The following is a 54,523-nucleotide window of genomic DNA, read 5'->3' as shown; positions in this document are numbered from 1 at the left end:
CCCGCGTACGCCGCCGTGCGGGCAGCCGCGAGGTCGGCGCCGACGCCCACGACGGTGAGCACGCGGCCACCGGCCGAGACCAGCACCCCCGCGTCCAGCGCGGCGTCGTCGTCGCCAGCGGCCGCCTGCCGCAGGGCGGTGCCCGCGTGCAGCACGTGGACGCCCTCGACCTGCTCGGCCTCGTCGATGCCCGTGATCGGGTCGCCCGAGCGCACCTCGCTGGGGTAGCCGTGCGACGCCACGACCACAGTGACGGCGGCGTCGTCGCGCCACTCGAGCGGCGGCAGCGTGTCGAGCCGGCCCGTCGCGGCCGCCATCAGCACGCCGGCCAGCGGCGTCGCGAGCCGCGCGAGCACGACCTGCGTCTCGGGATCGCCGAAGCGCGCGTTGAACTCGACCACGCGGGTGCCGCGCGACGTGAGCGCGAGTCCCACGTACAGCACGCCCACGAACGGGGTGCCACGGCGGCGCATCTCGTCGACGGTCGGCTGCGCGACCTGCGTCACGACCTCGTCGACCAGCCCGGCGGGCGCCCACGGCAGCGGCGAGTACGCGCCCATGCCGCCCGTGTTGGGTCCGGCGTCGGCGTCGAGCGCGCGCTTGAAGTCCTGCGCGGGGACGAGCGGGACCACCGTCGACCCGTCCGAGAGGACGAACAGCGAGACCTCGGGGCCGTCCAGGTAGTCCTCGACGACGAGCCGACCGTCGGGCTTGGCCAGGCACGTGAGGGCGTGGTTCCGCGCCTCGTCCCGGTCGGACGTCACCACGACACCCTTGCCCGCCGCGAGCCCGTCGTCCTTGACCACGTACGGCGCGCCGAACGCGTCGAGCGCCGCGTCGACCTGCGCGCGGTCGGTGACCACCCGCGGTTCGGCGGTCGGCACGCCCGCGGCGGCCATGACCTCCTTCGCGAAGGCCTTCGAGCCCTCGAGCCGCGCACCGGCGGCGCTCGGCCCGAAGACCGGGATGCCGACGTCGCGCACGGAGTCCGCGACGCCCGCCACGAGCGGCGCCTCGGGGCCCACCACGACGAGGTCGACGCCGAGCTCCACGGCCAGGTCCGCGACCGCCGGGCCGTCGAGCGGGTCCACGGCGTGGAGCTCCGCGAGCGCGGCGATGCCGGGGTTCCCAGGGGCTGCGTGCAAAGCGGTGACCTGCGGGTCCTGGGCCAGGGAACGCACGAGGGCGTGCTCACGAGCGCCGGTGCCGATGACGAGGATCTTCACGGTTCGCGAGCCTAGCCGGACCGCGCGCAGAGGTCCGCAGACGTCCGCGCCCGCGACCTCATGCCTCGATGCGGGCCTCGAGACGTGCCCGCACGCGCGGCCACTCGTCGGCGAGGATCGAGTACACGACGGTGTCGCGCCACGTGCCGTCGGCCCGGCGCACGTGCTGGCGCAGCACGCCCTCGCGCACAGCCCCGAGCCGCGCGATCGCGGCCTGCGAGCGCAGGTTGATCGCGTCGGTCTGGATCTTCACGCGGTGGAACCGGCAGTCCTCGAACGCGTGGGTCAGCAGCAGGAGCTTGGTCGCGGGGTTGACCAGACCCGCCCAGGCAGCCGGGGTGTACGCGGTCCAGCCGAGGTGCAGGCGGCGGTTGACGAGGTCGACGTCACCCAGGCTGCTCGTGCCCACCAGGGTGCCCGCGGGTCCGATCTCGGAGTCGGTCGCGGTCCGCACGGCGTACGGCACGAGCCCCGGCACGGCGAGCAGCCGCTCGATCCAGCGCTGCGCCCCGCCGACGTTCGGCGGCCGTCCGGCGGGGCCGCCGCCGTACCCGCCGGCCCACACGCGTGCGTCGTCGAGCGCACGGAACAGCGCGGGGGCGTCCTCGGCCGTGAGCGTCCGCAGCTCGACGACCGGCCCCACGAGGTCACGGCCGTCCGGCGCCACGGCAGGCACGTCGGGCACGTCGGGCACGGCGGCTGCGGTCGCGTCGGGGGTGCGCATGGGCCCGACGCTAGCGGGCCGGGCAAGCTGCGGCAGCCCGTCGCCCGGCCGCGGCACTCACTGTGCGGCGGGGGCGACCGGCGTCGCGTCGTGCAGCCGCCGGCGCAGCGCGTCGAGCTCGGTGGTCAGCGCGTCGGGCAGCCGTGCACCGAACCGGCCGAAGAACTCCTCGGTCAGGTCGCACTCCTCGAGCCACGACCCGGGGTCGACGTCGAACAGCGCGGCCAGGTCGGCGGCCGGCACGTCGAGCCCGTCGAGGTCGAGCGCACCGGGGGCGGGCAGCAGGCCGACGGGTGACTCGACGGCCTCGGCATCCCCCGCGACGCGGCCCAGCGCCCAGGCGAGCACCCGGGAGTTCTCCCCGAAGCCGGGCCACAGCCAGCGCCCGTCCTCGCCCTTGCGGAACCAGTTGACCTGGAAGATCGCGGGCAGCGCGACGCCCTGCGCGGCGAGCCGGTCACCCAGGGCGAGCCAGTGCCCCCAGTGGTCGGACATGGTGTATCCGCAGAACGGCAGCATCGCGAACGGGTCGCGGCGCAGCTCCCCCACGGTGCCCTCGGCCGCGGCGGTCTGCTCGGACGAGATGGTCGCGCCGACGAAGACCCCGTGGGCCCAGTCGCGGGCCTGGACCACGAGCGGCACGTTCGTCGCGCGGCGCCCCCCGAACAGGATCGCGTCGACCGCGACGCCCGCGGGAGAGTCCCAGTCGTCCGCGATCGACGGGCAGCGGTCGGCAGCGACGGTGAACCGCGCGTTGGGGTGCGCGGCGGGCGTGCCCGCATCGGGCGTCCAGTCCTGGCCGCGCCAGTCCACCAGGTGCGCAGGGGGCTCGGGCGTCAGGCCCTCCCACCAGACGTCGCCGTCGTCGGTCAGCGCGACGTTCGTGAAGATGACGTCCGAGCGCAGCATCTCGATCGCGGTCGGGTTGGTCGTGGGCCCGGTGCCGGGGGCGACGCCGAAGAAGCCCGCCTCGGGGTTGATGGCCCGCAACCGGCCGTCGGTGCCGGGGCCGCCGGGACGCATCCAGGCGATGTCGTCGCCGATGGTCTCGACCGTCCAGCCGGGGATCGTCGGGCGCAGCATCGCGAGGTTCGTCTTGCCGCACGCCGAGGGGAACGCGGCGGCGACGTGGAAGACGCGCTCGGCGGGGTCGGTGACCCGCAGGATCAGCATGTGCTCGGCGAGCCAGCCCTCGTCGCGGGCCATGACCGAGGCGATGCGCAGCGCGAAGCACTTCTTGCCGAGCAGCGCGTTGCCGCCGTAGCCCGAGCCGAACGACCAGATCTCGCGGGTCTCGGGGAAGTGGGCGATGTACTTGGTGGCGTTGCACGGCCACGGCACGTCCGTGCGCGGGCTCCCGTCACGGTCCACGAGCGGGGCGCCGACCGAGTGCACCGCGGGCACGAACGCACCGGCGTCGCCCAGCTCGTCGAGCACCCCGGTGCCGACGCGCGTCATCACGGCCATGCTCACCACCACGTACGGCGAGTCGGTGAGCTGCACGCCGAGCTGCGAGATCGGGCCGCCGATGGGCCCCATCGAGAACGGCACCACGTACAGGGTGCGCCCGCGCATCGACCCGGCGAACGCACCCGACAGCTCGGCGCGCATCGCGGCGGGCTCACGCCAGTTGTTCGTCGGGCCCGCGTCGTCGCGGTCGCGCGAGCAGATGAACGTGCGGTCCTCGACGCGGGCGACGTCGCTCGGGTCGGAGCGGGCGAGGAAGCTGCGCGGACGCAGCTCGGGGTCGAGCGGCACGAGCGTGCCGGACTCGACCATGAGCGCCTTGAGCTCGTCCTGCTGCCCGGCCGACCCGTCGATCCAGACCACGGCGTCGGGCTCGGTCAGGGTGGCGATGCGCGCGATCCAGGACAGCAGCGCGCCGTGCCGGGTCGGGATGCCGGGGGCGGGCTCGACCCGTGCCTTCGCCGCGGCGGTGCCCGGCGACCCTGCCGACGACGGTGCTGCGTCGAGGCGGGTGCGGGTCGCACTGGCAAGAACGGGTTCGACGATGGTCATGGAGATCGGCCTCCTGGCGGTCGTGGCTGCTTCCTTCCCACACTTCGCCAGGTCGGACCCATCTTCAATCGGGTCAGACCGTCAAGAAACGCCGATCTTTCGCTAGTGTCAACAGATGGCCCGTGAGAAGCCCGAGACGTCGTCGCAGGCGTCCGCCGGCGCGTCGACGCGCCCTGGCGACCTGCTCACCCTCGGACGCCGCATCCGCCACTTCCGCACCCAGCGATCGCTCACGCTCGACCAGCTCGCGCAGGCCACCGGATCGGCCCCCAGCCACCTCTCGCTCGTCGAGAACGGCCACCGCGAGCCCCGGCTGTCGCTGCTCCACCAGATCGCCGCCGCGCTCGACGTCGACCTGACCGACCTGCTCGCCGCCGAGCCGCCCAACCGCCGCGCAGCCCTCGAGATCGCCCTCGACCGCGCGCAGCGCACCTCGCTGTACACCGGCCTCGGGCTGCCCGCCGTGCGGCCCGGGCGCGCCGTGCCCACCGAGGCCCTCGAGGCGCTCGTCGGCCTGCACGACGAGCTCGCCCGCCGCGCCAACGAGTCGATCGCGACCCCCGAGGAGGCCCGCCGCGCCAACACCGAGCTACGGCTGTGGATGCGCGAGCGCGACAACTGCCTGCCCGAGATCGACACGGTCGGCGAGGAGATGGCCCGTGCCGCCGGGTACACCGTGGGCGCGCTGACCCACCGCGCGGTCGCGCGCATGGCCGAGCAGCTCGGCTTCGAGATCCTGCACGTGGCCGACCTTCCGCACTCGACCCGCACCGTGACGGACCTGGCGAGCGGCCGCATATACCTGCCGCCCGCCTCGATCCCCGGCGGTCACGGCCTGCGCTCGCTCGCGCTGCAGGCCATCGCGCACCGCGTGCTGGGCCACTCCTGGCCCGCGTCGTACGCCGACTTCCTGCGCCAGCGCCTCGAGATCACCTACTTCGCGGCCGCGTGTCTCATGCCGCGCAGCGCCGCGCTCGAGCACCTCGGCGCCGCCAAGCGGGCCAAGGACCTCGCGATCGAGGACTTCCGCGACGCGTTCGGCGTGACACACGAGGCCGCCGCGCAGCGCTTCACCAACCTCGCCACCAGTGGGCTCGGGCTGCCCGTGCACTTCCTGCGGGTGGGTGACGAGGGCGCGCTGACCCGCGGCTACGAGAACGACGGCGTGGGCTTCGCGACCGACCCCACCGGGGCCATCGAAGGGCAGCCCGTGTGCCGGCACTGGGCTGCGCGCGCCGCCCTGACCAGCCGCGACCGGACCACCGAGTACCACCAGTACACCGACACCCCCGCGGGCACGTTCTGGTGCACGGCCCAGACGGGCACCGCCGAGCAGGGCGAGTTCTCGATCACCGTGGGCGTGCCGTTCGCGCACGCCAAGTGGTTCCGCGGCCGCGACACCACGCTGCGCACCACGTCCCGCTGCCCGGACGCCTCGTGCTGCCGGCGCCCCGACCCCGACCTCGCCGGGCGCTGGGCCGAGCAGTCCTGGCCGAGCGCGAAGATGCACGCGCAGATCCTCAGCCCGCTGCCGCAGGGCACCTTTCCCGGGGTGGACGACGCCGAGGTGTACACGTTCCTCGAACGGCACGCGGGCCGCGGGCGGTAGCCGGCCCGGCCGCCCGCACGGCGCAAAACGGTAGCGTTTGAGTCGACGAAACGGTAGCGTATGGCTCCGCGGAACGGTAGCGTCTGACCCATGACCTACGTCCGCCGCGTCGTCGACACCCAGCTCGACCGCCTGCTCGAGGACCTGCCCGCCGTGGTCATCGACGGCCCCAAAGCCGTCGGCAAGACCGCCACGGCCACCCGCCGCGCCGCCACTGTCATTGCCCTCGACGACCCCGAGGAGATCGCGCTCGTCCGAGCCGACCGCGACCGGCTCGGGCGCCTGCCCGCACCGGTGCTCGTGGACGAGTGGCAGCTCCACCCACCCGTCTGGGACCAGGTGCGCCGCGCGGTCGACGCCGACGCCAGGCCCGGTAAGTTCCTGCTCACTGGCTCAGCGACCCCCACCGACGCACCGACGCACACGGGCGCTGGCCGGCTGGTGCGCGTCCGGATGCGACCGATGTCGCTCTCCGAACGCGAGCTCGTCGCACCCACCGTCTCACTCACCGACCTGCTGACCGGCGCGCGCACCGATGTCGGCGGCGACAGCCCGGTCACTCTGGCCGACTACGCCGACGAGATCGTGGCCTCGGGCCTCCCCGGCCTGCGGTCACTGCCCGCGCGATCGCGGCCCGACGCTCTCGACGGCTACCTCGACGCCGTGGTGCAGCGCGACTTCGCCGACGCGGGCCACGTCGTCCGTCGCCCCGGGGTGCTGCGCGCCTGGCTGGCAGCGTTCGCCGCCGCGACCTCGACCACCGCGTCCTACAACCAGATCCTCGACGCGGCGACCGCAGGGCACCCGGAGAAGCCCGCGAAGACCACGACCATCGCGTACCGCGAGACCCTCGAGCGGCTGTGGCTGCTTGACGAGCTGCCCGCCTGGGTCGGCACCCGCAACCATCTCGCGTCGCTCGGCCAGACCCCGAAGCACCACCTGGCCGATCCCGCGCTCGCGGCCCGGCTGCTCGGCGTCGGCGCGGGCGCCCTCCTCGACCGACCACACCCGGGCGCGGGCGCCGTCCCCCGGGACGGAAACCTGCTCGGTGCGCTCTTCGAGGGGCTCGTCACGCTTTCGGTCCGCGTGTACGCCGAGGCTGCCGGCGCGCGCGTGAGCCACCTGCGCACGCACCGCGGCGACCACGAGGTCGACCTCGTCGTCACCCGACCCGACGGACGGATGCTCGCGGTCGAGGTCAAGCTGGCGCCCGTCGCCGAAGACCACGACACCAGGCACCTGCACTGGCTCCGCGATCAGGTGGGCGACGACCTGCTCGACGCGGTCGTCATCACCACCGGGTCCGCCGCCTACCGTCGCGACGACGGGATCGCCGTCGTGCCCGCCGCACTTCTAGGGCCGTAGGTCCCGTCGGCGAAGGTCACGACCACGGGACCGTCGTAGCACTCGGTCACGTCGAGGAGCACGATCCCTCCGTCCGAGGAGACGTCCCCCAGGTCCTCGTCACCGAACCTGACGCTCACTCCGTGGGCGACTCGTTCATCACCTCGATGTTCCGGTCCGCCGCGCAGCCGGTCACGCATTTGTGTGATGGTTCTGCGAGGAGATGCGGCACGACACCCGCGTCTCGGACGTGTCGATACGCTCCCCCCGTGAGCACCGACGGCGTGGTCGTGCGGCCGACCACCGAGGACGACTGGCAGCAGGTCCGTGCGCTGCGCCTGGAGATGCTCGCGGACACCCCGATGGCCTACGGCGAGACGCTCGCGTCCGCCCTCGCGCATGACGAGACCGTGTGGCGCACGCGGGCCCGACGCGGCACCGACTCGGCCCAGCTGGCCGTGGTCGCCGTCGCCCCCGACGGTCGCTGGGTCGGGGCAGTCGGGTGCGTCGTGCTCGACGGCGGCCCGATGCTGGTCAGCGTCTACGTCGCGCCGTCCCACCGTGGCCGCGCAGCCGGAGTGACCGATGCACTGCTCACCTGCGCCGAGGACTGGGCGCGGCCGCGGGGTTCCATCCGGCTGTTCGTCCACGAGGACAACTCCCGTGCGCAGGCCGCCTACCGCCGTCGCGGTTACGTCGCGACCGGCGCGAACGTGCCCTACGACCTCGACCCGACCCGACGCGAGATCGAGATGGCCAAGGAGCTGTAAGCGGCGATCGGCGGCAACGCCGGTCATCTGGCGAGCACGACGACGTGCTTACCGGGTCGGTGGCCCGACTCGAGATCGCGCTGCGCCTGCGCCACCTCGTCGAGCCCTGAGTAGACGCCGGCAACGACGATCTTGAGGGATCCGGCTTCGATGGCACGGAGGTACCGGCTGAGCGCCTGGGCCGGGAGGTCTGTGGCTTCGCCCGCGTAGCTGGTCAATCTGACCCCGGTGGGGATGGCGAACGGGGAGAACTCCGGGATGGTCCACTCGCCGGCGAGCGCACCGACGAAACAGACGGTGCCGCCGCGGCGGACGAGGGAGAGGGCGGCCGGGAGGTCTGTCGCGCTGACCAGCTCGAGCGCTCCGTCGAGCCCGTCCGGCGCGAGCTCCCGCACAGCGTCGACGCGCGTGTCGTCGTCCAGCACCGCGTGGTCTGCGCCCACCTGCCTCAGCTGGTCGAACTTGGCTGGGTTGCGTGTCGTGGCGATGACGGTCGCGCCGATCTGGTGGGCGAGCGCGATCGCGGTCAGACCGACGGTGGAGGTGCCGCCGCGGATGAGGACGGTCTGTCCGGGCTGCAGCTGCAGCCCGACGGTGAGGGAGCCGTGCGCGGTCTGCAGCATCTCCGGCAGCGCGCCGACGACGTCCCACGGCAGGTCGGTGTCGAAGGGGATGACGTTGGCCGCGTCAACTACGGTGTACTCGGCGTAGCTGCCGTCGATCGTGCGTCCGAGGCCGCCCATCATCGTCGCGACCTTCTGCCCGGGGGTGAGGTCGATGCCGTCGCCGGCGGAGTCGACGACACCGACGGCTTCGATGCCGAGGATGCGGGGGAAGGTGAAGTCCGGGTCGGACTCACCCTTGCGGCTGGTGACCTCAGACTCGTTCACCCCGAACGCCATCACCCGGATACGCACCCACCCCGGGCGGACCTCGGGGAGAGGGACCTCGCTGACAGTGAGGCCGTCCGGATCGACAGGGGCAGTGAGTCGGATCGCGCGCATGGTGTCAGACATGCTTGACCTCCCTGTGAAGTGCTGCGGGTTCGGCGGCAGCGACCTCGATGGGGGCTCGGTAGGCACCGGACCACGGCTTCCATCAGACTAGGTGCAGACCACGGCATGCACCTCAGGACGGCCTCGTCCCGGCCGCCGTCCGAGGAGGACAGATGCAGGGCAGCCGGCTGCAGCAGTGCGCCAGGGACCGCGTCGAGGAGCTGCCGGGCGCCGGGGTGCAGCACCCGTTCGGCCCCGACTGGGACGTGTTCAAGGTGCGGGACAAGGTCTTCATGCTGATGACCGAGGTCACCGGGGAGCCCATCGTGATCGTCAAGGCCGATCCGGAGGACGGCAGAGCGCTCCGGGACCAGCACGAAGACATCACGCCCGGGTACCACATGAACAAGCAGCACTGGATCACGCTCCATCCCGGTGGTGACCTGAGAAGGAGCCTCGTCGAGGACCTGGTCACCGAGTCGTACCTGCTCGTCGTCGAGAACCTGCCGCGCGCGAAGCGTCCCGTCGACCCCGACACCTTCGGCAGGAGAGACCGGTGACCCTGTCCGGGGAGCAGCTGCAGCAGACCGCACGAGACGCTGCGGCTTCGCTCGCGGACGTCAGCAACGGTCGACCCTCACCACGGGGACGCACTCCGCCGCGACCACGACTCGATCACGCCCGGCCGCTACCTCGACAAGAACCACTGGATCTCTGTCGGCGCGGGCCGCGGCGTCACCAAGCGGCTCATCGACGACCTGGTGCACAGCTCATACGAGCTCGCCGCCGGGCGGAGCGCGCCGGACTACCGGAGCTCCTGACGCAGGACTGATTCCTCGGAGGTGTGGGTGACGGTCGCGAGGGCGCCGTTCACCAGGGACAGGTGCGGCGGCACGTGGCCGCAGTCCACGTCGACCAGCACCGGGATGCCGAGGTCGCCGAGCGCGTGACGTGCCGCGTCGTGCTGACTCCACCCCGGGAGGTCACGCCCAGGCGTCCGCCCGATCAGCACCGCGTGGGCGTGCGTGAACCAGCCGGCGTACCGCAGCCCGAACAGCCGTCGGGTGACGTCGGCCGCGTCCGATCCTGCCGACTCCAGGTAGACGATCAGCCCCTCGGGCGCGTGCTCACGGACGAAGCAATCAATGTCCCCGAACGGCGTCCCGACCAGGTGCGAGACCGTCTCGAGGCAGCCGCCGACGAGCCGCCCGGTCGCCTCCACATCGCCGTCGGCGTCGACCCGGGTCCAGCCGCCCTGCGCGTCCACGGTGTACTCGTCGACGTCGGGCTGGGCGGCGAAGTCGTCGAACCCCTCGGCCCGATACCGTTCCGCAGCACCCTGCGTGATCGTGCTCCCGGCCGCCGCACGCACCACCTCGTGCCAGGCGACCATCGGCGCCGGAACCCTGTACGGCGTGTCCATCAGGTTCTGCCCGTGCAGCGTCGCCACGCCGGTCCGCAAGGTCAGCGGCAGCAGCAGCGTCGAGATGTCGGAGTACCCCACGAGCCACGTCGGATCGGCGGCCAGCGCGTCCCAGTCCAGCCGATGCAGCAGGTCGATCGCGATCTCGCCGCCCCACGGCGGGACGACGGCCCGCACTCGCGGATCGGTCATCATCACCGTCAGCTCGTCCGCCCGGGCCTTGGCCGAACCGCTCGCCACACCCGATCCACTCAGCAGCGGGCCCGCCTGCACCCCGAACCCCAGGTCGCGCACCCGGTCGAGCGCCACCGACAGGCGCGCCCGGTGCCGGGCCTCGACCCCTGCCGACGGGCTCGCGACGCCGACGACGTCACCGTCGACCAACGGGCGCGGGTACGTGATCACGCCGCGAGTGTGCCAGGCACACCGGCGGCGCGAACGACGAACGCAACTGCCGATCTCAAGAGCGACACACCCCGCCAACCCGACAACTTGCCAATACACCCAGTGCGTTGACCCCGCTCCGCGTGCCGATCGAGTAGCCTGCGACGATGCCCAATGATGTTTCCCCGCTCGTATTGACGGTGGTGGGCGGCGTATTCACGATCGTCGGCATCCTGCTCAAGATCGTTTACGACGGGCTGGCCGCCCGTCGGCAGGACAGGCGCGAAGCTCTCGACCGATTCGCGCCTGAGCGCAAGGAGGCCTACGAGGAATTCTTGACATGCCTGAAACGTGAGCGTGAGTACTGGCACAACCTGCACGAGTTGGCAGAGTGCCATCGGCGCGGTGAGGATGTACCACAGGAGCGGATGGACAACTTCCCCGCATCGCCGATGTCGGACCTGGTTAGCGCGCTTGAGCGGGTGCGCCGAGTGGCTCCCACATACCAGACGATAACGGCAGCGGAGAGCGTCCTACGGCTATTTGTCGACATGGCCGAATCGACTCGTGCAGCCATAAACTCACCGGGACCGAACGACGAGATCACCTGGTTTCTTCTTCAGCGGTACCTTGAGGACCGCGAGAGAGAATTTGTCTACGCATACCGTCTCGACCTGGGTATTGGGCCACCGATAGGCGGCCCAAAGAATTTCCCGATGCCAGAGCGCCCATGGCCCGCAGATGTTGCGGAAGGTATCCTTCGGGCACACATGCCGCGCGAACGGAAGACGAGGGGTGCGCCGTAGGCGCGCTCGAAGGCAGACCAACAGACGAGGCCCTCCGGAGCGAGACGGGATGCTGTGACCCGTCTTTTGAGTGCATCCCCATCGCATGACGGTTCGCAGCGGTCCCTGTTGGCGCCGTTGGTGGAGTGTCCATGTCCGATCTCGCAGCATCCCGCGTTGCCCGTGCCCCCCGCAGTGCGGGCTGGGTGCTCGCGCTGTACCCGCAGCTGGTGGGGGTGGGGGGTTGCTTTGTCGCTTCCCTCGCCCGGTGCGTGAGTACGTCGCCGCAGTCAAGGCGAAAGACCCGGACCGAGCCGCGGCGGAGGCCGGGCGTCGTGCGCGTACTGCCTTGCGCCGCTACTGCTCGACCAACCGTCTCAACCGTCTGGGCATGCTGACCTACGCGGGCTACGGGTGCCACGACCAGGTCCAGGTCCGCGCTGACGTCGGCGAGTTCTTCCGAGCTCTGCGAGTGCGGAACGGCGGACGGCCATTCCCCTACGTGTGGGTGCCCGAGTGGCACACGACCGGCCACGGCCCGCATGTGCACTTTGCGGTCGGCCAGTTCGTCCCCCAGCGAGTCATCCGAGAGACCTGGGGGCACGGGTTCGTGTCGATAGAACTGATCGGTGACCTACCGGTCGGTTCCGGTGCCCTCGCCGAGTCGCGCAAGGCTGCCGCCTGCCTGTCGAAGTACGTGACCAAGGCCTTCACCGAGACGACCGACCGCCTGCCGGGTAGGCGCCTCTACGACCTGGCGCAGGAGTTCAAGCCCACCAAGATCTCGCTGCACGAGCGCTCGTCCACCCTCTCCGCGACGAAGAGCGCGTCACGCTGCATAGAGCACGCGGGCTTCCGCCTCGACGTTCGCCCGGATGCGTGGGTGGAGTGACCGACGGGCCACCAGGTCGACCGGTCGCCCGAAGACTCCGCTGAGCTCGTCAACTAGCAGTTCGATGTTCCAGGTCAGCCGGCAGCCCGGCGCCATCTCGTACAGCACGTCGAGGTCGCTCTCAGGCCGCGCCTCACCCCGGGCGACGGAGCCGACGACCTCGAGCCGGGCGATGCCGTAGCGCTGGCAGATCTCCGCAAGGACCGGCGTCTCGACCACGGGCTCGGACATGGTGCCAGCGTAGCGAGCCATCCCCTGGAGGCTGCCCGACAGAGACGACCCGGGCCTCGCCGTCACAGGGCCATCGCGTCTCGGCGGACGCGCTCCATAACGGGCCCGGCGGCGCGCCCCGAGATGACGTCGACCGGCACCCCGGTGATCTGCTCGAGCTCGTCGGTCAAGTCGAGGACATCGAACAGGTCGGTGCCCGGCGGCAACGTGATCATGAGGTCCAGGTCGGAACCGACGGTGTCACCGCCGCGCGCGACCGACCCGAACACCTTCGCGTCGGCCCCACGGTGACGGGCGATCGCCGCCCTCACCTCGTCGCGATGGGCTGCCAGAGCGTCCGACGGACGCATGCGGGCCACCGCCACCAGCGCGTCGCGCGCGGGCGGTAGGGATTGCCGTCGCCCGGTGTCGGTCCTCGCCACGTCGACCACGCTAGGTCGTACGCTCTGGTCAGGCGCCGCCATTGATACGGACGTGGTTGCCCGCCGGGTCGCGGAACGCGCAGTCGCGGATCCCGTACGGCTGGTCGGTGGGCTCCTGGACGACCTCGGCGCCGGTGGCCTGGATGCGGTCGAACGTGGCGTCGACGTCGGGGGTGGCCAGGACGATGGTGGCGAAGGTGCCCTTGGCCATCATCTCGGCGATCATCCGCTGCTCGTCGGGGGTGATCCCGGGGTCGGCTGTGGGCGGGTGCAGCACCACGGAGGTGTCCGGCTGGTCGGGCGGTCCGACGGTGATCCACCGCAGGCCGCCGTAGCCGACGTCGTTGCGCACCTCGAAGCCGAGGGCGTCGCGGTAGAAGGCCAGCGAGGCCTCGGGGTCGGTGTGGGGCAGGAAGCTGTGCTGAATCGAGATGTCCATACCGGCGACGCTAGGTCGCGGCCGCCGCCTACGCTTCTCGATTCCTGACGGGTCTGGTGACCCTCTTGGCCACGCACGCGGGGATCCCCGCCGTCGCGGCCGCGTGCTCGCGCCGGTAGACGCTCGGGGACACGCCCACCAGCTCGGTGAACCGGGTGCTGAACGTGCCGAGGGACGAGCAGCCGACCGCGAAGCACACGTCGGTGACGCTCAGGTCGCCCACGCGGAGCAGGGTCATCGCCCGCTCGATCCGCCGGGTCATCAGGTAGGAGTACGGCGCCTCGCCGTACGCGCGCCTGAACTCGCGGCTCAGGTGCCCCGACGACATGTGCGCGTCCCGCGCGAGCGCGTCGACGTCGAGCGGCTGGGCGTACTCCCGGTCGATCCGGTCCCGCACGCCGCGCAGCACTGCGAGGTCACGCAGGTGCTGCTCCTCGGCGTCACGGCTGGCCACCCCACCACCGTAGGTGCGCCTGGCGCCGACAGCAGGAGACGGCCGTGTCAGACCGTGCCCCGACAATGGACCGTGCCCCTGATCGTCGTGCTCGACCACCCGGTGCGGCCGGGCGTGGTCGTGCTGCAGGACGCCACCGATGACGGCGTCCCTCTGGCCCGTCGCGACGTGCCGGTCGACGAGCTGCCCGCGACCGTGGCCGTCCGCGAGGCCGAGCACCCCCGCTGGGTGTGGGACGACACCGCCCGCTGGTACCCGGTGCTGCTGGCGGCCGGGGTGCGCGTCGAGCGGTGCCACGACCTGCGGCTGTGCCACACGATCCTGCGGCGCAGCGTGCTGACGCAGGGGTCGGAGCTCGCGCAGGCCGCGCCCGGCCGATGGGACGAACCCGCGCCCGGCGAGCCGCAGGCGGTCGAGGTGAGCCTGTTCGACGACCCACGGCTCGCGGCCGAGCCGATCGCCGCAGACCCCGACGTCGACGCCGACGCCGACGCCCCCGACGACGCCGACCCGCTGACCGAGCTGCAGCGCCAGCTCGCCGCGGTCGCAGGCTCGGCGGATCCGGGCCGCCTCCGCCTGCTCCTGGCGGCCGAGTCGACTGGTGCGCTGATCGCCGCCGAGATGCACCACGACGGCATGCCGTGGGTCGCCGAGGTGCACCACGAGCTGCTGACCCGCGAGCTCGGCACGCGGCCCGCCGGTGGTGGCCGTCCGAGCCGGCTCGAGGTGCTGGCCGCCGAGGTCCGCGCGGCGCTGAGCCAGCCCGCGCTGAACATCGACTCGCAGCAGGACCTGCTGCGCGGGATGCGGGCCGCGGGGCTCGACGTCACCTCGACCCGCAAGTGGGACATCCGCGGGATCGACCACCCGGTGGTCGAGCCGCTGCTCGCGTACAAGAAGCTCGCGCGGCTGCTCAGCGCGAACGGCTGGGCGTGGATGGAGCAGTGGGTGCACGACGGCCGGTTCCGGCCCGACTACGTGCCCGGCGGCGTGGTGACGGGCAGGTGGGCGTCGAGCGGCGGCGGTGCGTTGCAGCTGCCGGCGAGCATCCGCGGGGCGGTGCGGGCCGATCCGGGGTGGCGGCTGGTCGTGGCCGACGCCGCGCAGCTCGAGCCGCGGGTGCTCGCGGCGATGTCGGGCGACGACGCGATGGCCGCGGCCGGTCGCCAGGCGGACCTGTACCAGGGCGTGGTCGACGCGGGCATCGTCGAGACGCGCCAGGAGGCCAAGTACGCGATGCTCGGCGCGATCTACGGTGCGACCACGGGCGCGAGCGCGATGCTCATGCCGCGCCTGACCCGCGCGTACCCCCGTGCGGTGGGTCTGGTGGAGGCCGCGGCCCGCGCGGGCGAGCGGGGCGACCCGGTCTCGACCTGGCTGGGTCGCACGTCCCCCGTGCCCGATGCGACCCGCATGGCTGAGCTGCACGCCGCGTCGTCCGAGGGCGCCGAGCCCGACGACGTCCGCGCTGCCCGGCAGCGTGCCCGGAACTGGGGGCGGTTCACCCGCAACTTCGTCGTCCAGGGCACGGCCGCCGAGTGGGCGCTGTGCTGGATGGCCGCCCTGCGCCGCAGGCTCCGCGCGATCGAGGGCCGCCCGCACCTGGTGTTCTTCCTGCACGACGAGGTGATGGTCCACTCCCCCGAGGCGGTGGCGGACGAGGTGGCCGCCGCGGTCCGCGACGCTGCCGTCGAGGCGGGCCGTCTGCTGTTCGGCGACTCCCCGGTCGACTTCGCCCTGCAGGTCGCCGTGGTGGACAGCTACGACCAGGCGAAGTGACCAGGCCAGCCCCCCGCCCGCCGCAGGTCGCCGAGACGTACCACGCCGCGACATCGAGTGGTACGTTCGAAGCATGAGTGGGACATACGCCATCACGATGGGTGACCGAGGACGGCTCGTCGTCCCCGCCGCGGTGCGCGCCCACGCCGGCCTCGACGCGGGGGTCCCCCTGATCCTCCTCGAGACGCCTGGCGGACTGGTCGTCATGACCCGCGACCAGGCGCGCGACCACCTGCGCAGCCAGCTCGCCGGAGCAGACCTGGTGTCTGCGCTCCTCGCGGACCGCCGCGCGGCCGCCGAGCGCGAGGACGCTGCGTGACGACCGTCCTCGACGCATCCGCGATCCTCGCGTACCTCGGCGGTGAGCCTGGAGCCGACATCACCGAGCAAGCACTCACCAGCGGGTCGGTCTGCTCGGCGGTGAACTGGTCGGAGGTCGCCCAGAAGATCCGCGCGGCCGGTGGCGACTGGTCGGTCGCCACAGCACTCCTCGCCAGCTACGGGCTGACGGTCCACGAGGCGACAACTGCTGACGCCGAACGCGCCGCCAGCCGGTGGGTGCGGGGGTCAGGGCTGTCGCTGGGTGACAGGTTCTGCCTCGCGCTCGGCGACCGGCTCGCGGCGACGGTCCTCACCGCCGACACCGCCTGGGGAGCCGAGCAGCACGTCCGCCTGATCCGCTGACCAGCGTGGTCGTCGGCAACTGCTCGCGGACCACCTGTTCCAACACATGAGAAGTCGTCGATAACGATGTCGAGAACGTTCAACAGTCTCTAGGGTGTCAGTCAGCAGATGTCGCACTCGCACAGGGGCGAAGAGCGCACAGACGCAGGAGGCGCAGTGAATCCCACAACGACGCAGGTCACCACGGCCCGAGGCACCGGCACCGTCGCGGCACTCACGTTCGACGACGGTCCCAACCCGGGCGAGACCGACGCTGTGCTCGACCTTCTCGCCGAGCACAGCATCCCCGCGGTGTTCTGCGTGATCGGCCAGAACATCCAGGGCCCGCGCGGCGCCGAGCTGCTCCGCCGGATCGTCGCCGAGGGCCACACCCTGTGCAACCACACGACGAGCTTCGCCGACATGGGCGACTGGACGCCCGAGCAGGTCGAGGCCGACCTCACCGAGAACCTCGCGATCATCCGCGAAGCGCTCGGCGACCCCGAGGCGCCCGTGCCGTACTTCCGGGCACCCAACGGCAGCTGGGGACAGACGGCCGAGGTCGCCGCACGGCTCGGCATGCAGCCCCTGGGGCTCGGCAACACGATCGCGGACTGGGAGACCCAGGACGTCGCGACGCTCACCGCCAACCTGCGTGCCGCGATGCAGCCGGGCGCCGTCGTGCTCACCCACGACGGCGGCGGTGACCGCACCGGCACCGTCGAGGCGCTGCGCACGGTCGTCGCCGAGCAGGTCGCGGCCGGTTGGACGTTCACGCTCCCCGAGGAGCCGGTCACGGCGGCATCGCCGGCCCGGCACCACTGAGTCGACTGGATCCCTGCCCGACCACACCCCCCGGCACCGGGCGGGGGTCCAGTCTCCCCCCCCACACCCACGCGTCGTCTCTGTCCGTGGGGCATCGAGCAGTCACGGGTCGAGCGGCGTCACCGCACTGACCGTCAGGCACGTCTCGTCGTCAACCGAGTCGGGCATCGGGTCGAGGACGAGCGCCATCGGGTAGCCCACGTGCGGGCTGAACGTCGCCTGCACGATCCCGTCGCCCGCGACGGCCGCGTCGAGCCGGTCGAAGAGCGCGGGGACGGTGGGGATGTCGCCGTACCGGTCGGAGGTAGGCGTCCAGCCGCCGGGAGTCGTCGCCGCCACCTCGGCGACCGCCCCGTCCACCACGCGGGCGGCCCAGCGGCCCACGAGCTGCTGCTCGCCGCACGTGCCCTCGAGCACGTACGAGTAGTCCTGCCAGCCGCCCTGCTCCCACCGTTCGCGCGCCTGGGCGACGTCGGCGGCGGTGAGATCACCGGGATCGGCACCCGTCTCGCCCGAGGCGGTGCACCCTGCAAGCGCCAGCACCCCGACGAGCAGCGCACCGGGGAGCGCGACGGCGGTCGGCCGTCCGGGCGCTCCCCGGTGCGTCATGTCAGCCCAGCAGGTCGTGCCGCAGGATGGTGGCCTCGCGGCCCGGTCCCACGCCGATCGCGGAGATGCGCGTGCCGGAGATCTCCTCGAGCGCGAGCACGTAGCGCTGCGCGTTGACGGGCAGCTCGTCGAACGTGCGGCAGCCCGAGATGTCCTCGGTCCAACCGGCGAAGTCCTCGTAGATCGGCTTCGCGTGGTGGAAGTCGCTCTGGTCGAGGGGCATCTCGTCGTGGCGCACGCCGTCCACGTCGTAGGCCACCGCGACGGGGATCCGCTCGAGACCGGTCAGGGTGTCGAGCTTGGTGAGCACCAGGTCGGTGAGGCCGTTGACGCGGGCCGCGTAGCGCGCGACGACCGCGTCGTACCAGCCGGTGCGGCGCGGGCGGCCCGTGGTGGTGCCGAACTCGCCGCCCTTCTGCCGCAGGTGCTCGCCCATGTCGTCGAGCAGCTCGGTGGGGAACGGACCCTCGCCCACGCGCGTCGTGTACGCCTTGATGACGCCGACCACGCGGTCGATGCGGGTGGGGCCGACGCCCGAGCCGGTGCACGCGCCGCCCGCGGTCGCCGACGAGGACGTGACGAACGGGTAGGTGCCGTGGTCGATGTCGAGCATCGTGGCCTGGCCGGCCTCGAACACGACCGTCTTGCCCTCGTCGAGGCCCTTGTTGAGCACCAGCGGGGTGTCGGCCACGTACGGGCGCACGCGGTCGGCGTAGGCCAGCAGCTCCTCGACGGTCTCGTCGACCGTGATCGCGCGGCGGTTGTAGACCTTGACCAGCAGGTGGTTCTTCTGGTCGAGGGCGCCCTCGACCTTCTGCCGCAGGATCTTCTCGTCGAAGAGGTCCTGGATGCGGATGCCCACGCGGTTGATCTTGTCGGCGTAGGTGGGGCCGATGCCGCGGCCCGTGGTGCCGATCTTGCGGCTGCCGAGGAACCGCTCGCTGACCTTGTCGAGCGTGCGGTTGTACGGCGCGATGACGTGCGCGGCGGAGCTCACCAGCAGGCGGCTCGTGTCGACGCCGCGCGCCTCGAGGGCGTCGATCTCCTGGAACAGCACCTCGAGGTCGATGACCACGCCGTTGCCGATCACGGGCACGACGCCCGGGGAGAGGATGCCCGAGGGCAGCAGGTGCAGCGCGTACTTCTCGCCGTCGATGACGACGGTGTGGCCTGCGTTGTTGCCGCCGTTGAACTTGACGACGAAGTCGATGCGCGAGCCGAGCTGGTCGGTCGCCTTCCCCTTGCCCTCGTCACCCCACTGGGCACCCAGAACTACGACGGCGGGCATGGCATCACCTTTTTCCACCTGCCTGGCGGTCCGGTCGACGGCACGTCCGGTGCGAGCGAGGCTCGCGGCCGAGGGACCAGGGCACGGGCGGCAGCGACCCCGTACCTCCGAGAGGATACCGGAATGGTAAAAGGCCGGTCATCGACGACCAGGTCAGCGGATGGCGCCGCCGCCCAGGAGGGCTCAGCGCAGCGCGGAGACCTCGACCACCGACGTGCCCGAGTCGGTGAGGAACGTGGTGCAGCGCGCAGCCTCGTCCTCCTCGCCGATCGCGTCGGCCGCGTCGGCGAGCGCGAGCAGCGCCCGCAGGAAGCCCTGGTTCGGCTCGTGGTCGGCCGGGATCGGGCCGGCCCCGCGCCAACCGGCACGGCGCAGCGCGTCGAGCCCACGGTGGTACCCCGTGCGGGCGTAGGCGTAGGCCGCGACCGGGTCGCCGGCGTCCGACAGCGCCTGCTCGGCGAGCAGCGCCCACGCGAGCGACGACGCCGGGAACGCCCGGGCCGCGTCGCGCGCGTCCTGGCCCGCCGAGAGCAGCATGCGGGCGTCGGCGTCGGCGCCCTCGGCCGGCAGGAGGGTCGGCTCGGGACCCAGCAGGTTGTGGCTCATGGGCCTAGTGTCGCAGCGAACACCCAGGTGCGCGTGCGCCACGTCCGCAGGTGTGGGAGCGTGGCTACAGTCGAACAGGCTCACCCCCCAGCTGCCTCTCCCCCGAGGACGAACATGATCGAGATCTCGACCTCGCCGACGACGACGACCCTCGTCATCGAAGGCGACCTCGACCTCGCGGAGCGTGACCAGTTCCCCGAGATCGCCGCCCGCATCGTCGGCCTGCGCCGACAGCTCCTGGTCATCGACATGTGCGGCGTGACCTTCATGGACTCGACGGGCGCGGCGTTCCTCATCTCCCTGGCCGACTCGGGCCGCAAGCGCGGCGGAGCGACGGTGCTGCGCGGGGCCGATGCGCGCGACCTGTTCGTGATCGAGGTCTGCGGCGCGCTCGACCTGTTCCGCGTCGACGACGAGTGCGACCACGACAAGCACGTCTCGGGCTTCCGCCGCCCCACGAGCACGGGCCACGCGTCGCACTGACCGCGTCGCGTCAGCCGCGCACCCGGTCGGTGCCGTCGGCCCGCAGCTTGGCCCACACGAGCTTGCCGCCGCGCGCCGGACGCCAGCCCCAGTCGGCCAGCCGGTCCACGATCTGCATGCCGTAGCCGCCGATGCGCCCCGGGTGCCCGTCGGTCGCCACGGGCGGCGTCGGGTTGGAGTCCTCGACCTCGATCCGCAGGCCCTCACCCGTGTCGTACAGCCGCAGCGCGATGTGCCCCCAGCCGTGCAGCACGGCGTTCGCGACGAGCTCCGAGACGACGAGCTCGGCGCTCGGCCCGTCGGGCAGGCCCCACGTCTGGCAGGTGCGCAGCACCGCGTGCCGCGCGCGCCCGATCGACGCGGGCTCGCTCGGCAGCAGCCAGCGGCGGCTGCGCGGGCTGCCCGCCAGCGCCGTCGCGTCGCTCGGGTCGGGGACCCGCACGACCACGACCGCCACGTCGTCCTCAGGGCTGTCCGCGAGCCGCGAGAGCAGCTCCTCGCCGATGCCCGCCGAGTCGGTCGCTGTGATGCCCGCGACGACGTCGACGAGCGTCTCGACACCCTCGCGCAGCGCGCGGTCCCGACGCTCGATCAGACCGTCGGTGTAGAACACCAGCACGTCACCCGGCACGATCTCCGCCCGGCCCGTGGTCCGCTCGCGCCCACCGAAGCCGATGAGCGGCCCGGCGCCGTCCGCGAGCCGGGTCACCCGACCCTGCCGGGCGAGCAGCGCGGGCAGGTGACCGGCGCGTGAGTACTCGACGTCCCAGCCGTCGCCGTTGCGGGTCAGCGTGGTCAGCACGAGCGCGGCGGACCGCGGGATCCGCATGCCCGCCACGAGCTGGTCGACGCGCTCGAGCACGGGCCCGGGCGTGACGACCTCGTAGGCGTACGAGCGCACGACCGACCGGAGCTGACCCATCGCGGCGGCCGCCTCGACGTCGTGGCCCACCACGTCGCCGATCACCACGCCGACCACGTCCGTCGAGACCTGCAGCACGTCGTACCAGTCGCCGCCCACCTGGGCGTGCTCGGCGTTCGGCGCGTAGTAGGTCCACACGTCGAGGCCCTCGACCTCGGCCTGCTCGGGCAGCATCGAGCGCTGCAGCGTCTCGGCGAGCCGGTGCTCGCGCTCGTACAGCCGCACGTTGTCGACCGCGAGGCCGACGCGCCGCACCGTGAGCTGCAGCACGGTGCGCGACGACTCGTCGAGCTGGTCGCACCCCCGGCCGGACCCCGCGCGCGGGACCACCACGAGCACGCCCATGACGCGCCGCCGACCGGGCACGGGCAGCACCACCACCCGGGTCAGGCCTGGGGCGACCTCGGCGATCCGGGGCCGCACGTGGTCCGCGAGCCAGCCCGACGCGCTCGTCGTGGCGTGCCAGCCCGTGAGGTCGAGCTCGACCGGGTTGTCGGTCACGCCGTCGAGCAGCTGCTGCACCTCGTCGACGAGGTCGCGGCGGCGGGCGGTCGGCACGTCGTCGGGCGGCACGTTGCCGTGGCGGCGACCCCGGCCCGACGGCGGCGCCGTCACGTCGATGCCGTCGGCCGCGCTCAGGCCACCGTCGTTGAGGTAGAAGCCGGCCCATGCGACGACACCGCCGGCCTCGAGCAGCCGGGCTATCTCGCGCAGCGTCGTCGGGTCGTCGAGGTCCATCAGCAGGTCGGAGATCTGCAGCACCAGCCGCAGGCTCGTGCGCTCGATCCGCTCGCTCTCCACCAGCGCGGTCTGCGCCGCGTCGCGCTCGATCAGCTCGGTCACGTCGACGAGCACTGCCACCCAGTGCGTGGTCGCGCCGTCGTCGTCGCGCACCGGGGACAGCGACACCCGGGTCCAGAACGCCGAGCCGTCCGCCCTGCGGGCCTGGACGGTGCCCGTGGCCACCACGCCCGCGTCCACCGCGTCCCTCAGCAGCGAGGTCTGGGCGCGGTCGGTCCACGGGCCGTAGAGCACGTCGGGCCCTTGCCCCTGCACGTCCTCGAGCGAGAAGCCGGTGACGCGTGTGAACGCGTCGTTGACCCACACGATCCGCCGCTCGCCGTCCTCGTCGGAGGCCACGAAACACGGGACGTCCGCGGCACGCAACGCTCTGTCGCGCAGCCCGGCGAGAGATTCGTCATGATGATCGGAGCGCGCAGGGTTGACCACGACCACCTCCGATCGTCTAGCGTTCCGAACTAGGGGGGGCTGCGAACGGTCGCAGGCCTGAGCAGCAGACCGGACACGGGGAACGACCCCGCCCGGGAAGGAGCATCGTGCGCGACGGTAACAGCCCGACGACGGACGGGCCCGCTCAGACCGCGGGCCCGGGGATCACGTCCGGCGGTCTCGCGGGTGAACCCGGGGCCGTCCACGTGATCCTCGGATCGGACAGGACCCGCATCGTCCTGTCGGGCGAGATCGACGCCGACCTCGGGCCTGACCTGCAGGAGGCGACGACCGACGCCGAGCAGGCGGGCCTGCCGATCGAGGTCGACGCCCACCACGTGACGTTCATGGACTCGTCGGGTGTGGCGTTCCTCGCCCGCCTGTCGATCCGCTCGCAGCACCGGGTGCGGCTGCTCCGGGTCCCTCCGACGGTGCGGTTCCTGCTCGAGGTGACCCGCATCGGCGAGCTGCTCGACGTGGTCGACACCGACGAGCCGACCGGTTTCGCTGCGACGCCCGACCCTGCCGACGAAGGCCCCGCGACCACCTGACCGCGCCGCGGCGGCCTCGCGCCCCGCGACCACCCACGACGACCGAGGGCCCGGTCCCGACGCACGCAGCGTCGGGACCGGGCCCTCGTCGGTCAGTGGTGCGTCAGATCTTGTGACCGGCCGAGCGCAGCTGCTGGGCCGCCTCGACGAGACGCTGGGCCATGCCGGCCTCGGCCAGCTTGCCCCAGGCGCGCGGGTCGTACGCCTTCTTGTTCCCGACCTCGCCGTCGACCTTCAGGACGCCGTCGTAGTTCGCGAACATGTGACCGGCGACGGGACGCGTGAACGCGTACTGCGTGTCGGTGTCGATGTTCATCTTGATGACGCCGTTGTCCACGGCCTCACCGATCTCGGCCTCGGTCGAGCCCGAGCCGCCGTGGAAGACCAGGTCGAACGGGCTGTCCTTGCCGAGGGTCGCGCCCACGGCGTCCTGGATCTCCTTGAGGATCGAGGGACGCAGCTTGACGGCACCGGGCTTGTAGACGCCGTGCACGTTGCCGAACGTCAGGGCCGTCAGGTAGCGGCCCTTCTCGCCCGAACCAAGCGCACGGACCGTCGCCAGGCCGTCCTCGACCGTCGTGTACAGCTTGTCGTTGATCTCGGCCGTGTGGCCGTCCTCCTCACCACCGACGACGCCCACCTCGATCTCGAGGATCGTGCGAGCCTGCTGCGAGAGGGCCAGGAGCTCCTCCGCGATGACGAGGTTCTCGTCGAGCGGGATGTTCGAGCCGTCGAACATGTGCGACTGGAACGTCGGGTTCTTGCCGGCCTTGACCTGCTCGATCTCGAGCGCGAGCAGCGGGCGGACCCAGCTGTCCAGGTTTTGCTTGGTGCAGTGGTCCGTGTGCAGCGCGACGGTGATCGGGTAGCCCTTGGCGACCTCGGCCGCGTAGGCGGCGAGGGCGAGCGAACCGGCGACGCGGTCCTTGACCGTCGAGCCGGACGCGTACTCGGCGCCACCGACGGAGACCTGGATGATGCCGTCGCTCTCGGCCTCGGCGAAGCCCTGCAGTGCGGCGGTGACGCCCTGCGAGGAGGTGACGTTGACCGCGGGGTAGGCAAACTTGCCCGCCTTCGCGCGGTCGATCATCTCGTTGTACACCTCAGGTGTTGCGATCGGCATCGCGGGTTCTCCTGCTGCTAGTGGGAGTGGTTTCCACCTGAGTCTTCCACGTCCTGACCCGTGTGCGATCAGGACGTCCTACCCATCGGACGCACGGGCCGCATGCTGCGACACCCAGGCGTGCATCGCGATGGCGGCCGCGGCGCCCGCGTTGATCGACCGGGTGGAGCCGAACTGCGCGATGTGCAGCACGTCCACCGCGGCACCCTGAGCCTCGGTCGACAGGCCCACGCTCTCCTGGCCGAACAGCAGCACGCACGCACGCGGCAGCCGGTAGCCCTCGAGCGGCACCGAGCCGGGCACGTTGTCGATGCCGATCACCGGCATCGGCGAGCCGTCGGATCCCGCGGTCTGCGCCCAGGCGACGAGGTCGGCGACGTCCGGGTGGTGGCGCACGTGCTGGTAGCGGTCGGTGACCATCGCGCCCCGGCGGTTCCAGCGGCGGCGCCCCACGATGTGCACCTCCGCCGCGGCGAACGCGTTCGCTGTGCGCACCACCGAGCCGATGTTCATGTCGTGCGACCAGTTCTCGATAGCGACGTGGAACGGGTGCCGCCGGGTGTCGAGGTCGGCGACGACCGCCTCGACCGTCCAGTACCGGTAGCGGTCGACCACGTTGCGGCGGTCGCCGTGCTCGAGCAGGTCGGGGTCGTAGCGTCGGCTCCCGTCGGGCCCGTCGAGGGGCGGCCAGGCGGCGCGTCCGCCCGGCCACGGGCCCACCCCGACACCCGTGTCCGCCTCGTCCGGGCGATCGGGACCGTCTGGTCCGACGGCGGGCCGGGCTGCGGGGTCGCTCGCGTCGTTCACGCCCCCATCCTGCCGCCCGGCCGCACCCGCACCTGCGCCGGGAACCGCGATGCACGATGTGTGCGAGGTCTTCACCAGGACGGTCACCTGCCGTCACCACCGCCCACGTAGGCTGATGGCGTGCTCATGACGACCGCCCTCGCGGCCACCCTGCCTGCCCTCGGCACCGTGCCCGCGCTCGGGCCAGACTTCCTGAACGCCGACCACCTGATCGAGTCGTTCGGCGCGTACGCGCTGATCGGTGTCGCGATCGTGGTGTTCATCGAGTCCGGGCTCCTGTTCCCGCTGCTGCCCGGCGACTCGCTGCTCTTCACCGCGGGCATGCTCGTGGCCCAGGAGCAGATGGACGTGCCGCTGTGGGCCCTGTGCCTGCTGCTGTTCCTCGCGGCGTTCGCGGGCGACCAGGTCGGCTTCCTCATCGGGCGCAAGGCCGGGCCCAAGATCTTCAACAAGCCCGACTCACGGTTCTTCAAGCAGCAGTACATCGACCAGACGTACGCGTACTTCGACAAGTACGGCGGCCGGACGATCATCGTGGCCCGCTTCGTGCCGTTCGTGCGCACCTACGCCCCCGTCGCCGCGGGCGTCGGCAACATGACCTACCGGCACTTCGTCTCGTTCAACGTGATCGGCGCGTTCATCTGGGGCGTCGGCGTGACAGTGCTCGGCTACCTGCTCGGCAACGTCGCGTTCATCAAGGACAACATCGAGCTCATCCTCATCGCCGTCGTCGCGGTGTCGGTGGTCCCCATCGCCATCGAGCTCCTCCGGGCGCGCAGCAGCCGCCGCGACGCGCGCTACGACGAGCCCGACGAGCGCGACCGCGCGGCCCGTGACGCCATGGGCCCCACCGAGTGACAGCTCGCCCAGCGACGTCAGAGACGAGGACGGCATGACGCGGCAGATCCACAGCTGGCTCACCGACATGGACGGCGTGCTGGTGCACGAGGGCAACGCTCTGCCCGGGGCGCCCGAGTTCGTGCGGGCGCTGCGCGACGCCGGTCGCCCGTTCCTCATCCTGACGAACAACTCGATCTACACCGCGCGTGACCTGCGCGCCCGGCTCGCCGCGACCGGCATCGACGTGCCCGAGACCGCGATCTGGACGTCGGCGCTCGCGACCGCGCAGTTCCTCGACGACCAGTCGCCCGGCGGCAGCGCCTACACGATCGGCGAGGCCGGGCTCACGACAGCGCTCTACGAGATCGGCTACACGCTGACCGAGGCCGACCCGGACTACGTGGTGCTCGGCGAGACCCGCACGTATTCGTTCGAGGCCATCACCCGGGCCATCCGGCTCATCAAGGGCGGCGCCCGGTTCCTCGCGACGAACCCCGACGTCACCGGCCCCAGCCCCGAGGGCGACCTGCCCGCGACGGGCGCCGTGGCCGCGATGATCACGGCTGCGACCGGCCGCACGCCCTACTTCGTGGGCAAGCCCAACCCGATGATGTTCCGCTCGGCGCTCAACCGCATCGACGCGCACTCGGAGTCGACAGCCATGATCGGCGACCGCATGGACACCGACGTCATCGCGGGCATCGAGGCCGGCCTGCAGACGTTCCTCGTGCTCACGGGATCGACCGCGGCCGCCGACCTGCCCGGGTTCCCGTTCCGCCCGAGCCACGTGGTCGACTCGATCGCGGACCTCATCGACCTCGTCTGACGCCCCCGCTCAGGCCTGCGTGTCGCCGAACCCGACCTGCGGGACGGCGCGCACCGCCGGGTCGCCGGCCTCGAAGTACTCGGCCTGACGGAAGCCGAACACCTTGGCGATCAGGTTCGAGGGGAACGACTCGACCTTGGTGTTGAGCGTCCGCACGTTCGCGTTGTAGAACCGTCGGCCCGCGGCGATGCGGTCCTCGGTGGTCGTCAGCTCGGTCTGCAGCTGCTGGAAGTTCTCGCTGGCCCGCAGCACCGGGTAGGCCTCGGCGACCGCGAACAGCCGCCCGATGGCCTGCGTGAGCATGTTCTCCTGCGCGGCCTGCTCGGCCGGCGGGGTGCCCGGGGTCGACGCCGCGGCGCGTGCCCGCGTGACCTCGTCGAACACGCCGCGCTCGTGGGCGGCGTAGCCCTTGACCGTCTCGACCAGGTTGGGGATCAGGTCGTGCCGACGGTGCAGCTCGACGTCGATCTGGCGCCACGCCTCCTGCACGAGGTTCCGCAGCCGGACGAACCCGTTGTACTGCGCGACCGCCCAGATCAGCACGATCACGACCAGGACGACGATGACGATGATGCTCACGGCGGTGGCGGTCACGGCGGGTCTCCTGTGGATCGGCGGGTCGCAGGATCGTAACCGTCACCGTACCGACGACGCGCCGGGTTCCCGCACTCAGACCGGGTCGAGGTGACCCCGGTCCTGCCACACGTGCCGCGGGATCGCACGCACCAGGCCCACGAGCAGCGCCAGCCGCCGCTCGAGCCGCACCAGGTCGCTGGTCCCCTCGTCCCAGCAGAGCAGCGACGCGCCCTCGATCCGCAGGCTCGTGCAGCTCACGTCGGGGAGCAGCAGCCGTTCCATGACGCGCGGGTGCACCACGTCGTGGGCGAACCGCAGGTCGGTGGCCTGCACGCGCCACGCCCGGTTGAACGCCTCGGACTCGAAGGTGAGGTCCTGCCCGCCGAACGCCCTCGCGATCCGGGCCGAGACACCCTCGGGGGTCAGCTCGAGCACCGGCAGCGCAGCCGGCAGGTCGATCGCCACGACGTGCCGCCGGTGCACCTGGGCCGACTCGCCGGTGCCCGTGGTCCAGCAGTAGGTGAACGACGTGGCCCCGAACCCGTCGAGGGTCCCGCGCAGCACCTCGGTCGCGCGGCGTGCGCTGCCCTCCCCGAACGGCCGCCCGCGCCACCGGTCCACCAGCCCGGAATCCTCGCGCGTGCAGACCCAGCTGCGGGGCTCGGCCCAGGCGGCGTGCTCCCGGTGCCGTCGCTCGGCCGCCCGACGCCCCCTAACCAGCAGCGCACCGGCCGCCGCGCAGACCAGCGCGACGGGAACCGCCCCGGCCGAGGTGACGACGGGCAGCACGAGGCTGAGCGCGCCCGCGAGCACGCCGCCCATCGGGTCAGACCAGGCCGAGGTCGGCCAGGTCGAAGAGGTGGTGGTACGGCACGCCGAGCGCCTCGATCTTCTCGGCCGCGCCCGTCGCGCGGTCCACGATCACGGCCACGCCCATGACCTCCGCGCCGGCCTCGCGCGCGGCCCCGACCGCCGCGATGGGCGAGGCGCCCGTGGTGGACGTGTCCTCGAGGACCACGACGCGACGTCCCGCGATGTCGGGTCCCTCGATGCGGCGCTGCATGCCGTGCGCCTTGGCCTCCTTGCGGACCACGAACGCGTCGAGATCCTGGCCCCGCGACGCCGCGGCGTGCAGCAGCGCCGTCGCGACCGGGTCGGCGCCCAGCGTCAGGCCGCCCACCGCGTCGATCTCGGCGGTGCCCAGACCGACCTCCTCGAGCCGGTCGAGCAGCACGTGCCCGATGAGCGGGGCCGCGCGGTGGTGCAGCGTCACGCGCCGCAGGTCCACGTAGTAGTCGGCCTCGCGCCCGGAGGACAGCGTGACCTTTCCGCGCACGACAGCCAGCTCGGCGATGAGGTCGCGGAGCTGCTCGCGGGGCGTCGGGGACATCGGGGACGGGGGCTGCACGTGGGTCACGCCCGCCAGGCTACCGACCGTCGTGCGGGGCGTGCGGCGTGTGCGCGTGCGCGGGGTCGTCCAGGCTCCTGCGGTACGAGCCGAACGCCCGGATCACGGAGCGCGGCAGCAGCCGGGCGACGCCCGACGCGAGCCGGTAGCGCAGGCTCGGCGTGGAGATCACCGCACCCCGGCGCACGTCCGCGAGCGCCGTGGCGACCACGTCGTCGGCGTTGAGCCACGCGACCTCGGGCAGCACGCTCGAGTCGATGGCCGCCCGGGCGTGGAACTCGGTGTGCACGAAGCCCGGGCACAGCACGGTGGCGGTGACGCCGGTGCCGCGCAGCTCGACCGCGAGGCCCTCGGTGAACGTGCGCACCCACGCCTTGTGGGCCGAGTAGGTGCCCGACGCGAGCAGGGCGGCGACCGACGCGACGTTGAGGATCGCACCCCGACCGCGCTCGACCATGGCCTCGGCGGCGGCGTGCGAGAGCACCATCACCGCGCGCACCATGACGTCGAAGGCCTTCTCCTCGCGGTCGAGGTCACCCCCGACGAAGGGCTGGTGCAGGCCGAGGCCCGCGTTGTTGACGAGCAGGCCGACGGGGCGCTCCGGGGAGCGCAGCCGCTGGGCGACCCGTTCGAGGTCGGCCCGGTCGCTGAGGTCGGCCGTGAGCACCTCGGCGTGGACCCCTGCCGCGGCACGCAGCTGCGACGCGAGACGCTCGAGGCGCTCGGTGTCGCGCGCGACCAGGACGACGTCGTGCTTCGCGGTGGCCAGCTGCCAGGCGAACTCGAGCCCGAGACCCGAGCTCGCTCCGGTGATGAGTGCTGTTCCCATGCGGCCACCCTACGGACGAGCCGGGACGTTGTCCCACGAACCCCGGCGGTTCGCGTGTCACCGCCCGGCGGCGCCCGCGGCCCGGCCCGTCAGCCACGGCGGCTAACCTGACCGCCATGCGCCTCGCGACCTGGAACATCAACTCGATCCGCGCCCGTGCCGACCGTGCCGTGGCCTTCCTCGAGCGCACCGGCACCGACGTGCTCGCGCTCCAGGAGACCAAGTGCAAGGACGAGCAGTTCCCGCGCGAGGTCTTCGAGGCGGCCGGCTACGAGGTCGCGACGCTCGGGTTCAGCCAGTGGAACGGCGTCGCGATCATCTCGCGCGTCGGCATCGAGGACGTCGAGACGTCGTTCGCGGGCCAGCCGGGGTTCGGCGTCGAGCCGGTCAGCGAGGCGCGCGCGCTCGGCGCCACGTGCGGGGGCGTCAAGGTGTGGAGCTTGTACGTCCCGAACGGCCGGGAGATCGACGACCCGCACTACACGTACAAGCTCGAGTGGCTCGAGGCGCTGCGCACGCAGGCCGCGTCGTGGATCGCCCCCGGCACGGGTGACCCCGACGCGCAGATCGCGCTCGTGGGCGACTGGAACATCGCGCCGCTCGACGAGGACGTGTGGGACATCGAGGTCTTCGCGGGGCGCACCCACGTGACGCCCGCCGAGCGTGCCGCGTTCACGGCCTTCGCCGAGTCCGGCTACTCCGAGGTCTCGCGCGTGCACCTGCCCGGTCGCACGTTCACCTACTGGGACTACCAGCAGCTGCGCTTCCCGCGGAACGAGGGCATGCGCATCGACTTCACCTACGCCTCGCCGGCCCTCGCCGCCCGGGTCACGGACGTGACGGTCGAGCGCAACGAGCGCAAGGGCAAGGCGCCGTCCGACCACGTCCCGGTGGTCCTCGACCTCGCGGACTGACCCACCCCCAGGTGGGTCGCGACGTGGCGAGCGGGCGACAGCACCTGTTCGGGCCCCGCGGTGGCGACCCGCTCCGCTAGGTTCCTGCGCATGAGCACGCCTCCGACCTGGTCGCCCGACGACCAGGGGCACCCGAACCCCTTCGCCGCACCTGCAGGGGGTTCAGCGCCGGACCCGGGAGCGTTCGCCTACCCCGTCGCGCCACCCGTCGCGCCGCCGGTCGCGCCCCCCGTCGCGCCGGCACCCGTGTACGGGGCTCCCACCGGTGGGTCGCCCTACGGTGCCCCCGCGAGCCCAACCCCCTCGCCGTACGGCGCACCGAGCCCGGCTTCTTCGCCCTACGGCGCACCCGCGAGCCCGCCGCCCTCGCCCTACGGTGGCGCGCAGTACCCCCCGCCCGGCTACCCCTCGCCGTACCCGCAGGGGTATGGCGGCTACCCGCCGCAGCCCTCGTGGGGTGAGCCTGCGCGCCCCACGAGCGGACTCGCGATCGCCTCGCTCGTCACGAGCTGCGTGGGCCTGCTCGGGATCGGCGTCACGGGGCCGATCGGCATCGGGCTCGGCATCGGGGCACTCGTGCGGATCCGGCGGACCGGTGACCGGGGCCGCGGGCTCGCGATCGCGGGCATCGCCGTGGGCGCCGCGATGACGCTCCTGATGGCGGTGTTCGTCGCCCTGATGATCGCGGGCACCATGGCGCTCGACGACGAAGCGAGCTGGACGACCGCGACGTCGGAGGACGGGCAGGAGTGGCCGTTCGGCGACGACGGCGATGAGACGGGCTCGGAGAGCACAGCGCTCCCGTTCTACGTGCTGCCCTCGACCTTCGCCCCGGGGCAGTGCCTCGAGGACTGGCCGAGCGAGTACGACATGAGCGACGCCGTGGTGGTCGACTGCGCGAGCCTGCACTACGCGGAGGTCACGGGACTCGTCGAGTTCGGGGAGGCCCCCACGAGTGACGGCACGGCGGACCCGGCCTACGACGCCGCCTTCGACGTCTGCTGGGCGCAGATCGACGCGATGGGCTCGGCCGCGCTCGGCGACGACAACTGGGTCGACGTCTACTCCCCGCACCCGGCGCAGTGGGCCGCGGGCGAGACCAACGGCTACTGCGTGCTCTTGGACGACGGCACGGGCATGACCGGTTCCGTCGTGAGCGGGACGCTCGCTCTCGCGGGCGGGACGCAGACCTGACCGCCCCGTCCGAGTGGTCGACGCCACCCGAGCCCTACTACGCGCCCGGGTGGACGACCCCACGCCCGGCGACCGAGCCCTTGGCGGTCGCCGCCCTGATCACCGGGCTGCTGCTGCTCGGCCCGGTCGCGCTCGCACTCGGGCTCGTCGCGCTGCGTCGCACCCGCCGGCGGGGCACTCGCGGACGCGGGCTCGCCGTCGCGGGGCTCGTGCTGGGCGGGCTCGGCACCCTCGGCCTGGTCGCGGGTGGCGTCGTGGCGGTCCAGGTGGCCGAGGCGACCCGACCGCTGCCCGGTGACGTGACCGCGCCTCGTCAGGCCCACGCCCTGCAGCTCGTGACGGGCAGCTGCCTCGATCCGCTGCCCGCCTCGGGTGACGTCGACGTGGTGTCGGTCGTGCCGTGCGCCGACCCGCACGCCGCGCAGGTCCTCACCCAGTACCGCTTCGACGCCGACGCGGTGTGGCCGGGCCAGGCCCACGCGGACGCGCGCGTCGCCGAGGCCTGCCAGCTGAGTGCGCTCGAGGAGGCCGCGGGTGTGCGGGCGCTCACCTGGGCCCCCACCGAGACGTCCTGGGAGCGGGGGGACCGCACCGGGCTGTGCCTCGCGACCGTCGAGGGCGGCGGGCTGACCGGCTCGTTCCTCGACGGCAGCGTGGTCATCCCCTGACGGCTCCCCCGAGCCGTCGGCTCCCCACCCGCGGGCGGCTCAGCGCACGACGCTCGCGCTGAGCTCGGTCGACGCCGCGTCACGGGACACGACGAGCCGGTACTCGCCCGGCTCGGCGGCCCAGCTCGCGCTCGGCTCGTCCCAGTGCTGGAAGGAACGCGCACCCACGAGCACCTCGGCGATCACGTGCTCGCCGGGGTCCGCGGTCACCACGGCCCAGCCCGCCAGCCAGCGCGCGGGCCGCTCGACCGCCGAGTCGTCCCGCTCGAGGTAGACCTGGACGACCTCGCGACCGCGCCGCAGGCCGGTGTTGGTCAGGCCGACGCGGGCCAGCACGCCGGCGCCGGCACGGTCGACGTGCACGGCGTCGTAGGACCACGTCGTGTACCCGAGGCCGTGGCCGAACGGGTACGCCGGGGTGGCACCGGACCGCAGCCAGGCGCGGTACCCGATGTGGATCCCCTCGTCGTAGCGCAGCACCCCGTCGCGCGGCGTCACGTCGAGCACCGGGACGTCCTGCTCGGTCGCGGGCCAGGTGGTGGGCAGCCGGCCGCCGGGCTCCTGGTCTCCCGTGAGCACCTCGGCCACCGCGTTGCCGTACTCCTGACCGCCGAACCAGGTGAGCAGCACCGCACCCACGTCGTCGCGCCACGGCATGAGCACCGGCGACCCCGAGTTCACCACCACGACGGTGCGCGGGTTGACGGCCGCGACCGCCCGCACCAGGTCGTCCTGCAGGCCGGGCAGGCGCAGGTCGCTGCGGTCGAAGCCCTCGGACTCGACCTTCTCGTTGGTGCCCACCACGACCACCGCCACGTCGGCGTCGCGCGCGAGCGCCACGGCCTCCTCGATCAGGTCGGCCGGGAAGTCGACCACGGGGCGCCAGCCGCCCGTGAACCCGAGCACCCCGGGCATGTCCGAGCCGTCCGGCATGGACGGGATCCCGACGAGGGGGTGGTACCAGCGCAGCCGGTAGGTGCGTCCCGCCTCGACGTCGACGCGGGCCGTCGCGGCGGGCGGCGCCATGAGCGCGGCCCCGAGGTCGGCGAGGTCGACCTCGAGGGTCTCGTCGAGCACGACCTCGTCGTCGACCGAGAGCACCGTGCGCCCGATCACTGCGAAGCCGAGCTCGATCGGGCCCGTGGTGGTGGGCGTGAAGTCCGTGACGACCTCGAAGACGTCCGAGCCGCGGGTCGGGGCGTTGCCGAGCCACATGAGGTCGGTCGCGAAGCGGTGCTCGTCGAGCACGGGCTTGCCCGCGCCGGTCAGGAACCGGGCGCGCACCCCGGGCTCACCCGTCTCGGGGTCGCGCACGGTGTCGAGGTCGAAGGGCAGCACGCCCTCGTGCACGAGCGCGCCGAGCGCGTGCACCACTGTCGCGTCGGGCATCGCGGCCCGCAGGCCCTCGACCGGCGAGACCGTGCGGGTCGGGACGACAGTCGCCGAGCCGCCGCCCTGGGTACGCGGGCGCTGGGCGCTCTGGCCGAGCACCGCGACCCGTCGGGGCGGGGTGGTGTCCGGACCCAGCAGGGGCAGCGCGCCGTCGTTGCGGACGAGCACCGACCCGCGCACCTCGACCTCGCGGGCGAGGAGCACGGCGTCAGGGTCGATCTCCGCGTGCGGCGCGACGACCTCGGTGGGCGCGGACCCGTCGACCGGTTCGAGCGCACCGACCCGCGCGGCAAGCAGCAGCAGCCGTCGCACCTTCTCGTCGACAGCCTCGAGCGGCACCTCGCCGGCCTCGACCGCGGCCACGAGCGCCGCGCCCCAGGGGCCCTCGGGCCCGGGCATCACGAGGTCCTGGGCGGCGCGGGCCGCGTCGAGCGAGCGCACGGCGGTCCAGTCGGAGATGACGACGCCGTCGAAGCCCCAGTCGTCCTTGAGCGGCGAGCGCAGCAGGTGGTTCTCGCTCATGGTGACGCCGTCGACCGCGTTGTAGGCGCTCATGATCGACCACGCGCCCGCATCGGTCACCGTGCGCTCGAAGGGCTGCAGGTAGAGCTCGTGCAGGGCCCGGTCGGAGACCTCGACCGAAGCGGTGAAGCGCTCGGTCTCGAAGTCGTTCGCGACGTAGTGCTTGGGGCAGGCCGCGACGCCGTTCTCCTGGAGGCCGTGCACCAGCGCGTCGGCGATCTCGGCCGTGAGCAGCGGGTCCTCGGAGTACGCCTCGAAGTGCCGGCCGCCCAGCGGGCTGCGGTGCAGGTTGATGGTGGGGCCGAGCACCACGTCGACGCCCTTGCGTCGGGCCTCGTGCGCCATGGCCGCGCCGTAGCGGTACGCGAGCTGCGGGTCCCAGGTGGCCCCGAGCGCCGTCGCGCTCGGCAGGTTGAGCGACGGGTCGCGCTCGTCCCACACGGCGCCACGGACCCCCGACGGACCGTCGGAGAGCACCACGGTGCGCAGCCCGACCGCGGGCTCGGCGTGCATCGACCAGAAGTCGGCCCCGGTCAGCAGCCGGACCTTCTGGGCGAGCGTGAGCCGCCCGACCAGCACGTCGAGGTCGGCGTCGCTCGGGGTGGTGCTGGTCATCGTCGACCTCGTTCGTCCGGGGAGTCGTGCCGTCTCATGCTTACCACGCCCCGGTTCGACCCACCCGGGACGAGCGGGGGCCCACCACCGCAGGTGGGAGCGTTCTCAGAGCTCGACGCTCAGCTGCTTCGCGAGGTGCTCACGGAGGGTCGCGGCCATGTCCACGCCCTTGCGGTCGAGCAGCCACTGGACCTGCAGGCCGTCCATGAGCGCGATGAAGCTGCGTGCCGCGTGCTCGGGGTCCACGCCCGGGTTCAGCTCGCCCTTGCTGCGGGCCTGCTCGAAGGCGTCGATGCACATCCGCACCGCGCGCTCGTACCGGTCGATGAAGAACTCGTGCGCGGGGTGGTCGGGCGACGTCGCCTCTGCCGCGAGCACGCACGAGAGCTCGACGATGCCCGGCCGGGTCGCGTTGTAGTCGGCCAGCTCGAGCATGTGGCGCAGCACCTCGGTGCCCGTGGTCTCCTGCATGTCGAAGCGCGCGGAGTCCGTCTCGTCGCGCCTCTCGAGCACCGCGAGCAGCAAGGACTCCTTGCTGGTGAAGTGGTGCAGCAGGCCGGGGTGCGAGATGCCGACACGCGCCGCGATCTCCCGGAGCGAGGCCGCGCGGTACCCGACGTCACCGAACAGCGTCATCGCCTCGTCGAGGATCTGCTGACGGCGCGCACGCCCCTTGGCGTACCCACGCTCGATCTGGCTCGTCATCGCGCCCCCGTCCGTGGCCCCCCGCCGTGGCACGAACGAGAGTACGCCCACGTTGCGTCACCTTTGTACGCATTGGTCACCCGGATGGGTGACCACGGGCCCGTGAAAACGTCTTCACTCCCCCGGGAGCACGACTCCCAGCTGGCGACGCACCTCGTCGGCCGTCTCGAGCACAGCGACGGTCTCGTCGAGCGGCTGCCACGGCGACTCGGTGCGCCCCTCGCCGACGTAGCGGGCGAGCGCGGCCGCCTGGTAGCAGAGGCCGTCGTGGCCGCGCAGCGGATCTTCGTCCCACACGAGCCGGCGGCCGTCCGCCACGAGCGTGACGCTCGCCGGCGCATAGAAGTCAGGGCCGAGCTCGATGCGCCCCGCCGAGCCCGCGACCGAGCCCGTGCGGGACGTCTCGGTCAACATCGACGTGAAGACCTGCGCCTGCGCACCACCCGAATGGTCCAGCAGCACCGTGGCCTGCGCGTCGACCCCGGTCGGGGCGAGCAGACCCGCCGCGTGCACAGCGGTCGGCGCACCCAGCCCCGCGTGCCGGGCCACGAACGACGCGAACGACAGCGGGTAGATGCCCAGGTCGAGCAGCACGCCGCCCGCGAGCGCCGGGTCGAGCAGCCGGTGCCCCGCGGGCGGGTCGGTGCGCACCCCGTAGTCGCCGGTCACGAGCCGCACGTCACCCACCGCGCCGTCCTCGAGCAGCCGGCGCACCACGTCGGCGTGCGGCAGGTAGCGGCTCCACATGGCCTCCATGAGCAGGACGCCCGCGGCCCGTGCCGCGGCGACCACCTCGCGCGCCTCGGCGGCGTTGCGCGTGAACGCCTTCTCGACGAGCACGTGCTTGCCCGCGGCGATCGCCAGCAGGGCCTGCTCGCGGTGGTGGCTGTGCGGGCTCGCCACGTAGACGACGTCGACGTCCGGGTCCTCGACGAGCTGCTCGTAGCTCGGGTGCACACGGTCGACCCCGTGCTCGCGCGCGAACGCCTCGCCGCGCTCGACCGACCGCGACCCGACCGCGACGACCCGCTGCCCGGTGTGCGCGTGCACCGTCGTGGTGAACCGCCCCGCGATCCAGCCCGGTGCCACGATCCCCCAGCGCAGCTTCGGTGCCAGGAGCGGGTCGGCGTCGCGGGGCGTGGGCAGCACTGTGGTCGTCATGGCCGACCACTCTGGCAGACGCACCGGCGCTCCGCCCGAGCATCGGCGCCCGAGCACCGCCGGCCAGACCGGCGGCACCCGCGCCCGCACCCGCCCGGGTCAGGCGGTCCGGGTGGTGAGAGCAAGCCCCCGGTCGTCGCCCGAGGGACGGTCCACCACGACGGTGTCGCCGTCGTGCACCCGGCCCGAGAGCAGCATCCGCGCGAGCTGGTCGCCGATCTCCTTCTGCACGAGCCGGCGCAGCGGACGAGCGCCGTACGCCGGGTCGTACCCCTCGATCGCGAGCCACTCCTTCGCGGCGTCCGTCACGTCGAGCGTCAGACGCCGGTCCGCGAGCCGTGCGCCGAGGTTCGCGACCTGCAGGTCCACGATGTGCCCGATGTCCTCGAGGCTCAGCGCGTGGAACATCACCACGTCGTCGAGCCGGTTGAGGAACTCGGGCTTGAACGCGCTGCGCACCGCGGTCATCACGGCCTCGCGCTTGGCCTCGTCGTCGAGCGTCTGGTCCGCGAGGAACTGCGAGCCCAGGTTCGAGGTGAGGATGAGGATGACGTTGCGGAAGTCGACGGTGCGACCCTGCCCGTCGGTCAGGCGACCGTCGTCGAGCACCTGCAGCAGGATGTCGAAGATCTCCGGGTTGGCCTTCTCGACCTCGTCGAGCAGCACCACCGAGTAGGGCCGGCGCCGCACCGCCTCGGTGAGCTGGCCGCCCTCCTCGTAGCCCACGTACCCGGGGGGCGCCCCGACGAGCCGGGCCACCGAGTGCTTCTCGGAGTACTCCGACATGTCGATGCGGACCATGGCGCGCTCGTCGTCGAACAGGAAGTCCGCGAGCGCCTTGGCGAGCTCGGTCTTGCCGACGCCCGTGGGCCCCAGGAACAGGAACGACCCGGTGGGTCGGTCGGGGTCCGAGACGCCCGCGCGGGCCCGGCGCACCGCGTCGGACACGGCCTCGACGGCCTGCCTCTGCCCGATGATCCGGTCGCCCAGCACGTCCTCCATGCGCAGGAGCTTGGCGCTCTCGCCCTCGAGCAGCCGGCCCGCGGGGATGCCGGTCCACGCCGAGACGACCTCGGCGACCTCGTCGGGGCCCACCTTCTCCGCGATCATCGGCGCGTGCGCGGGCCCGTCGCCGTCCTCGTCGCTGACCTCCTGCTCGTGGCGCTCGGCCTCCTCGATCTCCTTCTGCACGGCGGGGATCTCGCCGTAGAGCAGGCGCCCGGCGGCCGCGAGGTCACCCTCACGCTCGGCACGCTCGGCCGCGCTGCGCAGCTCGTCGAGGCGGGCCTTGAGGTCGCCGACGAGGTTGTGGCCGGCCTTCTCCTTCTCCCACCGCGCGGTGAGGCTCGCGAGCTCCTCGCGGCGGTCGGCGAGGTCGGCGCGGATCTTCTCGAGCCGTTCGCGCGAGGCGTCGTCGTCCGCGTTCGCGAGCGTGAGCTCCTCCATGGTCAGCCGGTCGACGGCCCGACGCAGCACGTCGATCTCGATCGGTGAGGAGTCGAGCTCCATGCGCAGCCGGCTCGCGGCCTCGTCGACCAGGTCGATGGCCTTGTCGGGCAGCTGACGCCCGGGGATGTACCGGTTCGACAGCGCCGCGGCCGCGACCAGCGCGGCGTCGGAGATCGTCACCTTGTGGTGCGCCTCGTAGCGCTCCTTGAGCCCGCGCAGGATCGCGATCGTGTCCTCGACGCTCGGCTCCCCCACGAACACCTGCTGGAAGCGGCGCTCGAGGGCCGGGTCCTTCTCGATGCTCTCGCGGTACTCGTCGAGCGTGGTCGCGCCGACCATGCGCAGCTCGCCTCGCGCGAGCATCGGCTTGAGCATGTTGCCCGCGTCCATCGAGCCCTCGGCCGCCCCGGCGCCCACCACCGTGTGCAGCTCGTCGATGAACGTGACGACCTCGCCGTCGGAGCCCTTGATCTCCTCGAGCACGGCCTTGAGCCGTTCCTCGAACTCGCCGCGGTACTTGGCCCCCGCGACCATCGCCCCGAGGTCGAGGGCCACGAGCCGCTTGTTGCGCAGCGACTCGGGCACGTCCCCCGCGACGATGCGCTGGGCGAGCCCTTCGACGACCGCCGTCTTGCCGACACCGGGCTCACCGATCAGCACGGGGTTGTTCTTGGTGCGGCGGGAGAGCACCTGCACCACGCGCCGGATCTCGGAGTCGCGCCCGATCACGGGGTCGAGCTTGCCGTCGCGCGCCGCGGCCGTGAGGTCGTTGCCGTACTGCTCGAGGGCCTTGTAGGTGCCCTCGGGGTTCGGGCTCGTGACCCGCCCGCTGCCGCGCACGGTCGGCAGCGCCGCGACCAGCCCTTCGCGCGAGGCGCCCTGCTGGCGCAGGGCGTCGGCCACGCTGCTCTGGCCCGCTGCCACGCCGATGAGCAGGTGCTCGGTCGAGACGTACTCGTCACCGAGGGCGCGCGCCTCGTCCTGGGCCGCCTGGAGCGCGGCGGCCGTGGCGCGCGACGCGGAGGGCTGCGCGACGGCCGACCCGGTCGCGGCGGGCAGCCCCACGAGCGTCGCGCGGACCGATCGGCCGAGCGCCGTACGGTCGACGCCCACGGCGTCGAGCAGCGCGTTGGCGACCCCGCCCTCCTGGGTGAGCAGCGCGTTGAGCAGGTGCGCGGGTTCGAGCTGCGGGTTGCCGGCGGCCGACGCCTGCTGGATGGCGTCGCCGAGGGCCTCCTGAGCCTTGGTGGTGAACTTGGCGTCCATCGTTCCTCCGGTGCCACGGGTGGGTGCTGTCGCTGCGGCGTGCCCGCAGCCCCTCGACTGAAGTTGAGCCTAGTCGACTCAACACTGATGGGCGCGCTCGGGCCGGGGATGCCCCTTCCGCCCGGGTCCTGGCGGTGCCAGGGTGTGGGCCATGCCCCGACGCACCGCTGCCGTCGCGCTCGTGGCCCTCGTGACGCTCGGCCTCGCCGGGTGCGTGCGGGTCGACCTCGCGGCGACCCTGCACCCCGACGACACGCTCTCGGGCACGCTGACGTTCGCCGTCTCCGAGGCGTTCGCCGAGCGCTCGGGCCTCTCTGCCGAGGACCTGGTCGACTCGCTCGAGCTGCCCGCCCTTGCCGCGGACGCTCCGGGCACGACCAGCGAGCCCTTCGTCGAGGACGGCTTCGTGGGCCGGCAGGTCACGATCGAGAACGGCGCGCTCGACACGTTCGGCGGCGACGGCGCCTCGGTGCAGATCACGCGCGTGGGCGACGAGTTCGTGGTCGCGGGGTCGATCGACGTCTCGCAGGAGTCCGCCGGGGCCGCCGCCGGCGAGGGGGCGGACGACGTGGACCTCGACGACCTGGACGTGCGGGTGGCCGTGACGTTCCCCGGGGGCGTGCGCGAGCACAACGGCGACCTGTCCGGCCGCACCGTGACGTGGCACGCGGTGTACGGCGACCGCCTCACGCTCGAGGCCCGCGGATCGGCGACCCCCGGCGCCCCGACGATGCGCTCGACACCTGGCTGGGTGTGGCTCGGTGCGGGCGTCGCCGGGCTGGCCACCCTGCTGGCGACCCTGGCCGAGCGACGGCGCCGGGCGGTCGCGGAGGCGTCGCGCACCACTCCCCCGACGGCGTCGCCCGATGCGGACCTGCAGGACGTCACCCAGGACGTCACCGCGCCCGACTGACCTCGGGGCGGCGCACGTCCGACGCCACCACCGCGTCCGCGGCCACCGCTCACCCTCGACGGGTCTGCCGTCGTGTCCACGCCCCGACCCCTCACCTCGACGGCCCCTGCGCCGGGCGCCCCCCCGCGCGCTGGCGTCCGCCTTCCGCTCCCAGCGTCCGCCCCGTGCTGGTGGTCGGCAACGGCGGGCCGTGCGACGATCGCGAGATGCTCGACGACGCGCTGACCCCCGACCTTCGGGACGCCCCCGACATCCTCGGTGCGGGCTGGACGGCCCGCACGATCCCGTTGCGCCCCGACGCGCAGGGCGAGGCCGTCGCGACGCTCGTGCACCGGACCCCCGACGTCGGGCGACCCGCACCGCGCCGCGCGCTGCTCTACGTGCACGGGTTCGTGGACTACTTCTTCCAGCGCCACGTCGGTGACGCGTTCGCCGCGCACGGCGAGGACTTCTACGCGCTCGACCTGCGCGGCTACGGCCGCTCGCTGCGGCCGTGGCAGGAGCCCAACTACGTGACCGACCTGTCGGTGTACGCCGAGGAGCTCGACGCGGCCGCGCGGATCCTGCTCGCCGACCACGACGAGATCGTGCTGCTGGGCCACTCCCTGGGGGGCCTCGTCGCGGCGCTGTGGGCCGACGCGCGACGGGGTGCAGGGGTCGTGGACGCCGTGGTGCTCAACAGCCCGTGGCTCGACCTGCGCGGCCCGTGGTTCGTGCGGGCCGTCGTGACACCGTTGATCGACGTGGTGGGACGGTTCGCACCGCGCCTCGTGGTGGGCCGGCTCGGGGGCTTCTACGGCCCCGCGCTGCACGTCGGCACGGGCGGCGAGTGGGACTACGACCTGACGTGGAAGCCGCACGCGGGGTTCTCGGTGCGGGCGGGCTGGCTGCGCACGGTGCGCCGGGGCCACGCACGGGTCGCGCGCGGGCTCGAGATCGACTGCCCGGTGCTGGTGCTCGCCTCGGACGCCTCGGGCCCCGCCTACCGCTGGCACGACGCGCTGGTGACCACCGACAGCGTGCTCGACGTCGCCCAGATCGCCGCCCGGGCGACGCTGCTGGGGCCCGACGTGACGTTCGTCGAGATCCCCGGCGGTGCGCACGACCTGGCCCTGTCACCCCCGGCCGCCCGCGAGCGCTACCTCGCTGAGGTCATGGCCTGGCTCGACGCGCACCTGGCCGACTGAACGCGCCCCTCTTCCGGTCACGTCACGGAAACCTGCACGTCACACGGCGCCAATCACATTCCGTGGACCATTGTCCAGGACGGCCGTCTTGGACAGATGTCCGTCAATGAGAATCTTCTCATGCAACCGCAGAACATCGGTTGCATAGTCGGACATTCGTTCCAGAATGACCCGCGACATCGCTGCTGCGCATGATTGAAAGCGCGCGCACGTTTGCATTCTTCGGACTTTTTCCCCCAGGGTGGGGTCCATCGCCGAACCGGACCAACCGGTAGGCATCACCCGCAGTCGACGAGGGTGGGACGTGCCCCGGGAGCGCACCCGGGGCCCGGTCGGGCGCGCCCGGCGACCTCCTCCCCCTCGACTGGTCCGACACCCCACCGTCCACGTTGCCTCGCCGATGGCGCCGAGCACCCCCCGCCCGAACGACGACGTCATGCGAGGTCAGCGCGATGTTCATCTTCCTCCTCCAAATCCGCCACATGCTCGACGACCACGCGGAGCTCTACCTCTTCGCCGTGTTCTCGGGCCTCGTGTGGGCCCTGTGGATCCTCAAGGTGGTGCTCTCACGGCGCTACCGGCCCTTCACCGCCGACCACCACGCCCGCACGAGCGTGATCGTGCCCGTGGTCGACGAACCTCTCGACCTGTTCCGCGACGTGCTCCAGCGCGTCACCGAGCAGCAGCCCGACGAGGTGATCGTCGTCATCAACGGCGCGCCGAACCCCGGACTGGTCGCTGTCTGCGAAGAATTCGCGCCACTCGTGCAATGGGTCCACACGCCCATTCCCGGAAAGCGCAACGCGGTGATGATCGGCACCGAGATGTCGCGCCACGAGATCACGGTGCTCCTCGACTCCGACACGATCTGGACCGACGGGACGCTGCGCGAGCTCATCAAGCCGTTCGCCGACCCGAGCATCGGCGGCGTCACCACCCGCCAGCGGATCCTCGAGCCCACGCGCTCCTGGATCACCCGCTGGGCGGACTGGCTCGAGAACTCCCGGTCGCTGTACTCGATGCCCGCGCAGTCTGTGCTCGGGCAGGTCGGCTGCCTGCCGGGCCGCACCATCGCGTTCCGCCGCGACATCCTCATCCACGTCATGGACGACTTCATGAACCAGAAGTTCATGGGCGTCTTCCTCGAGGTCTCCGACGACCGCACCCTGACGAACCTCACGCTCAAGCAGGGCTACCGCACCGTCTACCAGCACACCAGCCTCTGCTACACGGACGCCCCGCTGCAGATCAAGAAGCTGTTCAAGCAGCAGCTCCGCTGGGCGCGCGGCAGCCAGTACAACACCCTGCGCATGCTGCCCTGGATGCTCGGGCACGCACCGGTGCTCGCGCTGTTCTTCCTCGTCGACATCCTCCTGCCGTTCCTGCTCATCGGGACGCTCGGGGGCTGGGTGTACCGGGCGATCAGCGGCACCGGCGTGAACCTCTACCAGGCGATCCTCGACACGTACGGCGCGCGCACCGGCTGGGTGTGGGTCATCGCGCTCATGCTCACCTCCTCGGTGCTGTCGATGGCGATCCGCCAGATCCGGCACCTGCAGGAGGTGCCGTCCGACTTCTTCCGGCTGCCCCTGTTCATCATCGTCTCGACGTTCTTCCTCATGCCGGTGCGGCTGCTCGGCTTCCTGCGCATGGCTCACGCGAGCGGCTGGGGCACCCGGGCCGGCGCGTACGCGGGCGGGTCGCCCTCGGCGCCGGTGCAGGTCGGCGCACAGCCCACCCCTCGTGCCGCGGCCGGCGGACCGGACGTGCCGACCCAGCGCCAGGACCGGCTCGACGACCTCATGGCCGAGCTCGAGCTGCTCGACGTCGATGGCCCACGTGACGTCGTGGACCGCGACGCCAGGGGCACCGACCCCCTCGGGGCCGACCTCCTCGGGGCCGACGTCCTCGGGAGCCTGCCGGTGCGCCGCAGCACCGTCGCCGTCCGCGAGCGCCGAACGACCCGCGCCGTCGTCCCCGACCCGACCCCGGCCCCCGCGCCGCGGCGCCGGCTCAACCCGAAGGCCGCGATCCCCTACGCCATCGCCATCGCCCTGCTCAGCCTGGAGGCGCTGCTCTATGTCTGACCCGACCACTCCCGAGAGCCCTCCCACGCCCGGCAAGGCCTGGTGGGCGCCCACGATGGGCCGGATGACCCTGCGGGCCAAGCTCGCCACGTGCATCCTGGCCGCGGCCCTGGTGGTCATCACCGGGGTCGTGTGGAACACCCCCGCGGTCAGCGGGCTGCGCGCCGCCGTGACCGACGAGAAGCCGGTGCAGACCGCCGAGGAAGCTCGGCTCGCCCGCGAGAACGCCGCGATGCGCGACGAGCTCGCCACGAGCCGCGCCCAGGCGGGGTCGCTGCGCGAGGCTCTCGACAAGGAACAGGCGGCCCGCCTCAAGGGCGAGCAGGAGAAGGCCGCGACGGAGGCTGCGGCTGCCGCGGGCGGCTCGGGCGCCGGGAGCGGCGGCTCGTCGCCACGGTCGTCCACGACCACCCGGACCAGCGCGTCCAAGGCCGCCAACCCGTCCAACCCCTCGCAGCCGCCGGGCAAGGGCACCCCCGTGGTCACCAAGCCGACCGCCCCGTCCAAGACCGAGCTGCTCACGCCCGGCGCGCGGTACTTCGGCCTGTACACCGAGCAGGCGCCGTTCAGCTGGTCGACGCTCGACGACGCCGCGCAGAAGGTCACCCGCACCCCGAACCTGGTGGGCTACTTCAGCGGCTGGGACAAGCCCTTCCGGGCCGACGCGATCGCCCGCTCGTGGGAGCGCGGCATGCTGCCGATGCTCACGTGGGAGTCGCGGCCCAGCACGTCGGGCAACGACGTGATCGTCGAGCCCGACTACACCCTGCCGCAGATCCTCGGTGACCCGGCCGCCGGGGTCGCGGGCCGCTACGACGACTACCTGCACCAGTACGCCCGGGACGTCGCCGCGCTGGGGCTGCCCCTCGCGATCCGCTTCGACCACGAGATGAACGGCATCTGGTACCCGTGGTCCGAGCAGACCGGTACGGGGGCGTCGATCAACGGCAACCGCGTGGGCGACTACGCCGCGACGTGGCGCCACGTGCACGACATCTTCGAGGCCGAGGGCGCGAACGACCTGGTCATCTGGGTGTGGGCGCCGAACATCGTCAACAACCTGCCCACCGCGCTCCAGGGTGTCGACACGCTCGCGGGCCTGTACCCGGGCGACGCGTACGTCGACTGGGTCGGGGTCTCGGGCTACTACCGGCCGCCGTACAAGATCGACAACGACAACACGTTCACCTACACGTACGGCCGGACGCTCGACCTGGTGCGATCCCTGACGGACAAGCCGATCCTGCTCGCCGAGGTCGGAGCGTCGGAGATCGGCGGGAAGAAGCCCACCTGGGTGCGCTCGTTCTTCGAGGCGTTCACCCGGCCCGCGAACTCGGACCTGATCGGGTTCGCGTGGTTCAACATGGCTGTCTCGACGTACTCCGAGGGTCAGCTCATCACCAACGACTGGCGCGTCGACTCGCGGCGCACCACCCTCGCCGAGTTCGTGGCGGGCGTGAACAACCCCGCCGCCAGGTTCGGCGGCAAGTCCCTCGCGGCGGTCGCCGAACCCGACGCGGGGGCCTCGCCCGAGGACTCGCTCGAGAAGGAACCCGCCCCCGCCGCGGCCACCGCCACGCCGACCGTCAAGCCCACGGCCACGGCCACAGCGACGCCGACCGTCAAACCCACCGCGACGGCGACCGCCACGGCACGCCCGGCGTCCACCCCCAGGCCGAGCTCCACGACCCGGTCGTCGGCCACCCCCACGGCCACGTCCGCACCCCGCTCTACCGCATCCCCCACCCCGAGCCCCACCGCTTCGCCCACCGAGGAGACCTCATGACCGACGACCTGGAACTCCCCTCCACCTGGCCGACCACCGAACCCTCGGGCGGCATCCGCATCGCCGTCTTCGGCACGGGCTACCTGGGAGCCACGCACGCCGTGGCGATGGCCGAGCTCGGCTTCGAGGTGGTCGGCGCGGACACCGACCCGCACAAGGTCGACGCGCTCGCCGCGGGCAAGGTGCCGTTCTTCGAGCCCGGGCTCGACGAGCTGCTCGAGAAGCACCTGCTCACGGACCGCCTGCGCTTCACGACCGACCTCGCCGAGGCCGCCGGCTGGGCCGACGTCCACTTCGTGTGCGTGGGCACGCCCCAGCAGAAGACGAGCCACGCGGCCGACCTGCGGTTCGTGGAGGCGGCCACCCGCGCCATCGCGAGCAACCTGACCAAGGACGCGCTCATCGTCGGCAAGTCCACGGTCCCGGTGGGCACCGCGGAGCAGCTGCGGCACCTCGTCGCGGAGGTCGCCCCGGCCGGGCTCCACGTCGAGCTCGTGTGGAACCCCGAGTTCCTGCGCGAGGGCAAGGCCGTGGGCGACACGCTGCACCCCGACCGCATCGTGCTCGGCGGCACCACCGCGCACTCGGAAGCGCTGCTGCGCGAGGTGTACGCCGGGCCCATCGCCGAGGGCACGCCCGTGGTCACGTGCGACCTGCCCACGGCCGAGCTCGTCAAGGTCAGCGCCAACGCGTTCCTCGCGACGAAGATCTCGTTCATCAACGCGATCTCGGCGGTGTGCGAGGCCGCGGGTGCGGACGTCACGGTGCTGGCCGACGCGCTGGGCCACGACGTGCGCATCGGGCGGCAGTTCCTCGACGCGGGCCTCGGCTTCGGCGGCGGCTGCCTGCCCAAGGACATCCGGGCGCTCATGCACCGTTCGACCGAGCTCGGTGCGCACCGCGCGGCGTCGCTGCTGCAGCAGGTCGACGAGATCAACATGGGCCAGCGCGAGCGGGTCCTGGACCTCGCGATCACCGCGTGCGGTGGCTCGGTGCTCAACCGGCGCATCGGGGTGCTCGGGGCGGCGTTCAAGCCGCTGACCGACGACGTGCGGGACTCCCCGGCGCTCAACGTCGCGGCCGCGCTGCACCTGCGCGGCGCCCAGGTCACGGTCTTCGACCCCGAGGCCGGCGACACCGCCCGCAGGAGCTTCCCGACCCTGTCGTACGCGACGTCGATCGAGGAGTGCGTCGAGGGCACCGACCTGGTGCTCGTGCTCACCGAGTGGGACCAGTTCCTGATGGCCGACGCGGGCCGCCTGGCCCGGCTCACCTCGGCCCCCCGGGTCATCGACGCGCGCGGCAAGCTCGACGCGCGGGCGTGGCGGGACGCCGGGTGGGAGTTCAGCGGGCTCGGGCGCGCAGCCTGACCTGCAGCACGACCTGCATGAAGGCGGCCGCAGACGCTGACGCGGCCGCAGGGCAGGCCCCGGGGACCCCTGAACCCCGGGGCCTGCCCGTCCCCGCATCCCCACCAACGGTGGTGGGACCGGCGAACCCGGTGGTGTGATGGCCGTGGGGTCCTGACGACGGGGCCGCATCCACCAGGGGGGTCTGGGATGAGCACGCGAGACGAGCGCTGGCCCGAGGGCACACCGGCATGGGTCGACCTCATGGTCCCCGACCGGCAGACGGCACGGAAGTTCTACGGTCCGCTCTTCGGCTGGGACTTCGAGGAGTCCGGGCCCGAGTACGGCTACTACACGACGTGCCTGCTAGGTGGACGGGCCGCCGCGGCGATCGGCTCGGCGCCCGATCCCGGCGAGGGCGCTCCCGGGCCGGCCGCCCCGCCCCCGTCCTGGACCACGTACCTCGCGACGAACGACATCGCCGCGGCCGTCGAGCGTGCCGTCGAGGCCGGCGGTCAGGTGATCGCCGGGCCGCTCGAGATCGGTGAGATGGGCAGCATGGCGGTCCTGGCGGACCCGACGGGCGCGGTCTTCGGGCTGTGGGAGTCGGGCACCCACACGGGGGCCGACGTGGTCGACGAGCCCGGCGCGCTGGTGTGGAACGAGGTCATGACGCGGGACGTCCCAGTGGCCCGGGAGTTCTACCGCGCCCTGTTCCCGTACACGTTCGGCGACATGAGCGGCCCGGGCTTCACGTACATGACGCTCGACGTGGACGGGCGCATCTCGGGCGGCCTGGGCGGTCTCCCGTCGGACACCCCGTCCGACGTCCCCTCGGCGTGGACCACCTACTTCGCGGTCAAGGACACCGACGCGTGGGTCTCCCGCGCGCTCGCCCTGGGCGGGAGGCTCCTGAGCCCCGCGGCGGACAGCGCGTACGGGCGCATGGCCGTCATCCAGGGGCCGTTCGGCGAGACGTTCGCGGTGATGTCCACCGAGGAGGAGTCGACCCCGCCGCTCACGTCCTGACCCGCGGCCGACCGGGTCGCCCGGTCGCCGGGCCCGATCATCAGGTGAGGTCCGTAGGCTGGTCGACCGTGAGCCTCCCGTCCGCCGCGTTCCGGCACACCGCAGCGGTCCCGTACGAGCCCGTGCGCACGTTCCACCCGCGACGCAGCCAGCTGGGCCCGGGTCGCGAGGACGCCCTCGCCCGGCTCTGGCCGCAGCTCGGCTTCTCGGTGCACGACGAGACCCAGGGCCCGATGCCCCGGACGCCCGACGGGATGCTCGACGTCGAGCGGCTGTTCGGACGGCGGGCGCCCGTGGTGCTCGAGATCGGGTCGGGCATGGGCGAGACGACCGCCGCGATGGCCGCCGCCGACCCGGCCCGCGACTACCTCGCGGTCGAGGCGCACCTGCCCGGCATCGCGCACCTGCTGGGCCTCGTCGAGACCCACGGCCTCGCGAACGTGCGGGTCGCGCACGGCGACGCGCTCGACCTGGTGCGCGGGCACGTGCCCGAGGGCAGCCTCGACGCCGTGCACGTGTTCTTCCCCGACCCGTGGCCCAAGGCCCGGCACCACAAGCGCCGGATCATCCAGCCCGCGCACGTCGCGCTGCTGCGCTCACGGCTCGTGGTGGGCGGCACCCTGCACTGCGCGACCGACTGGCTCGAGTACGCCGAGTCGATGCGTGACGTGCTCGACGCGGACCCGGGCCTGGTGAACCCGTCGGGCGGGTTCGCCCCGCGCCCCGCGCACCGACCCGTGACCAAGTTCGAGGCCCGTGGGCTGCGGCTCGGCCACGAGGTGCGCGACCTGATCGTGCGCCGCGCGGTCTGAGACCGCCCGGCGCCGTCGGGCGTCAGGCCTTCTGCGTGCCCTCGGCCGCACGGGCGGCGTCGCGCTCCTTGATCCGACGCTCCTCGCGCTTGACCTCGGCCAGGATGGCCCGCTCACGCGAGAGCCACTCGGGCGGGTTGGCGATGATGTCCTCGATCTCGGCGGTCGTGAGGGCCTCGGTCACGCCGTGACGGGCCAGGCCCGAGGTCGAGACCCGCAGGCGGGCAGCGACGACGCTGCGGGGGTGCGGGCCGTTCTTGCGCAGGTCGACGAGCCACTGCGGGGGCGTGCGCTGCAGCTCCTGCAGCTCGTCGCGCGAGATGTCGCGCTGCTGGAACTCCTCGGGGGTCGCCGGCAGGTACACCTCGAGCTTCTGCGCCGCAGTCGAGGGCTTCATGGTCTGGGTCTTCCGGGGCGCGCTCACGTCACCAGGGTAACGAGCGCCGGGCCCCAGGACGTCATCGTGGTCGCCCCGCCGGTAGCCTGGCCCGAGCGCGCGTCGGCACGACGTCGAGAACGACGCCGACCGGCTGCCGGTCGCGGAACCGGAGGCAGCGGGTGGACGAGCACGGCTCGAGCGGGACCGGGGAGTCGTTCCGGCTGCTCGTCGTCCCCGGCGCGACCCCCGCGAAGTGGGTCCGGGTGTGGAACGACCGCCTCGCGGACGTCCGCCTGACTCTCGTGCACGCCGAGGTCGAGGACCAGGTCAGGGCCCTGCACGACGGTCGGGCCGATGCCGCGCTGGTGCGGCTGCCGATCGACCGCGAGGGCCTGAGCGCGATCCCGCTGTACACCGAGACCTCGGTCGTGGTGGTCCCGCGCGACCACCTGCTCACGGCCGCGGAGGAGGTCTCGCTCGCCGACCTGGCCGACGAGACGCTCGTGGTTCCGCTCGACGACACGCTCGGCTGGACCGACGCACCCGGCGGCCGCCTGGACGTCGAGGCCCCCGCGACGACCGCCGACGCCGTGGCGCTCGTCGCCGCCGGCGTCGGGGTGCTCGTGGTGCCGCAGTCGCTCGCCCGCCTGCACCACCGCCGGGACGTCACCTACCGTCCCGTTCCTGAGGCGCCCACCTCGTCGGTGGCGCTCGCCTGGGTCGAGGACCGCACGACCGACCTGGTCGAGGAGCTCGTGGGCATCGTGCGTGGCCGCACGGTGAACAGCTCGCGCGGGCGGGGCGCGGGCGACGCCGGCAACGCGGTGTCGGGCGGGGCGCCGGGCGGGGCGTCGGGTGCGGGGACCTCGCCCTCGACCCCGCAGACCCGCCGACCGGCTGCGGGCGGCCGGCCGAAGGTGGGGGGTCGTGCCTCCGGGCACGGCGGGTCGGCGCAGCGCAGCGCGGGCAAGGGCACCGGCGGGGCCAAGGGCAAGTCAGGCGGCAAGGGCAAGTCGGGTGGCAAGGGCAAGTCCGGCGGGCCGCAGGGTGGCGCGGGTCGACGCGGTCGCTGAACGGCGGGTCGCTGAACGGCGGGTCGCTGAACGGTGCGGTCGCCGCCTCGACGACAGCCCCGGGGCCATGCATGATCGGGAGCGGAAAGGTACAAACCGGGCACTCCTGCCGGACCAACCGCAGAGGAGACACCGATGTCCCGTCCCACCGCCACCCGGCCCGGACGCCTGCTGACCGCGATCCTCACCGTCCTCGCGGCGATGCTGCTGCTCACCACCACGAGCGCCGCGACCGCGCACACCCCCCGACCCCACCCGCCGACGACACCCAAGCCCACGATCGTCCTCGTGCACGGCGCCTGGGCCGACGGGTCGTCCTGGGACGCCGTCACCGCCCGGCTCCAGGCCGACGGCTACACCGTGGTCGCGCCGCCCAACCCGCTGCGGGGCCTCAGCTCCGACGCCGCGTACCTGAGCGCCTACCTCGCCCAGCGCACCACCGGACCGGTGCTCCTGGTCGCGCACTCTTACGGTGGCGCGGTCATCACCAACGCCGCGCTCTCCGACCCGGACGTGCAGGGCCTCGTCTACGTGAACGCGTTCGCACCCGCGGAGGGCGAGACGCTCGTGGGGCTGCTGACCTCGGCCGGTCCGCTCGACATCGACGCGCTGTTCGACGCGGTCGTCTACCCGGGAGCCCCCGAAGGCGACGTCGACCTGTACCTCAAGACGTCGGTCTACGTCGGCGTCTTCGCCGCCGGGGTGCCCGCCAAGCGTGCCGCCGTGCTCGCAGCCGCCCAGCGCCCCATCACCCTGAGCGCCGCGACCGAGCCCTCGGGGCCGCCGGCGTGGGCGACCCTGCCCAGCTGGTACGTGCTGGGTACCGAGGACCAGATCATCCTGCCGAGCCTGCAGGAGTCGATGGCCACGCGGGCCGGGTCGACGATCACCCGCGTCAAGGCCGGGCACCTGTCGCTCGTCACCCACCCCGACGTGGTCACCAAGGTCATCGAGACGGCGGCCCGCCAGCGCTGACGCCCCGGGGAGGCCCGCTGCTCACGTCTCGCCGCGGGCCTCCCCGCCGTGCACGACCAACGCCCAGAGCACCACCAGCGACAGGATGATCGCCGTGATCGACCACCAGGGCGTGGAGGGCAGCGCGACGAACTGCACCAGCATGTTCAGCACGATCAGCACGATCGCGACGAGACGCGCCCACGCGGCGCCGCCGAACAGCGCCAGCCCGGTCAGCGCCACCAGCACGCCGATCACCAGGTGGACCCAGCCCCACGTGGACACGTCGATGATGGCGACTCCTTCACCGGTCGCCGCCACCACTGTGTTCGGGTTGAAGACCGCCACGAGCCCGGCGATCACCCCGAAGACCCCGACGGTGAACAGCAGCGCCGCCGCGAACCACACCCAACCGACCCAAGCCGTGACACGTCCTTGCTCCATGGCGAGCCCCCCTGCTCCGTTGACCTCATGGTCAACCCGGCCCGTGGGAGCGACAACCGGTGGCGACTCCGTTCGCTCTGGTGACGGCCCCGCAGCGGGAGCCGACGTCTCGGCGACGCGGTACTCGCGGACCGCGTCGTTGCTTGCCGACCATCGCCGCGCTCAGGGCTGCAGCAGCACCTTGATCGCGCGCCGCTCGTCCATCGCGCGGTACGCCTCGGCCACCTCGGACAGCGGCAGGGTCAGGTCGAAGACCTTGCCCGGGTCGATCTGCCGGCTCAGCACCAGGTCCAGCAGGTGCGGCAGGTACGCCCGCACGGGGGCCGGCCCACCCTTGAAGCCCTTGTTCGACCAGAACATCTCGTCGGTGGGCAGGTCGCCGTGCGGCACCCCGACCACGCCGATCATCCCGCCCGGGCGGGCGGCGCGGACGGCCTGGTGGCGGGCGTCCTCCGTGCCGACGCACTCGAGGACGGCATCCGCGCCGATGCCGTCGGTGAGCGCCATGACCTTCGCGATGCCCTCGTCGCCGCGCTCGGCCACGATGTGCGTCGCGCCGAACTCGGTGGCGACCTTCTGGCGCGCCTCGTGCCGGCTCATCGCGATGACCGTCGTCGCGCCGAGCTGGGCGGCCGCCAGCACTCCGCTGAGGCCGACAGCGCCGTCACCGACGACCACGACGCTCATCCCGGGGCCGACGCCGGCCGAGACGGCGGCGTGCCACCCCGTGCACATGACGTCGGACAAGGCGAGCAGGCTCGGGATCAGGTCCGCGTCGGGCTGACCGGATGTCGCGATCAGCGTGCCGTCGGCGTCCGGGATGCGGATCTTCTCGGCCTGACAGCCGTCGAACCCGCCGACGTGCTCACAGTTCGCCTGCATGTCCTTGCGGCAGACCGGACACGTGTTGTCGCTGTGCAGGAACCCGCCCACGACGAAGTCGCCGGGCTTCACCGTCGTGACCGCGTCGCCGACCGCCTCGACCACGCCGACGTACTCGTGGCCGATCGGGGTGGGCTTCGTGACCTCCTGGATGCCGCGGTACCGCCACAGGTCCGATCCGCACACGCAGGCCGCGACGGTGCGGATGACGGCGTCGGTCGGCTCGACGACGACCGGATCGGGGCGCTCCTCGAAGCGCACGTCGTTGGGTCCGTAGATGATGGCTCCTCGCATGGCCCCATCGGACACCCGACGCCGCCCGAATGCACGCCATGAGGGGGCCTGTCGCTACCCGATCCACCTTGCGGGACGTCTTGGTGAACGACCACCGGCCCGCGTACCAGTGCCCTGGCTCATGAACGGCGAGAGCCCCCGTCCGGTCAACCCGGACGAGGGCTCTCGTGTGGTGCGCCCGAAGGGACTCGAACCCCCAACCTTCTGATCCGTAGTCAGATGCTCTATCCATTGAGCTACGGGCGCATCAGCCCTTGCGAGCCGTCGATGAGACTACCGTCTCCCCGGCCTGGACCCAAACCGAGATCCGCCCGCCGTCCCGTGATCGTTGCCACACGCCGCTCCTGGACGCCTGACCATCTTCCGGATGCGCGCCCTGCCGAGCCGTGAGACGGTCGGGGCCTGCTCGAACATCACCTGGAGGTCGACATGGGTTTCTTCGCATTCCTGCTGCTGGGTCTGCTCGCCGGAGCGATCGCCAAGGCCATCCTGCCGGGCAAGCAGGCCGGAGGCTGGATCATGACGCTCCTGCTGGGTGTCATCGGTGCGCTGCTGGGCGGCTGGCTCGGCAGCATCCTGCTGAACGCCCCGCTCGAGGACTTCTTCTCGCTGCGCACGTGGCTCCTGGCCATCGGCGGCTCGATCATCGTGCTGCTGATCTACGGGGCGATCACGGGTCGCAAGGGCGCCCGCGTCTGATCCCTGTCTGAGACGCGACGACACCTTCGACGCCGCCCTGCCGTTCAGTCGGCCAGGGCGGCGTCGAGCTCGTGGTGACCCGCTGATCCGGTCCGCCCGCGACGTCAGCGTCGGACGCGCGGAACGCTCCTCGCCGCGACCCCCGTGGCGAGGAGCAGCAGCGCGACGCTGACGATCCACAGCACGGCCGCGAGGTGCGCCATCGCGTCGGTCTGCGACAGCCCCACCGCCACGACGGCGAGGAGCGCGAGCGGCACGGCAGCCCTGGCGCGCGCACGCCGCGGCGCGATCGTGGAGCGCCGCTCCCCGGACGTCTCGTCGATGCTCATGCGCGGAACCGGGCCACCAGGTCGTCCATCACGGCGTCCATCCGCGTGTCCACCGTGCGGCGCGCGGCGTCCGCGTCGTGCCACGCGACGATCTCCCAGGCGCCCTGCTCGAACCTGATGGTCGTGGTGAAGTCGGGGACGACCCGGCGCAGCTTCGTGGTGTCGAAGACCATCGAGTGCGCCTTGTCGCCGAGCAGCCCGGCGCCCCACTCGGGATGCGCCGCGGCGATGGCGTCCGACGGGACGTGCACGATGCGGGGCTCGACGCCTGCCGCCGCGCCGAGCGACCGGACGACCTGGTTCCAGGTGAGCACGTCGTCCGAGGTGATGTGGAACGCCTCGCCGAGGACGCGGGGGTCGCCCAGCAGCGGCACGAACCCGCGAGCGAAGTCCTCGTGGTGCGTGAGCGTCCAGAGTGAGGTGCCGTCGCCGTGGACGACGACCTCCTTGCCCTGGCGCATCCGCTCGACCGCCGTCCAGCCGCCGTCGAGGGGGACCGAGGTGCGGTCGTAGGTGTGCGAGGGGCGCACGACCGTGACCGGGAAGCCCGTGTCCCGGTACTCGCGGACCAGCAGGTCCTCGCACGCGATCTTGTCCCGCGAGTACTGCCAGTACGGGTTGCGCAGCGGCGTGGACTCCGTGACCGGGAGCCGCTCGGGCGGCGTCTGGTAGGCGGATGCCGAGCTGATGAAGACGTACTGCCCGGTGCGGCCCGCGAACAGCTCGACGTCGGTCGCGACGTGTTCGGGCGTGAACGCCACCCAGTCGACGACGGCGTCGAACTCCCGGTCGCCGAGCGCTGCGCGCACGGAGCCGGGGTCGCGGATGTCGGCCTGCACGAGCTCCGCACCGTCCGGGACCGGCCGCGTTGCGCTCGACCCCCGGTTGAGCACGGTGACGTCGAGGCCGCGCTCGACGGCGAGCCGGGTCGACGCGGAGCTGATGAGCCCGGTGCCGCCGATGACCAGGATGCGAAGAGCCATGGCCGCAAACGTAACTGACCTGACGCGCGGTTCGACCGCGACGGGCCCGGTGGATCAGCTGATCCACCGGGCCCGTCGTCGTCTCCCGCTCAGTTGCCGACTCCTAGCCCGGCCATGAACGCCGACGGGTACCGGTCGCCCCGCGCCGAACCGACCGGCACGGCCGCCTCGATCCGCGCCAGGTCCTGCGGGGTCAGCTCGAGGTCGAGCGCTGGCAGCGCCTCCGCGAGCCGATTGCGGGTGCGGGCACCGACGAGCGGCACGACGTCCGGGCCCTGGGCGGCCACCCAGGCGATCGCGAGCTGGGCGACGGTGCAGCCCTTCTCCTCGGCCACCGCGCGCAGCGCCTCGACCA

The 54,523-nt window shown here is 72.5% G+C and carries 57 protein-coding genes and 1 tRNA gene (2 of these 58 cut by a window edge); 28 read left to right on the top strand and 30 right to left on the bottom strand.

Annotation, left to right across the window (positions count from 1 at the left end):
* The 3 genes in view from purD to ACGIF2_RS11705 are tightly spaced (at most 58 nt apart) and all read right to left on the bottom strand, a layout consistent with a single transcriptional unit that may run on beyond the window.
* On the bottom strand, positions 1-1,226 hold the 5' portion of the coding sequence (purD, locus tag ACGIF2_RS11715) for a phosphoribosylamine--glycine ligase (RefSeq protein ID WP_396046773.1). The gene continues 73 nt to the left of window position 1, outside the view; the window shows 1,226 of its 1,299 coding nt (coding positions 1-1,226); its start codon is at positions 1,224-1,226; its stop codon lies beyond the left edge, outside the window.
* 58 nt (positions 1,227-1,284) lie between these two features.
* Positions 1,285-1,950, bottom strand: coding sequence for a GNAT family N-acetyltransferase (locus tag ACGIF2_RS11710; RefSeq protein WP_396046771.1), 666 nt, complete (start codon positions 1,948-1,950; stop codon positions 1,285-1,287).
* 57 nt (positions 1,951-2,007) lie between these two features.
* A complete protein-coding gene (locus ACGIF2_RS11705) occupies positions 2,008-3,969 on the bottom strand; it encodes a phosphoenolpyruvate carboxykinase (GTP) (RefSeq protein WP_396046769.1) in 1,962 nt (653 codons plus the stop codon).
* 115 nt (positions 3,970-4,084) lie between these two features.
* Between ACGIF2_RS11705 and ACGIF2_RS11700 the strand changes: the two genes are divergently transcribed.
* From ACGIF2_RS11700 to ACGIF2_RS11690, 3 genes are all read left to right on the top strand, one after another.
* Positions 4,085-5,578 carry a helix-turn-helix domain-containing protein gene (locus ACGIF2_RS11700; protein WP_396046767.1) on the top strand — a complete coding sequence of 498 codons (1,494 nt, stop codon included), beginning with the start codon at positions 4,085-4,087 and terminating at the stop codon, positions 5,576-5,578.
* A gap of 90 nt (positions 5,579-5,668) precedes the next feature.
* Positions 5,669-6,943, top strand: coding sequence for an ATP-binding protein (locus ACGIF2_RS11695; protein WP_396046765.1), 1,275 nt, complete (start codon positions 5,669-5,671; stop codon positions 6,941-6,943).
* A gap of 248 nt (positions 6,944-7,191) precedes the next feature.
* Entirely contained in the window at positions 7,192-7,692 is a 501-nt protein-coding gene (locus ACGIF2_RS11690; RefSeq protein ID WP_396046763.1) for a GNAT family N-acetyltransferase, read from the top strand.
* 23 nt (positions 7,693-7,715) lie between these two features.
* Here ACGIF2_RS11690 and ACGIF2_RS11685 read toward each other — a convergent pair whose 3' ends face one another.
* A complete protein-coding gene (locus ACGIF2_RS11685) occupies positions 7,716-8,708 on the bottom strand; it encodes a zinc-binding dehydrogenase (protein ID WP_396046761.1) in 993 nt (330 codons plus the stop codon).
* A gap of 152 nt (positions 8,709-8,860) precedes the next feature.
* On the opposite strand from ACGIF2_RS11685, the gene ACGIF2_RS11680 reads away from it, so the two are divergent.
* A complete protein-coding gene (locus ACGIF2_RS11680) occupies positions 8,861-9,247 on the top strand; it encodes an MmcQ/YjbR family DNA-binding protein (protein ID WP_396046759.1) in 387 nt (128 codons plus the stop codon).
* 39 nt (positions 9,248-9,286) lie between these two features.
* Positions 9,287-9,508: an MmcQ/YjbR family DNA-binding protein gene (locus ACGIF2_RS11675; RefSeq protein ID WP_396046824.1), complete on the top strand. Its 222-nt coding sequence runs from the start codon at positions 9,287-9,289 to the stop codon at positions 9,506-9,508.
* Here the strand turns inward: ACGIF2_RS11675 and ACGIF2_RS11670 are convergent.
* Positions 9,493-10,515, bottom strand: coding sequence for a S66 peptidase family protein (locus ACGIF2_RS11670; RefSeq protein ID WP_396046757.1), 1,023 nt, complete (start codon positions 10,513-10,515; stop codon positions 9,493-9,495). The two genes, ACGIF2_RS11675 and ACGIF2_RS11670, sit on opposite strands and share 16 nt — an antisense overlap.
* Before the next feature lie 146 nt (positions 10,516-10,661).
* Here ACGIF2_RS11670 and ACGIF2_RS11665 point away from each other — a divergent pair, with 146 nt between their 5' ends.
* Both ACGIF2_RS11665 and ACGIF2_RS11660 read left to right on the top strand, forming a co-directional pair.
* Positions 10,662-11,300, top strand: a complete 639-nt coding sequence (locus ACGIF2_RS11665) for a hypothetical protein (protein ID WP_396046755.1) — start codon at positions 10,662-10,664, stop codon at positions 11,298-11,300.
* Between the two features lie 247 nt (positions 11,301-11,547).
* Positions 11,548-12,171, top strand: a complete 624-nt coding sequence (locus ACGIF2_RS11660; RefSeq protein ID WP_396046753.1) for a hypothetical protein — start codon at positions 11,548-11,550, stop codon at positions 12,169-12,171.
* Here ACGIF2_RS11660 and ACGIF2_RS11655 read toward each other — a convergent pair.
* From ACGIF2_RS11655 to ACGIF2_RS11640, 4 genes are all read right to left on the bottom strand, one after another.
* Positions 12,109-12,402 carry a nucleotidyltransferase family protein gene (locus ACGIF2_RS11655; protein WP_396046751.1) on the bottom strand — a complete coding sequence of 98 codons (294 nt, stop codon included), beginning with the start codon at positions 12,400-12,402 and terminating at the stop codon, positions 12,109-12,111. The genes ACGIF2_RS11660 and ACGIF2_RS11655 overlap by 63 nt on opposite strands.
* A 62-nt stretch (positions 12,403-12,464) precedes the next feature.
* A complete protein-coding gene (locus ACGIF2_RS11650) occupies positions 12,465-12,833 on the bottom strand; it encodes a nucleotidyltransferase family protein (protein ID WP_396046749.1) in 369 nt (122 codons plus the stop codon).
* Between the two features lie 19 nt (positions 12,834-12,852).
* Positions 12,853-13,263: a VOC family protein gene (locus ACGIF2_RS11645; RefSeq protein WP_396046747.1), complete on the bottom strand. Its 411-nt coding sequence runs from the start codon at positions 13,261-13,263 to the stop codon at positions 12,853-12,855.
* Positions 13,264-13,291: 28 nt separating this feature from the next.
* Positions 13,292-13,717 carry a helix-turn-helix transcriptional regulator gene (locus ACGIF2_RS11640; RefSeq protein WP_396046745.1) on the bottom strand — a complete coding sequence of 142 codons (426 nt, stop codon included), beginning with the start codon at positions 13,715-13,717 and terminating at the stop codon, positions 13,292-13,294.
* Between the two features lie 72 nt (positions 13,718-13,789).
* On the opposite strand from ACGIF2_RS11640, the gene ACGIF2_RS11635 reads away from it, so the two are divergent.
* The 4 genes from ACGIF2_RS11635 to ACGIF2_RS11620 all read left to right on the top strand — a co-directional run bounded on the left by ACGIF2_RS11635 (position 13,790) and on the right by ACGIF2_RS11620 (position 16,984).
* A complete protein-coding gene (locus tag ACGIF2_RS11635) occupies positions 13,790-15,496 on the top strand; it encodes a bifunctional 3'-5' exonuclease/DNA polymerase (protein ID WP_396046743.1) in 1,707 nt (568 codons plus the stop codon).
* A gap of 73 nt (positions 15,497-15,569) precedes the next feature.
* Positions 15,570-15,815, top strand: a complete 246-nt coding sequence (locus tag ACGIF2_RS11630; protein ID WP_396046741.1) for an AbrB/MazE/SpoVT family DNA-binding domain-containing protein — start codon at positions 15,570-15,572, stop codon at positions 15,813-15,815.
* On the top strand, positions 15,812-16,180 hold the full coding sequence (locus ACGIF2_RS11625; RefSeq protein WP_396046739.1) for a type II toxin-antitoxin system VapC family toxin: 369 nt from the start codon (positions 15,812-15,814) through the stop codon (positions 16,178-16,180). Before ACGIF2_RS11630 ends, ACGIF2_RS11625 begins: the two co-directional genes overlap by 4 nt.
* Positions 16,181-16,336: 156 nt before the next feature.
* Positions 16,337-16,984 carry a polysaccharide deacetylase family protein gene (locus ACGIF2_RS11620; protein WP_396046737.1) on the top strand — a complete coding sequence of 216 codons (648 nt, stop codon included), beginning with the start codon at positions 16,337-16,339 and terminating at the stop codon, positions 16,982-16,984.
* Between the two features lie 102 nt (positions 16,985-17,086).
* Here ACGIF2_RS11620 and ACGIF2_RS11615 read toward each other — a convergent pair whose 3' ends face one another.
* The 3 genes from ACGIF2_RS11615 to ACGIF2_RS11605 all read right to left on the bottom strand — a co-directional run bounded on the left by ACGIF2_RS11615 (position 17,087) and on the right by ACGIF2_RS11605 (position 19,487).
* Positions 17,087-17,593 carry a DUF6174 domain-containing protein gene (locus ACGIF2_RS11615; RefSeq protein WP_396046735.1) on the bottom strand — a complete coding sequence of 169 codons (507 nt, stop codon included), beginning with the start codon at positions 17,591-17,593 and terminating at the stop codon, positions 17,087-17,089.
* Between the two features lies 1 nt (position 17,594).
* A complete protein-coding gene (locus ACGIF2_RS11610) occupies positions 17,595-18,881 on the bottom strand; it encodes an adenylosuccinate synthase (protein ID WP_396046733.1) in 1,287 nt (428 codons plus the stop codon).
* Positions 18,882-19,064: 183 nt separating this feature from the next.
* Positions 19,065-19,487, bottom strand: coding sequence for a DUF3151 domain-containing protein (locus tag ACGIF2_RS11605; protein ID WP_396046731.1), 423 nt, complete (start codon positions 19,485-19,487; stop codon positions 19,065-19,067).
* Between the two features lie 114 nt (positions 19,488-19,601).
* Between ACGIF2_RS11605 and ACGIF2_RS11600 the strand changes: the two genes are divergently transcribed.
* Positions 19,602-19,970: an STAS domain-containing protein gene (locus ACGIF2_RS11600; protein ID WP_396046729.1), complete on the top strand. Its 369-nt coding sequence runs from the start codon at positions 19,602-19,604 to the stop codon at positions 19,968-19,970.
* Between the two features lie 10 nt (positions 19,971-19,980).
* Here ACGIF2_RS11600 and ACGIF2_RS11595 read toward each other — a convergent pair whose 3' ends face one another.
* Positions 19,981-22,122, bottom strand: coding sequence for a SpoIIE family protein phosphatase (locus tag ACGIF2_RS11595; RefSeq protein ID WP_396046727.1), 2,142 nt, complete (start codon positions 22,120-22,122; stop codon positions 19,981-19,983).
* A gap of 107 nt (positions 22,123-22,229) precedes the next feature.
* Between ACGIF2_RS11595 and ACGIF2_RS11590 the strand changes: the two genes are divergently transcribed.
* Positions 22,230-22,673 (top strand): STAS domain-containing protein, encoded by a 444-nt coding sequence (locus ACGIF2_RS11590; protein WP_396046725.1) that lies wholly within the window; start codon positions 22,230-22,232, stop codon positions 22,671-22,673.
* A gap of 103 nt (positions 22,674-22,776) precedes the next feature.
* Here ACGIF2_RS11590 and fbaA read toward each other — a convergent pair whose 3' ends face one another.
* Positions 22,777-23,796 carry a class II fructose-bisphosphate aldolase gene (gene fbaA / locus ACGIF2_RS11585; RefSeq protein ID WP_396046723.1) on the bottom strand — a complete coding sequence of 340 codons (1,020 nt, stop codon included), beginning with the start codon at positions 23,794-23,796 and terminating at the stop codon, positions 22,777-22,779.
* A gap of 78 nt (positions 23,797-23,874) precedes the next feature.
* Positions 23,875-24,603 carry a TrmH family RNA methyltransferase gene (locus ACGIF2_RS11580; RefSeq protein WP_396046721.1) on the bottom strand — a complete coding sequence of 243 codons (729 nt, stop codon included), beginning with the start codon at positions 24,601-24,603 and terminating at the stop codon, positions 23,875-23,877.
* Positions 24,604-24,729: 126 nt separating this feature from the next.
* Here ACGIF2_RS11580 and ACGIF2_RS11575 point away from each other — a divergent pair, with 126 nt between their 5' ends.
* Both ACGIF2_RS11575 and ACGIF2_RS11570 read left to right on the top strand, forming a co-directional pair.
* Positions 24,730-25,461: a VTT domain-containing protein gene (locus ACGIF2_RS11575; RefSeq protein WP_396046822.1), complete on the top strand. Its 732-nt coding sequence runs from the start codon at positions 24,730-24,732 to the stop codon at positions 25,459-25,461.
* Positions 25,462-25,495: 34 nt separating this feature from the next.
* Positions 25,496-26,269: an HAD-IIA family hydrolase gene (locus tag ACGIF2_RS11570; RefSeq protein WP_396046719.1), complete on the top strand. Its 774-nt coding sequence runs from the start codon at positions 25,496-25,498 to the stop codon at positions 26,267-26,269.
* A gap of 9 nt (positions 26,270-26,278) precedes the next feature.
* Here the strand turns inward: ACGIF2_RS11570 and ACGIF2_RS11565 are convergent, their stop codons facing one another.
* The 4 genes from ACGIF2_RS11565 to ACGIF2_RS11550 all read right to left on the bottom strand — a co-directional run bounded on the left by ACGIF2_RS11565 (position 26,279) and on the right by ACGIF2_RS11550 (position 29,082).
* The gene (locus ACGIF2_RS11565) at positions 26,279-26,863 is read right to left on the bottom strand and encodes a LemA family protein (protein WP_396046717.1); all 585 of its coding nucleotides are present in this window, start codon (positions 26,861-26,863) and stop codon (positions 26,279-26,281) included.
* Positions 26,864-26,938: 75 nt separating this feature from the next.
* On the bottom strand, positions 26,939-27,667 hold the full coding sequence (locus ACGIF2_RS11560) for a hypothetical protein (RefSeq protein WP_396046715.1): 729 nt from the start codon (positions 27,665-27,667) through the stop codon (positions 26,939-26,941).
* Positions 27,668-27,671: 4 nt separating this feature from the next.
* On the bottom strand, positions 27,672-28,235 hold the full coding sequence (gene pyrE / locus ACGIF2_RS11555) for an orotate phosphoribosyltransferase (protein ID WP_396046820.1): 564 nt from the start codon (positions 28,233-28,235) through the stop codon (positions 27,672-27,674).
* Positions 28,236-28,272: 37 nt separating this feature from the next.
* On the bottom strand, positions 28,273-29,082 hold the full coding sequence (locus tag ACGIF2_RS11550; RefSeq protein ID WP_396046712.1) for an SDR family NAD(P)-dependent oxidoreductase: 810 nt from the start codon (positions 29,080-29,082) through the stop codon (positions 28,273-28,275).
* Between the two features lie 116 nt (positions 29,083-29,198).
* On the opposite strand from ACGIF2_RS11550, the gene ACGIF2_RS11545 reads away from it, so the two are divergent.
* The 3 genes from ACGIF2_RS11545 to ACGIF2_RS11535 all read left to right on the top strand — a co-directional run bounded on the left by ACGIF2_RS11545 (position 29,199) and on the right by ACGIF2_RS11535 (position 31,858).
* Positions 29,199-29,996 carry an exodeoxyribonuclease III gene (locus tag ACGIF2_RS11545; protein ID WP_396046710.1) on the top strand — a complete coding sequence of 266 codons (798 nt, stop codon included), beginning with the start codon at positions 29,199-29,201 and terminating at the stop codon, positions 29,994-29,996.
* 90 nt (positions 29,997-30,086) lie between these two features.
* Positions 30,087-31,190, top strand: coding sequence for a DUF4190 domain-containing protein (locus ACGIF2_RS11540; protein WP_396046708.1), 1,104 nt, complete (start codon positions 30,087-30,089; stop codon positions 31,188-31,190).
* 80 nt (positions 31,191-31,270) lie between these two features.
* Positions 31,271-31,858, top strand: a complete 588-nt coding sequence (locus tag ACGIF2_RS11535) for a DUF4190 domain-containing protein (protein WP_396046706.1) — start codon at positions 31,271-31,273, stop codon at positions 31,856-31,858.
* A gap of 39 nt (positions 31,859-31,897) precedes the next feature.
* On the opposite strand, the gene ACGIF2_RS11530 is transcribed toward ACGIF2_RS11535, so the two are convergent.
* The 4 genes from ACGIF2_RS11530 to clpB form a co-directional block, all read right to left on the bottom strand.
* Positions 31,898-34,387 (bottom strand): beta-glucosidase, encoded by a 2,490-nt coding sequence (locus ACGIF2_RS11530; protein WP_396046705.1) that lies wholly within the window; start codon positions 34,385-34,387, stop codon positions 31,898-31,900.
* A 105-nt stretch (positions 34,388-34,492) separates the two neighbouring features.
* On the bottom strand, positions 34,493-35,092 hold the full coding sequence (locus ACGIF2_RS11525) for a TetR/AcrR family transcriptional regulator (RefSeq protein ID WP_396046703.1): 600 nt from the start codon (positions 35,090-35,092) through the stop codon (positions 34,493-34,495).
* A 114-nt stretch (positions 35,093-35,206) separates the two neighbouring features.
* On the bottom strand, positions 35,207-36,253 hold the full coding sequence (locus ACGIF2_RS11520; protein ID WP_396046701.1) for a Gfo/Idh/MocA family protein: 1,047 nt from the start codon (positions 36,251-36,253) through the stop codon (positions 35,207-35,209).
* 99 nt (positions 36,254-36,352) lie between these two features.
* A complete protein-coding gene (gene clpB / locus ACGIF2_RS11515; RefSeq protein WP_396046699.1) occupies positions 36,353-38,968 on the bottom strand; it encodes an ATP-dependent chaperone ClpB in 2,616 nt (871 codons plus the stop codon).
* A gap of 151 nt (positions 38,969-39,119) precedes the next feature.
* On the opposite strand from clpB, the gene ACGIF2_RS11510 reads away from it, so the two are divergent.
* The 7 genes from ACGIF2_RS11510 to trmB all read left to right on the top strand — a co-directional run bounded on the left by ACGIF2_RS11510 (position 39,120) and on the right by trmB (position 48,131).
* The gene (locus ACGIF2_RS11510) at positions 39,120-39,881 is read left to right on the top strand and encodes an LppM family (lipo)protein (protein ID WP_396046697.1); all 762 of its coding nucleotides are present in this window, start codon (positions 39,120-39,122) and stop codon (positions 39,879-39,881) included.
* A 206-nt stretch (positions 39,882-40,087) separates the two neighbouring features.
* Complete coding sequence (locus tag ACGIF2_RS11505; RefSeq protein WP_396046695.1) at positions 40,088-41,068, top strand: alpha/beta hydrolase; 981 nt, start codon at positions 40,088-40,090, stop codon at positions 41,066-41,068.
* 452 nt (positions 41,069-41,520) lie between these two features.
* Complete coding sequence (locus ACGIF2_RS11500) at positions 41,521-43,155, top strand: glycosyltransferase family 2 protein (protein WP_396046693.1); 1,635 nt, start codon at positions 41,521-41,523, stop codon at positions 43,153-43,155.
* A complete protein-coding gene (locus ACGIF2_RS11495) occupies positions 43,148-44,941 on the top strand; it encodes a glycoside hydrolase family 26 protein (protein ID WP_396046691.1) in 1,794 nt (597 codons plus the stop codon). Before ACGIF2_RS11500 ends, ACGIF2_RS11495 begins: the two co-directional genes overlap by 8 nt.
* Positions 44,938-46,311 (top strand): UDP-glucose dehydrogenase family protein, encoded by a 1,374-nt coding sequence (locus ACGIF2_RS11490; protein ID WP_396046689.1) that lies wholly within the window; start codon positions 44,938-44,940, stop codon positions 46,309-46,311. The genes ACGIF2_RS11495 and ACGIF2_RS11490 overlap by 4 nt, the downstream gene beginning before the upstream one ends.
* A 189-nt stretch (positions 46,312-46,500) precedes the next feature.
* Positions 46,501-47,319, top strand: a complete 819-nt coding sequence (locus tag ACGIF2_RS11485) for a VOC family protein (protein ID WP_396046687.1) — start codon at positions 46,501-46,503, stop codon at positions 47,317-47,319.
* 68 nt (positions 47,320-47,387) lie between these two features.
* Entirely contained in the window at positions 47,388-48,131 is a 744-nt protein-coding gene (gene trmB / locus ACGIF2_RS11480) for a tRNA (guanosine(46)-N7)-methyltransferase TrmB (RefSeq protein ID WP_396046685.1), read from the top strand.
* A 22-nt stretch (positions 48,132-48,153) separates the two neighbouring features.
* Here the strand turns inward: trmB and ACGIF2_RS11475 are convergent, their stop codons facing one another.
* Entirely contained in the window at positions 48,154-48,555 is a 402-nt protein-coding gene (locus tag ACGIF2_RS11475; RefSeq protein WP_396046683.1) for a DUF5997 family protein, read from the bottom strand.
* Between the two features lie 134 nt (positions 48,556-48,689).
* Here ACGIF2_RS11475 and ACGIF2_RS11470 point away from each other — a divergent pair, with 134 nt between their 5' ends.
* The gene (locus ACGIF2_RS11470; RefSeq protein WP_396046681.1) at positions 48,690-49,583 is read left to right on the top strand and encodes a LysR family substrate-binding domain-containing protein; all 894 of its coding nucleotides are present in this window, start codon (positions 48,690-48,692) and stop codon (positions 49,581-49,583) included.
* A gap of 135 nt (positions 49,584-49,718) precedes the next feature.
* A complete protein-coding gene (locus ACGIF2_RS11465) occupies positions 49,719-50,558 on the top strand; it encodes an alpha/beta fold hydrolase (RefSeq protein WP_396046679.1) in 840 nt (279 codons plus the stop codon).
* Positions 50,559-50,579: 21 nt separating this feature from the next.
* Here the strand turns inward: ACGIF2_RS11465 and ACGIF2_RS11460 are convergent, their stop codons facing one another.
* From ACGIF2_RS11460 to ACGIF2_RS11450, 3 genes are all read right to left on the bottom strand, one after another.
* A complete protein-coding gene (locus ACGIF2_RS11460; RefSeq protein ID WP_396046677.1) occupies positions 50,580-50,981 on the bottom strand; it encodes a hypothetical protein in 402 nt (133 codons plus the stop codon).
* Between the two features lie 162 nt (positions 50,982-51,143).
* Positions 51,144-52,157 (bottom strand): zinc-dependent alcohol dehydrogenase family protein, encoded by a 1,014-nt coding sequence (locus tag ACGIF2_RS11455; RefSeq protein WP_396046675.1) that lies wholly within the window; start codon positions 52,155-52,157, stop codon positions 51,144-51,146.
* A gap of 170 nt (positions 52,158-52,327) precedes the next feature.
* Positions 52,328-52,403: transfer RNA gene (locus ACGIF2_RS11450), tRNA-Arg, on the bottom strand.
* A 183-nt stretch (positions 52,404-52,586) separates the two neighbouring features.
* On the opposite strand from ACGIF2_RS11450, the gene ACGIF2_RS11445 reads away from it, so the two are divergent.
* A complete protein-coding gene (locus ACGIF2_RS11445) occupies positions 52,587-52,856 on the top strand; it encodes a GlsB/YeaQ/YmgE family stress response membrane protein (RefSeq protein WP_396046673.1) in 270 nt (89 codons plus the stop codon).
* A 104-nt stretch (positions 52,857-52,960) separates the two neighbouring features.
* Here the strand turns inward: ACGIF2_RS11445 and ACGIF2_RS11440 are convergent, their stop codons facing one another.
* From ACGIF2_RS11440 to ACGIF2_RS11430, 3 genes are all read right to left on the bottom strand, one after another.
* Entirely contained in the window at positions 52,961-53,185 is a 225-nt protein-coding gene (locus ACGIF2_RS11440; protein WP_396046671.1) for a hypothetical protein, read from the bottom strand.
* Entirely contained in the window at positions 53,182-54,168 is a 987-nt protein-coding gene (locus ACGIF2_RS11435) for an SDR family oxidoreductase (RefSeq protein WP_396046669.1), read from the bottom strand. Before ACGIF2_RS11435 ends, ACGIF2_RS11440 begins: the two co-directional genes overlap by 4 nt.
* 89 nt (positions 54,169-54,257) lie before the next feature.
* Positions 54,258-54,523, bottom strand: partial view of an aldo/keto reductase gene (locus tag ACGIF2_RS11430; protein WP_396046667.1) — the 3' portion only. The gene runs 730 nt beyond the window's last position; 266 of the gene's 996 nt are visible here — the last part of the coding sequence; its start codon lies off the right edge, out of view; it ends in the stop codon at positions 54,258-54,260.

The sequence above is a fragment of the Cellulomonas sp. P22 genome (genome assembly GCF_044392165.1).
This window is presented reverse-complemented; position numbering and strand designations above follow the sequence as displayed.

What these genes read in the sequence shown, in the direction of transcription:
- ACGIF2_RS11710 (WP_396046771.1), bottom strand. Translation starts at nt 1,950, where the DNA reads ATGCGCACCCCCGACGCGACCGCAGCCGCCGTGCCCGACGTGCCCGAC.
- ACGIF2_RS11705 (WP_396046769.1), bottom strand. Translation starts at nt 3,969, where the DNA reads ATGACCATCGTCGAACCCGTTCTTGCCAGTGCGACCCGCACCCGCCTC.
- ACGIF2_RS11700 (WP_396046767.1), top strand. Translation starts at nt 4,085, where the DNA reads ATGGCCCGTGAGAAGCCCGAGACGTCGTCGCAGGCGTCCGCCGGCGCG.
- ACGIF2_RS11695 (WP_396046765.1), top strand. Translation starts at nt 5,669, where the DNA reads ATGACCTACGTCCGCCGCGTCGTCGACACCCAGCTCGACCGCCTGCTC.
- ACGIF2_RS11685 (WP_396046761.1), bottom strand. Translation starts at nt 8,708, where the DNA reads ATGTCTGACACCATGCGCGCGATCCGACTCACTGCCCCTGTCGATCCG.
- ACGIF2_RS11680 (WP_396046759.1), top strand. Translation starts at nt 8,861, where the DNA reads ATGCAGGGCAGCCGGCTGCAGCAGTGCGCCAGGGACCGCGTCGAGGAG.
- ACGIF2_RS11665 (WP_396046755.1), top strand. Translation starts at nt 10,662, where the DNA reads ATGCCCAATGATGTTTCCCCGCTCGTATTGACGGTGGTGGGCGGCGTA.
- ACGIF2_RS11655 (WP_396046751.1), bottom strand. Translation starts at nt 12,402, where the DNA reads ATGTCCGAGCCCGTGGTCGAGACGCCGGTCCTTGCGGAGATCTGCCAG.
- ACGIF2_RS11645 (WP_396046747.1), bottom strand. Translation starts at nt 13,263, where the DNA reads ATGGACATCTCGATTCAGCACAGCTTCCTGCCCCACACCGACCCCGAG.
- ACGIF2_RS11630 (WP_396046741.1), top strand. Translation starts at nt 15,570, where the DNA reads ATGAGTGGGACATACGCCATCACGATGGGTGACCGAGGACGGCTCGTC.
- ACGIF2_RS11615 (WP_396046735.1), bottom strand. Translation starts at nt 17,593, where the DNA reads ATGACGCACCGGGGAGCGCCCGGACGGCCGACCGCCGTCGCGCTCCCC.
- ACGIF2_RS11610 (WP_396046733.1), bottom strand. Translation starts at nt 18,881, where the DNA reads ATGCCCGCCGTCGTAGTTCTGGGTGCCCAGTGGGGTGACGAGGGCAAG.
- ACGIF2_RS11605 (WP_396046731.1), bottom strand. Translation starts at nt 19,487, where the DNA reads ATGAGCCACAACCTGCTGGGTCCCGAGCCGACCCTCCTGCCGGCCGAG.
- ACGIF2_RS11600 (WP_396046729.1), top strand. Translation starts at nt 19,602, where the DNA reads ATGATCGAGATCTCGACCTCGCCGACGACGACGACCCTCGTCATCGAA.
- fbaA (WP_396046723.1), bottom strand. Translation starts at nt 23,796, where the DNA reads ATGCCGATCGCAACACCTGAGGTGTACAACGAGATGATCGACCGCGCG.
- ACGIF2_RS11575 (WP_396046822.1), top strand. Translation starts at nt 24,730, where the DNA reads ATGACGACCGCCCTCGCGGCCACCCTGCCTGCCCTCGGCACCGTGCCC.
- ACGIF2_RS11570 (WP_396046719.1), top strand. Translation starts at nt 25,496, where the DNA reads ATGACGCGGCAGATCCACAGCTGGCTCACCGACATGGACGGCGTGCTG.
- ACGIF2_RS11560 (WP_396046715.1), bottom strand. Translation starts at nt 27,667, where the DNA reads ATGGGCGGCGTGCTCGCGGGCGCGCTCAGCCTCGTGCTGCCCGTCGTC.
- pyrE (WP_396046820.1), bottom strand. Translation starts at nt 28,235, where the DNA reads ATGTCCCCGACGCCCCGCGAGCAGCTCCGCGACCTCATCGCCGAGCTG.
- ACGIF2_RS11550 (WP_396046712.1), bottom strand. Translation starts at nt 29,082, where the DNA reads ATGGGAACAGCACTCATCACCGGAGCGAGCTCGGGTCTCGGGCTCGAG.
- ACGIF2_RS11545 (WP_396046710.1), top strand. Translation starts at nt 29,199, where the DNA reads ATGCGCCTCGCGACCTGGAACATCAACTCGATCCGCGCCCGTGCCGAC.
- ACGIF2_RS11540 (WP_396046708.1), top strand. Translation starts at nt 30,087, where the DNA reads ATGAGCACGCCTCCGACCTGGTCGCCCGACGACCAGGGGCACCCGAAC.
- ACGIF2_RS11530 (WP_396046705.1), bottom strand. Translation starts at nt 34,387, where the DNA reads ATGACCAGCACCACCCCGAGCGACGCCGACCTCGACGTGCTGGTCGGG.
- ACGIF2_RS11525 (WP_396046703.1), bottom strand. Translation starts at nt 35,092, where the DNA reads ATGACGAGCCAGATCGAGCGTGGGTACGCCAAGGGGCGTGCGCGCCGT.
- ACGIF2_RS11520 (WP_396046701.1), bottom strand. Translation starts at nt 36,253, where the DNA reads ATGACGACCACAGTGCTGCCCACGCCCCGCGACGCCGACCCGCTCCTG.
- clpB (WP_396046699.1), bottom strand. Translation starts at nt 38,968, where the DNA reads ATGGACGCCAAGTTCACCACCAAGGCTCAGGAGGCCCTCGGCGACGCC.
- ACGIF2_RS11510 (WP_396046697.1), top strand. Translation starts at nt 39,120, where the DNA reads ATGCCCCGACGCACCGCTGCCGTCGCGCTCGTGGCCCTCGTGACGCTC.
- ACGIF2_RS11505 (WP_396046695.1), top strand. Translation starts at nt 40,088, where the DNA reads ATGCTCGACGACGCGCTGACCCCCGACCTTCGGGACGCCCCCGACATC.
- ACGIF2_RS11500 (WP_396046693.1), top strand. Translation starts at nt 41,521, where the DNA reads ATGTTCATCTTCCTCCTCCAAATCCGCCACATGCTCGACGACCACGCG.
- ACGIF2_RS11495 (WP_396046691.1), top strand. Translation starts at nt 43,148, where the DNA reads ATGTCTGACCCGACCACTCCCGAGAGCCCTCCCACGCCCGGCAAGGCC.
- ACGIF2_RS11490 (WP_396046689.1), top strand. Translation starts at nt 44,938, where the DNA reads ATGACCGACGACCTGGAACTCCCCTCCACCTGGCCGACCACCGAACCC.
- ACGIF2_RS11485 (WP_396046687.1), top strand. Translation starts at nt 46,501, where the DNA reads ATGAGCACGCGAGACGAGCGCTGGCCCGAGGGCACACCGGCATGGGTC.
- ACGIF2_RS11465 (WP_396046679.1), top strand. Translation starts at nt 49,719, where the DNA reads ATGTCCCGTCCCACCGCCACCCGGCCCGGACGCCTGCTGACCGCGATC.
- ACGIF2_RS11460 (WP_396046677.1), bottom strand. Translation starts at nt 50,981, where the DNA reads ATGGAGCAAGGACGTGTCACGGCTTGGGTCGGTTGGGTGTGGTTCGCG.
- ACGIF2_RS11455 (WP_396046675.1), bottom strand. Translation starts at nt 52,157, where the DNA reads ATGCGAGGAGCCATCATCTACGGACCCAACGACGTGCGCTTCGAGGAG.
- ACGIF2_RS11445 (WP_396046673.1), top strand. Translation starts at nt 52,587, where the DNA reads ATGGGTTTCTTCGCATTCCTGCTGCTGGGTCTGCTCGCCGGAGCGATC.
- ACGIF2_RS11440 (WP_396046671.1), bottom strand. Translation starts at nt 53,185, where the DNA reads ATGAGCATCGACGAGACGTCCGGGGAGCGGCGCTCCACGATCGCGCCG.
- ACGIF2_RS11435 (WP_396046669.1), bottom strand. Translation starts at nt 54,168, where the DNA reads ATGGCTCTTCGCATCCTGGTCATCGGCGGCACCGGGCTCATCAGCTCC.